51 protein-coding genes (1 of these 51 running past the window's edge) are annotated in these 56451 nt (G+C 60.4%); 19 read left to right on the top strand and 32 right to left on the bottom strand.

Annotation, left to right across the window (positions count from 1 at the left end; genetic code table 11):
- Window positions 1-51 precede the first annotated feature (51 nt).
- Window positions 52-963, bottom strand: coding sequence for a LysR family transcriptional regulator (locus tag ACQZ48_RS19850; RefSeq protein ID WP_173991425.1), 912 nt, complete (start codon window positions 961-963; stop codon window positions 52-54).
- 157 nt (window positions 964-1120) lie between these two features.
- Between ACQZ48_RS19850 and ACQZ48_RS19845 the strand changes: the two genes are divergently transcribed.
- From ACQZ48_RS19845 to ACQZ48_RS19820, 6 genes are all read left to right on the top strand, one after another.
- Window positions 1121-3283 carry a TonB-dependent siderophore receptor gene (locus ACQZ48_RS19845; protein ID WP_448729239.1) on the top strand — a complete coding sequence of 721 codons (2163 nt, stop codon included), beginning with the start codon at window positions 1121-1123 and terminating at the stop codon, window positions 3281-3283.
- 28 nt (window positions 3284-3311) lie between these two features.
- Window positions 3312-4214, top strand: a complete 903-nt coding sequence (locus tag ACQZ48_RS19840) for an iron-siderophore ABC transporter substrate-binding protein (protein ID WP_443388552.1) — start codon at window positions 3312-3314, stop codon at window positions 4212-4214.
- Entirely contained in the window at window positions 4211-6175 is a 1965-nt protein-coding gene (fhuB, locus tag ACQZ48_RS19835; protein ID WP_448729238.1) for a Fe(3+)-hydroxamate ABC transporter permease FhuB, read from the top strand. The genes ACQZ48_RS19840 and fhuB overlap by 4 nt, the downstream gene beginning before the upstream one ends.
- Window positions 6176-6209: 34 nt before the next feature.
- Window positions 6210-7019 (top strand): ATP-binding cassette domain-containing protein, encoded by an 810-nt coding sequence (locus tag ACQZ48_RS19830; protein ID WP_448729237.1) that lies wholly within the window; start codon window positions 6210-6212, stop codon window positions 7017-7019.
- A 246-nt stretch (window positions 7020-7265) separates the two neighbouring features.
- Window positions 7266-7793 carry a DUF992 domain-containing protein gene (locus ACQZ48_RS19825; RefSeq protein ID WP_077984755.1) on the top strand — a complete coding sequence of 176 codons (528 nt, stop codon included), beginning with the start codon at window positions 7266-7268 and terminating at the stop codon, window positions 7791-7793.
- 98 nt (window positions 7794-7891) lie between these two features.
- Window positions 7892-8290, top strand: a complete 399-nt coding sequence (locus tag ACQZ48_RS19820) for a c-type cytochrome (RefSeq protein ID WP_448729236.1) — start codon at window positions 7892-7894, stop codon at window positions 8288-8290.
- Between the two features lie 3 nt (window positions 8291-8293).
- Here ACQZ48_RS19820 and recX read toward each other — a convergent pair whose 3' ends face one another.
- The 6 genes from recX to ACQZ48_RS19790 form a co-directional block, all read right to left on the bottom strand.
- Window positions 8294-8884 (bottom strand): recombination regulator RecX, encoded by a 591-nt coding sequence (gene recX / locus ACQZ48_RS19815; protein WP_191218023.1) that lies wholly within the window; start codon window positions 8882-8884, stop codon window positions 8294-8296.
- 70 nt (window positions 8885-8954) lie between these two features.
- Window positions 8955-9875: an SMP-30/gluconolactonase/LRE family protein gene (locus ACQZ48_RS19810; RefSeq protein WP_448729235.1), complete on the bottom strand. Its 921-nt coding sequence runs from the start codon at window positions 9873-9875 to the stop codon at window positions 8955-8957.
- A gap of 28 nt (window positions 9876-9903) precedes the next feature.
- On the bottom strand, window positions 9904-10851 hold the full coding sequence (locus ACQZ48_RS19805) for an ABC transporter permease (RefSeq protein ID WP_448729234.1): 948 nt from the start codon (window positions 10849-10851) through the stop codon (window positions 9904-9906).
- The gene (locus ACQZ48_RS19800; protein ID WP_077984760.1) at window positions 10848-11789 is read right to left on the bottom strand and encodes an ABC transporter permease; all 942 of its coding nucleotides are present in this window, start codon (window positions 11787-11789) and stop codon (window positions 10848-10850) included. Before ACQZ48_RS19800 ends, ACQZ48_RS19805 begins: the two co-directional genes overlap by 4 nt.
- The gene (locus tag ACQZ48_RS19795) at window positions 11786-13249 is read right to left on the bottom strand and encodes a sugar ABC transporter ATP-binding protein (protein ID WP_448729233.1); all 1464 of its coding nucleotides are present in this window, start codon (window positions 13247-13249) and stop codon (window positions 11786-11788) included. The genes ACQZ48_RS19800 and ACQZ48_RS19795 overlap by 4 nt, the downstream gene beginning before the upstream one ends.
- A gap of 92 nt (window positions 13250-13341) precedes the next feature.
- Window positions 13342-14358 carry an ABC transporter substrate-binding protein gene (locus ACQZ48_RS19790; protein ID WP_077984853.1) on the bottom strand — a complete coding sequence of 339 codons (1017 nt, stop codon included), beginning with the start codon at window positions 14356-14358 and terminating at the stop codon, window positions 13342-13344.
- A 303-nt stretch (window positions 14359-14661) separates the two neighbouring features.
- Between ACQZ48_RS19790 and ACQZ48_RS19785 the strand changes: the two genes are divergently transcribed.
- The gene (locus tag ACQZ48_RS19785) at window positions 14662-15897 is read left to right on the top strand and encodes a GAF domain-containing sensor histidine kinase (RefSeq protein ID WP_448729232.1); all 1236 of its coding nucleotides are present in this window, start codon (window positions 14662-14664) and stop codon (window positions 15895-15897) included.
- A gap of 1 nt (window position 15898) precedes the next feature.
- Entirely contained in the window at window positions 15899-16621 is a 723-nt protein-coding gene (locus tag ACQZ48_RS19780) for a response regulator transcription factor (protein WP_173991354.1), read from the top strand.
- A gap of 4 nt (window positions 16622-16625) precedes the next feature.
- Here the strand turns inward: ACQZ48_RS19780 and ACQZ48_RS19775 are convergent, their stop codons facing one another.
- A complete protein-coding gene (locus tag ACQZ48_RS19775; RefSeq protein ID WP_448729231.1) occupies window positions 16626-17642 on the bottom strand; it encodes a DNA topoisomerase IB in 1017 nt (338 codons plus the stop codon).
- 104 nt (window positions 17643-17746) lie between these two features.
- On the bottom strand, window positions 17747-18973 hold the full coding sequence (locus ACQZ48_RS19770; RefSeq protein WP_448729230.1) for a PQQ-dependent sugar dehydrogenase: 1227 nt from the start codon (window positions 18971-18973) through the stop codon (window positions 17747-17749).
- 185 nt (window positions 18974-19158) lie between these two features.
- Between ACQZ48_RS19770 and ACQZ48_RS19765 the strand changes: the two genes are divergently transcribed.
- Window positions 19159-19344: a hypothetical protein gene (locus tag ACQZ48_RS19765; RefSeq protein ID WP_077984766.1), complete on the top strand. Its 186-nt coding sequence runs from the start codon at window positions 19159-19161 to the stop codon at window positions 19342-19344.
- Here the strand turns inward: ACQZ48_RS19765 and ACQZ48_RS19760 are convergent, their stop codons facing one another.
- From ACQZ48_RS19760 to ACQZ48_RS19750, 3 genes are all read right to left on the bottom strand, one after another.
- Window positions 19345-19971: a class I SAM-dependent methyltransferase gene (locus tag ACQZ48_RS19760; protein WP_077984767.1), complete on the bottom strand. Its 627-nt coding sequence runs from the start codon at window positions 19969-19971 to the stop codon at window positions 19345-19347.
- A 7-nt stretch (window positions 19972-19978) separates the two neighbouring features.
- Complete coding sequence (locus ACQZ48_RS19755) at window positions 19979-20647, bottom strand: RluA family pseudouridine synthase (protein WP_448729229.1); 669 nt, start codon at window positions 20645-20647, stop codon at window positions 19979-19981.
- Window positions 20648-20785: 138 nt separating this feature from the next.
- The gene (locus tag ACQZ48_RS19750) at window positions 20786-21373 is read right to left on the bottom strand and encodes an IMPACT family protein (RefSeq protein ID WP_448729228.1); all 588 of its coding nucleotides are present in this window, start codon (window positions 21371-21373) and stop codon (window positions 20786-20788) included.
- 53 nt (window positions 21374-21426) lie between these two features.
- Between ACQZ48_RS19750 and ACQZ48_RS19745 the strand changes: the two genes are divergently transcribed.
- On the top strand, window positions 21427-22671 hold the full coding sequence (locus tag ACQZ48_RS19745; RefSeq protein ID WP_448729227.1) for a TIGR03862 family flavoprotein: 1245 nt from the start codon (window positions 21427-21429) through the stop codon (window positions 22669-22671).
- Here ACQZ48_RS19745 and ACQZ48_RS19740 read toward each other — a convergent pair.
- From ACQZ48_RS19740 to ACQZ48_RS19730, 3 genes are all read right to left on the bottom strand, one after another.
- Window positions 22663-23724, bottom strand: a complete 1062-nt coding sequence (locus tag ACQZ48_RS19740) for a quaternary amine ABC transporter ATP-binding protein (protein WP_448729226.1) — start codon at window positions 23722-23724, stop codon at window positions 22663-22665. The genes ACQZ48_RS19745 and ACQZ48_RS19740 overlap by 9 nt on opposite strands.
- A complete protein-coding gene (locus tag ACQZ48_RS19735) occupies window positions 23717-24604 on the bottom strand; it encodes an ABC transporter permease (RefSeq protein WP_077984771.1) in 888 nt (295 codons plus the stop codon). The genes ACQZ48_RS19740 and ACQZ48_RS19735 overlap by 8 nt, the downstream gene beginning before the upstream one ends.
- 221 nt (window positions 24605-24825) lie before the next feature.
- Entirely contained in the window at window positions 24826-25824 is a 999-nt protein-coding gene (locus ACQZ48_RS19730) for an ABC transporter substrate-binding protein (protein ID WP_080794454.1), read from the bottom strand.
- Window positions 25825-26188: 364 nt separating this feature from the next.
- Here ACQZ48_RS19730 and ACQZ48_RS19725 point away from each other — a divergent pair, with 364 nt between their 5' ends.
- The gene (locus ACQZ48_RS19725; RefSeq protein WP_448729225.1) at window positions 26189-29164 is read left to right on the top strand and encodes a PAS domain-containing protein; all 2976 of its coding nucleotides are present in this window, start codon (window positions 26189-26191) and stop codon (window positions 29162-29164) included.
- Window positions 29165-29185: 21 nt separating this feature from the next.
- Here the strand turns inward: ACQZ48_RS19725 and ACQZ48_RS19720 are convergent, their stop codons facing one another.
- From ACQZ48_RS19720 to ACQZ48_RS19675, 10 genes are all read right to left on the bottom strand, one after another.
- On the bottom strand, window positions 29186-30130 hold the full coding sequence (locus tag ACQZ48_RS19720; protein WP_448729224.1) for a 2-hydroxyacid dehydrogenase: 945 nt from the start codon (window positions 30128-30130) through the stop codon (window positions 29186-29188).
- 129 nt (window positions 30131-30259) lie between these two features.
- Window positions 30260-32608, bottom strand: coding sequence for a Wzz/FepE/Etk N-terminal domain-containing protein (locus tag ACQZ48_RS19715; protein WP_165691319.1), 2349 nt, complete (start codon window positions 32606-32608; stop codon window positions 30260-30262).
- A gap of 106 nt (window positions 32609-32714) precedes the next feature.
- On the bottom strand, window positions 32715-33620 hold the full coding sequence (locus tag ACQZ48_RS19710) for a UTP--glucose-1-phosphate uridylyltransferase (RefSeq protein ID WP_448729223.1): 906 nt from the start codon (window positions 33618-33620) through the stop codon (window positions 32715-32717).
- Between the two features lie 67 nt (window positions 33621-33687).
- A complete protein-coding gene (locus tag ACQZ48_RS19705; protein ID WP_191218033.1) occupies window positions 33688-34683 on the bottom strand; it encodes a glycosyltransferase family 2 protein in 996 nt (331 codons plus the stop codon).
- On the bottom strand, window positions 34683-35627 hold the full coding sequence (locus tag ACQZ48_RS19700; RefSeq protein ID WP_448729222.1) for a glycosyltransferase: 945 nt from the start codon (window positions 35625-35627) through the stop codon (window positions 34683-34685). Before ACQZ48_RS19700 ends, ACQZ48_RS19705 begins: the two co-directional genes overlap by 1 nt.
- Complete coding sequence (locus tag ACQZ48_RS19695; protein WP_271359194.1) at window positions 35624-36622, bottom strand: glycosyltransferase family 2 protein; 999 nt, start codon at window positions 36620-36622, stop codon at window positions 35624-35626. The genes ACQZ48_RS19700 and ACQZ48_RS19695 overlap by 4 nt, the downstream gene beginning before the upstream one ends.
- 17 nt (window positions 36623-36639) lie before the next feature.
- Window positions 36640-37821 carry a glycosyl transferase family 1 gene (locus tag ACQZ48_RS19690; protein ID WP_448729221.1) on the bottom strand — a complete coding sequence of 394 codons (1182 nt, stop codon included), beginning with the start codon at window positions 37819-37821 and terminating at the stop codon, window positions 36640-36642.
- Window positions 37822-37886: 65 nt separating this feature from the next.
- A complete protein-coding gene (gene exoK / locus ACQZ48_RS19685) occupies window positions 37887-38678 on the bottom strand; it encodes an endo-1,3-1,4-beta-glycanase ExoK (protein WP_077984779.1) in 792 nt (263 codons plus the stop codon).
- Window positions 38679-38682: 4 nt separating this feature from the next.
- Window positions 38683-39831 carry an acyltransferase family protein gene (locus tag ACQZ48_RS19680; RefSeq protein ID WP_077984857.1) on the bottom strand — a complete coding sequence of 383 codons (1149 nt, stop codon included), beginning with the start codon at window positions 39829-39831 and terminating at the stop codon, window positions 38683-38685.
- A 372-nt stretch (window positions 39832-40203) separates the two neighbouring features.
- A complete protein-coding gene (locus tag ACQZ48_RS19675) occupies window positions 40204-41682 on the bottom strand; it encodes a lipopolysaccharide biosynthesis protein (RefSeq protein ID WP_448729220.1) in 1479 nt (492 codons plus the stop codon).
- 117 nt (window positions 41683-41799) lie between these two features.
- Between ACQZ48_RS19675 and ACQZ48_RS19670 the strand changes: the two genes are divergently transcribed.
- Together ACQZ48_RS19670 and ACQZ48_RS19665 are read left to right on the top strand one after the other, a co-directional pair.
- Entirely contained in the window at window positions 41800-42765 is a 966-nt protein-coding gene (locus ACQZ48_RS19670; RefSeq protein ID WP_077984781.1) for a glycosyltransferase family 2 protein, read from the top strand.
- 51 nt (window positions 42766-42816) lie between these two features.
- Window positions 42817-43785: a polysaccharide pyruvyl transferase family protein gene (locus tag ACQZ48_RS19665; protein ID WP_191218037.1), complete on the top strand. Its 969-nt coding sequence runs from the start codon at window positions 42817-42819 to the stop codon at window positions 43783-43785.
- A gap of 189 nt (window positions 43786-43974) precedes the next feature.
- Here the strand turns inward: ACQZ48_RS19665 and ACQZ48_RS19660 are convergent, their stop codons facing one another.
- Window positions 43975-44964, bottom strand: coding sequence for a glycosyltransferase family 2 protein (locus ACQZ48_RS19660; protein WP_269824599.1), 990 nt, complete (start codon window positions 44962-44964; stop codon window positions 43975-43977).
- Window positions 44965-45073: 109 nt separating this feature from the next.
- Window positions 45074-45352, bottom strand: coding sequence for an exopolysaccharide production repressor protein (locus tag ACQZ48_RS19655; protein WP_374638166.1), 279 nt, complete (start codon window positions 45350-45352; stop codon window positions 45074-45076).
- Between the two features lie 341 nt (window positions 45353-45693).
- Between ACQZ48_RS19655 and ACQZ48_RS19650 the strand changes: the two genes are divergently transcribed.
- Entirely contained in the window at window positions 45694-45960 is a 267-nt protein-coding gene (locus tag ACQZ48_RS19650; RefSeq protein WP_448729219.1) for a DUF6074 family protein, read from the top strand.
- Between the two features lie 70 nt (window positions 45961-46030).
- Here ACQZ48_RS19650 and ACQZ48_RS19645 read toward each other — a convergent pair whose 3' ends face one another.
- Window positions 46031-46930 (bottom strand): tetratricopeptide repeat protein, encoded by a 900-nt coding sequence (locus ACQZ48_RS19645; RefSeq protein WP_077984786.1) that lies wholly within the window; start codon window positions 46928-46930, stop codon window positions 46031-46033.
- A 133-nt stretch (window positions 46931-47063) separates the two neighbouring features.
- Entirely contained in the window at window positions 47064-47291 is a 228-nt protein-coding gene (gene rpsU, locus ACQZ48_RS19640; RefSeq protein ID WP_003508541.1) for a 30S ribosomal protein S21, read from the bottom strand.
- A 317-nt stretch (window positions 47292-47608) separates the two neighbouring features.
- Between rpsU and ACQZ48_RS19635 the strand changes: the two genes are divergently transcribed.
- The 5 genes from ACQZ48_RS19635 to ACQZ48_RS19615 are packed head-to-tail and all read left to right on the top strand — an operon-like array spanning window position 47609 to window position 53102.
- Window positions 47609-48862 (top strand): sarcosine oxidase subunit beta family protein, encoded by a 1254-nt coding sequence (locus ACQZ48_RS19635; protein ID WP_059756984.1) that lies wholly within the window; start codon window positions 47609-47611, stop codon window positions 48860-48862.
- The gene (locus tag ACQZ48_RS19630; protein ID WP_162520537.1) at window positions 48862-49272 is read left to right on the top strand and encodes a hypothetical protein; all 411 of its coding nucleotides are present in this window, start codon (window positions 48862-48864) and stop codon (window positions 49270-49272) included. The genes ACQZ48_RS19635 and ACQZ48_RS19630 overlap by 1 nt, the downstream gene beginning before the upstream one ends.
- Window positions 49273-49283: 11 nt before the next feature.
- A complete protein-coding gene (locus ACQZ48_RS19625; RefSeq protein WP_137412503.1) occupies window positions 49284-49598 on the top strand; it encodes a sarcosine oxidase subunit delta in 315 nt (104 codons plus the stop codon).
- On the top strand, window positions 49595-52555 hold the full coding sequence (locus tag ACQZ48_RS19620) for a sarcosine oxidase subunit alpha (protein WP_448729218.1): 2961 nt from the start codon (window positions 49595-49597) through the stop codon (window positions 52553-52555). Before ACQZ48_RS19625 ends, ACQZ48_RS19620 begins: the two co-directional genes overlap by 4 nt.
- Complete coding sequence (locus ACQZ48_RS19615; RefSeq protein ID WP_269824596.1) at window positions 52548-53102, top strand: sarcosine oxidase subunit gamma; 555 nt, start codon at window positions 52548-52550, stop codon at window positions 53100-53102. Before ACQZ48_RS19620 ends, ACQZ48_RS19615 begins: the two co-directional genes overlap by 8 nt.
- Here the strand turns inward: ACQZ48_RS19615 and ACQZ48_RS19610 are convergent.
- The 3 genes in view from ACQZ48_RS19610 to glgX are tightly spaced (at most 54 nt apart) and all read right to left on the bottom strand, a layout consistent with a single transcriptional unit that may run on beyond the window.
- Window positions 53099-54142 (bottom strand): DUF2332 domain-containing protein, encoded by a 1044-nt coding sequence (locus ACQZ48_RS19610; protein ID WP_448729217.1) that lies wholly within the window; start codon window positions 54140-54142, stop codon window positions 53099-53101. The two genes, ACQZ48_RS19615 and ACQZ48_RS19610, sit on opposite strands and share 4 nt — an antisense overlap.
- Window positions 54143-54163: 21 nt before the next feature.
- The gene (locus ACQZ48_RS19605; RefSeq protein WP_137412499.1) at window positions 54164-54652 is read right to left on the bottom strand and encodes a MaoC family dehydratase; all 489 of its coding nucleotides are present in this window, start codon (window positions 54650-54652) and stop codon (window positions 54164-54166) included.
- A 54-nt stretch (window positions 54653-54706) separates the two neighbouring features.
- Window positions 54707-56451 carry the 3' portion of a glycogen debranching protein GlgX gene (gene glgX / locus ACQZ48_RS19600; RefSeq protein ID WP_448729216.1) on the bottom strand. The gene runs 211 nt beyond the window's last position, so 1745 of the gene's 1956 nt are visible here — the last part of the coding sequence; its start codon lies off the right edge, out of view — the gene reads right to left on this strand; it ends in the stop codon at window positions 54707-54709.

Below are 56451 nucleotides of genomic sequence, written 5' to 3'. Positions count from 1 at the left end.
ATGACGGATTTTTCCTCCACGGGATCGACAGGCGGGCGGATGCTGCCCGCTTCAATTGCGCATGTGGAGAATGAAGGCCCTGACGGCGGGAGAGGCTTCCGTTTTCCGGTGGGCGATGGCGAGGTCCGAGGTCGTGGAACTGGCGGCAAGCGGCAGGTAGCGCACACCGGGCAACCTCAGGCAATTAAGCGAGCGCGGCACCAGCGCGACGCCGAGGCCGATGGCCACCATGCTGGCGATCGTGGTGTAGTCCCTGCCTTCCGGGGTGATCGCCGGCTGGAACCCGGCTTCATTGCAGGCCTCTATCGTATTGTAGTGAAACCCGACATCCGGCGGCTGTCGCGGGGTAATGAAGGTCTCGCCGGCAAGGTTTTTCAGATCGACCTGCATCGCAAAAGCCAGGGGATGGTTTTCAGGAAGCGCGGCCATCAGCGGTTCGCGCAGCACCACATGGGTTGTCACACCTTCCGGAACGGGCGCGGGCGGGCGGATGAAGGCGAAATCCAGATTGCCGTCGGCAATCTTGGCCAGTTGCAGCCGCATCTCCATCTCGATCAATTGCATCTCCACATCGGGATGGGAAGCACGGAAACCGGCGATGGACCGGATCATCTGGCCGGAATAGGCGGCCGAGGCGACATAACCGATGGAAATGCGCCCGGTTTCGCCGCGGTCGACGCGTTTGAGCGCCGCAAGCGTCGCCTCGGCATTGGCGAGGATCTTCCGGGCGTCCTCATAGAGAAGCTGCCCGGGCGTGGTCAGCTTCACCGAGCGGCGCGTTCGGTCGAGAAGCGGCATGCCGACAATCTGTTCGAGCGCCATGATCTGTTGGCTCAGGCCCGGCTGGGCAATGCCGAGGCGGGCGGCGGCGCGCTCGAAATTGCGCTCATCTACCAGCGTGGTGAAATAGCGCAGGTGGCGTAATTCGAATGTCTCCGCCCGGCTTGCCGGTTTCCTGCCCATCGTCACGGCCTTTCCCGGCAGATTTGAATAATCCAAAGCTATTATCGATGTGAGTTTTCATAATCAATAGTTCTGAAAAAAACCGGCTGCGCTTATTGGATCACAATCCGTCCCTTGCGTAATAAGATGACTTAAATTCTCCAGAAAATACCGTCTTATGGTGGCGCGGGTGATGAAGGGTCTTGGCGTGCAGGGAAAAATCAAACACATTTCCATTCTGGCTGGCGGTTGCGCCGTCATCGCTTATGCGGCGTTTTTTGCCCCGGCTTCCGCCTTTGCGCAGGAGGCCGGTACGACGGTGCTGCAGACCATCACAGTGGACAGCGCCAAAAATCAGGACCCCAAGGCTCCGGTGAAAGGCTATGTGGCGAAAACGAGTGCCAGTGCCACCAAGACGGGGCGATCCCTGATCGAGACGCCGCAATCCGTCTCCGTCATCACGAAGGACCAGATGGATGTGCAGAACGTCCGCACTCTCGGCGAGGCGTTGAACTATGTTCCCGGTGTGGTTGCGCAGCCGTTCGGCGCCGATCCGCGTTTCGATGCGCCGCGTATCCGCGGTTTTCAGGGGAACCAGTTGCAGTTTCTAAACGGTCTGCGGTTGATGCGCACGGCCGGTGCGCCGTCCTATGAAGTTTATGGTCTGGAGCGGGTGGAAGTCATTCGCGGGCCGGCCTCGGTGCTTTATGGTCAGGGCAATCCCGGTGGCCTCATCAATCTCATCAGCAAACGGCCGATCTTCGAGCGTTTCGGCGAAGTGGGGGCGCAGATCGGCAGCTTCGACTATTACCAGTCGATGTTCGATATCGGTGGACCGGTCGCGGGCACCGACAGTTTCGCCTATCGCCTGACAGGTCTTGCGCGCAACGCCCACCTTCAGACGGACAATCTGCAGAACGACCGCTATTTCATCGCACCGGCGCTCACCTGGCAGCCGGACGAGGATACGAAGCTGACGGTTCTTGCCTCCTATCAGCATGACAATCCGAGTTCGCCCTCCGGCCTGCCGGCGGCGCTGACCTATCTCAGACCCGGCAATATGCTGGACCGCAGCTTTTATGTCGGCGATCCGTCCTTCGATACGTCGAACCGTAAATTCACCAATATCGGCTATGAGTTCGAGCACCGTTTCGACGAGACCTTCACCTTCCGGCAGAATGCGCGTTATTCCAATTTCGACTGGTCCTACCGTGCGCTCGGCATGTCGTCGGCCAACGGCGGCATGATCGGCAATCTCATCCGTCGCAATGCGACGTTCCAGGACGAGCTGCTGAACACCTTCAACATCGACAACAGCCTGCAGGCGGATTTCTCCACGGGGCCAATCGACCACACCCTGCTTGTCGGGCTGGACTACCGTTATTTCGACAATAACGTCAAAACCGAGTTCTGGGCCGCGACGCCGCTCAATCCCGTCAATCCGGTCTATGGCGGGCCGATCAGCCTCACGTCGCGCACGCTCTATGCCGATGTGAAGACGGATATTTCCCAGATCGGCCTTTATGCGCAGGACGAGATGGCCTTCGAGAACTGGCGGGTCACCGCCGGCCTGCGGCAGGACTGGGCAAGCACCAGCGGCACGACCTTCAACGGCGCCACCTACCGCTCGCTCGACAAGGACGATCACAAGCTGACCGGCCGCGTCGGCGTCAGCTATCTGTTCGATGGCGGCATCGCGCCATATGTCAGCTATGCGACCTCCTTCGAACCGGTGCCGCAGCCGGCTGTCGGCGATGCGCCGAAACCGACCACCGGCGAACAATGGGAAGCGGGCGTCAAATACCAGCCCGAGGGTTTCGACGGGTTCTTCTCCGCCGCGGTCTACGATCTGACACAGAAAAACGTCACGACGACTGTGGGCGGCGTGACGCAGCAGATGGACGAGGCGCATGTGAAAGGCCTTGAACTCGAGGGCGTCGCAAGCCTTGCCGACGGGCTCGACTTGCGCGCTGCCTATACCTACATGGACAGCGAGGTCTCCGGCCGCGTGAATAACGGCAAGGAGTTGGACAGCACGCCCCGCCACGCCGCAAGCCTCTGGCTGGATTACACTTTCCCGGAAGATACCGCCCTTGAGGGTTTCGGCATCGGCGGCGGTGTGCGTTATGTCGGAAAACGCTATGGCGATGCCGCCAATACCTTCGAGATGAAGGGCCTCGCCCTGCTCGATCTCGGCGTGCATTACGAGAAGAACGGCTACCGCGCCTCGCTTCAGGCGCAAAACTTGACTGATAAAGAATATATTTCTAGTTGCTCCACTTTCGGATGCTATTACGGTGACGGAAGAACGGTTATGGGCAAGCTGACCTATCGTTGGTGACGCCATATCAAAGTGAAGCAGCAGGGGCATGACGCGCAAGGATCGATGGATGTCCCCCCTCTGGGGGCGGCGGGAATTTTTAGGCCTGGTCGCTGCTTCTGCTCTTGCCGGCAAGGCGCGCGCGGCGGTCACGCCACGCCTTGCCGCCATTGACTGGGCCATGTTGGAAACCGCCGTTGCGCTCGGCGTCATGCCGGTGGCGGCGACCGAACTCATCCAGTTCCGGGTCGACGCGGTCGAGCCGGAAATCCCTGCAACCGTCGCCGATCTCGGCTTGCGCGGTGCGCCGAACTTCGAGCTTCTGCAACTGACCCGGCCCGATCTCATTCTGATTTCGCCCTTCTACACCCGTTATATCGGCAGGCTGGAAGCGATTGCCCCGGTCTTCTCGCTGCCCTTTTACGTGAAGGGCGAACCGCCTTTCGCAAAGGCCCTGGCGGCGGTCTCAGCCCTTGGCGGCAAGCTCGGCAGGGCAGACGAGGCCCGCAGGGTGCTGGGCGAAACGGAAGCGGCGCTGCAGGCCATGCGGGCCCGCCTTGCCGGTTTTGCGGCGCGGCCGACCTATGTGATCAACATCGGCGACGCCCGGCATTTTCGCGCTTTCGGTGCTGATAGCATGTTCGGGGATGTTCTTGGCCGGCTGGGGCTTGCCAATGCCTGGGTGGATCGTTCGCAATTCACCTTTGCGGCCCCGGTGCCGCTTGAAAATCTCGCCGCGTCGCCCGATGCGCGCATCGTGATCGTCTCCGACATTCCGGTCGAGGCGCGGGAAACCTTGCGCAGCAGCGCCATATGGCGCGCGCTGCCTGCCGTGCGGGAAAACCGGGTGGTCACGCTCGGCAATGTCGGCCCCTATGGCGGCATCACCGCCGGCATGCGCTTTGCGCGGCTTCTGACCGAAGCGCTCTCGGCGCAGGGAGAAGCCCTGTGACCGCGCGGCCTCTCCAGCTTTTCTTCGGGCTGCTGTTCGTTCTGGCCTGCGGGCTTTCCCTGCATGCCGGGCTGTTGCGGCTGCCTTTCGGCGCATGGCCCGGCCCGCCGTTCGATGCCGCCACCATGTCGATGGATCAGGTGATTTTCGCCTTCAGCCTGATGCCGCGCGTGGCGGTCGCCATTCTGGCGGGCGCGATGCTGGGACTGTCGGGTGCGTTGTTGCAGCAATTGCTGCGCAATCCGATTGCCGATCCTTCGACACTCGGCATCTCGGCCGGCGCGCAGCTCGCCATCGTCATCGCCACCCTGTTCTTTCCTTCGGTGCTGGATGGCAACCGCGCATGGGTGGCGCTCGCCGGTGCGGCGGCGGCGGCCGGCATCGTTTTCCTTCTCGGCTGGCGGCGCTCCTTCGAGCCGGTGACCATGGTGGTATCAGGGCTTTTGGTCGGCATCACCGCCGCTTCCGTATCCGCGGCGCTGACGCTCGCGCAGGGCGAATATCTGATGTCCCTTGTCGTCTGGAATGGTGGTTCGCTCAGCCAGCAGGACTGGTCGAATGCCGTTGTGCTCGCTTTCCAGCTTCTCGCGGGGCTTGCCGCGACCGGCCTGCTGATAAAGCCGCTGACGGTCCTCGGTCTCGGCGATGCCGGCGCGCGATCGCTCGGCGTCTCGCTGTTTTCGATCAGGCTGGCGATCGCCGCCGTCGCGGTCATGCTGGCCGCTTTCGTTGCCGCAGCGGTCGGCCTCGTCAGCTTCATCGGTCTTGCCGCGCCGGCGCTCACCCGGGCGCTCGGCGTGCGACGGTCATCCTCCGTCCTTCTTGTTTCGCCCCTGCTGGGCGGTCTGCTGCTCTGGTTCTGCGACGGTCTCGTGCAGCTTCTGGCGACTACGACGGCGGAAGTTTTCCCGACGGGTGCCGTAACGGCGCTGATCGGCGGGCCGCTGCTTCTATGGCTGCTGCCGAAAATCCGGCCGACCGATGTGCATCGTGGCGAAGGCGTCGATCTCGCCACACGACGCGGGCTTGCGGCCCTGCTGCCGGTGCTCTTCATCATGGTAGTGCTGGTATTTGCCGCACTCGCCATCGGCAAGGGGCCTGATGGCTGGACAATGCTCAAGGCCACTGACCTGCAAAGCCTTATGCCCTTCCGCTGGCCGCGGCTGTTGGCCGCTATGGCCGCCGGCGGTCTGCTCGCCATGGCGGGCGCGCTTTTGCAGCGGCTGACCGACAACCCGATGGCAAGCCCGGAAGTAATCGGCGTCAGCGGTGGCGCCGGTCTCGGTTTTGCCGCCGCGATTTCGATTTTTCCGGCGGCCGGTCTTTTCGAACTGTTTTGCGGCGCCGGCATCGGCTCGGCGGCCGTCATGATCCTTGTGCTGTTCTTCGCCGCGCGCCGGCATCTTGCGCCGGAAAAAATACTACTCGCCGGCATTGCCGTCAGTTCGCTCTGCTCGGCTGTGCTTTCGGCGCTGCTTGCCATCGGCGACCAGCGGGCATGGCAGATTCTCGCCTGGCTCAGCGGCTCCGGTTCGTCGGCGACACCGGCTTCGGCTATCTTTCTCTCCATCCTTTCCATCGTGCTTCTGGCGGCGGCCCTTTCGGTGACCCGCTGGCTGACGATCCTGCCGCTGGGGCGGGACGTGCCGCTATCGCTTGGCCTGCCGCTCAGCACCGCGCGTATCGCCGTTATCGCGGTGGCCGGCATTGCCACCGGTGCCGCCTCGCTGCTCGTTGGCCCCTTGAGTTTTGTCGGGTTGATGGCGCCGCATATTGCGCTGCGCGCCGGTTTCACCACGCCGCGCGACCATCTCTTCGCCTCCTTCCTGTTCGGCGCGGTGCTGATGGCGCTTTCCGATCTCGGCGCACGGACAGTCACCTTTCCCTATGAACTGCCGCTCGGGCTTTTTGCGGCTCTGGCAGGCGCGCCTTACCTGATCTGGCTTTCAGGCAGGCGATGACTAAATTTTTGAACGGTGTACGGAGATGATAACAATGGGTCAGGCAGCGCTTGCCGTCGATGATGACGATATTCCGCTCTTTTCTCTCGACGGCGTGACGATGGAAGTGCCGGGCAGGACATTGTTGCAGCCGCTGACGGCCAGTTTTGCGACCGGCAAGACCATTGGCCTGATCGGTCATAACGGTTCGGGAAAATCCACGTTGCTCAAGATTCTCGCGCGCATGCAGGAGCCGACGGCGGGCAGGGTCTCATTCGAGGGTAAGACGCTCGGCGCCTGGGGCAATCGTGAATTTGCGCGAAAGCTCGCCTATCTGCCGCAATATACGCCGGCCGCCTCCGGCATGCTGGCTAAGGAACTGGTGGCGCTCGGCCGTTATCCTTGGCACGGCGCGCTTGGGCAGTTCACCAAAGCCGATCAGGAGAAGGTGGATGAAGCCATCGAACTCACCGACACCGTCGCCTTCCGCGACCGGCTGGTGGACACGCTGTCCGGGGGTGAGCGCCAGCGCGTGTGGCTTGCCATGCTGGTGGCCCAGAATGCCGAAAGCCTGCTTCTCGACGAACCCATCTCCGCGCTCGACATGGCGCACCAGCTCGAGGTGCTGTCTCTGGTGCAGAGACTGTCGCGCGAAAAGGGCCTCGGCGTCATCGTGGTGCTGCACGATGTCAACATGGCGGCACGTTTCTGCGATGAGATCGTCGCGCTTCATTCCGGCCAACTCATTGCACGCGGAACGCCGCAGGAGATCATGACGCCGGAGACGCTGCAGCGCATCTATGGCGTGCGCATGGATGTCATGACCCATGCCGCCACCGGCCTTCCTGTCGCTTTGCCGCTTTGAGATGTTGCAGCAAAACAACGGGCGGAAACGCTTGCTGTTGATGGTAATTCCGCGCGCATTTGTCGCCCTAACAATGTCTTAATGCCAGCCTACCGCCATCAGACATTGTTAACCGTTTCGCTTTCATCGCCTCCAATTCAATTGTTTTGGATCGATTTTTCGGAACAAACGTTAACAGTGCGGAATTCAATATCCGGAGAGGGCAAGAAGGGCTGCTGCGGGTAGGATAAAACAGGAGAAAACAAGATGAAAAAGGCTGTTGCCGTAACTTTTGCCGCATTGACGATGGGCCTTGGCGGAACCGTTTCCGCGCTCGCTGCCGACCTTGCAAGATATGAGCCGGCTCCGCAGGAGCAGGACGATCGCAACGGCGTCAAGATCGGTTACCTCACCTGCGATATCGGCGGTGGCGTCGGTTACGTTCTCGGCTCGGCCAAGGAACTGGATTGCACCTTCCAGTCCACCATGGGCGCGCGTCGCACAGACCATTACACCGGCGCCATCCGCAAGATGGGTGTTGACCTCGGTTTCACCACGCAGGGCCGTCTGGTCTGGGCCGTTTTCGCCCCGACTGCCGGTTACCACCGCGGTTCGCTGGGCGGCCTCTATCAGGGCGCAACGGCAGAAGTCACCGTCGGTCTCGGCGTCGGCACCAACATCCTCGTTGGCGGCACCTCCGGCTCCATCCAGCTGCAGACGGTCAGCGTAACGGGTCAGGTTGGCCTCAACCTTGCTGCCACCGGCACGTCTGTGACGCTGACGGCCATGAACTGATCGGCGAATTGCCCGGTGTTTTTAACCGGGCATTGTGTCGCATGTCAAAACACGCCCTCTTCGTTGCCAGACGGGGAGGGCGTTGTATTATCCGGATCATGATTTCCGTCTTCAGACAAGCCGCGGCCGTGGCCGCGTTTTCCCTCCTTCTTGCGGCAAGCGCCTTTGCCGAGGGGGATGCTGCGCGTGGTGAGACGGTTTTCAGCCGCTGTTCCACCTGCCATAGCATCGACGCACCGCGTACCCGCATGGGGCCACATCTGATGGGCGTGGTCGGCAGGCCAATGGCGGGCGTGGTCGATTACGGTCATTATTCACGGTCTCTGAAGGACGCAGGCGCATCTGGCCGGGTCTGGACAGAAGAAGAATTGCAGAAATTCATCGCCAGCCCGAAAAAGGCAATCCCCGGAAATGCGATGCGCTTTTTCGGGCTATGGAGCGAAACCGATATTGTTGATCTAATCGCCTATCTGAAGACGCATCCTCTGCCGCAGTAAATGTTAAAGCGGCGCGTCGGAGAGGATGTCCTCCGCCTCTTCCGTTGTCATCGCCATCACCTTCGCGCCGATTTCAAAACTGAAGCCGTTGCGGGCGAAAGCGGAAAATTCCTTGGCCTTGCGTTTCTCGTCCGGTTCGACACGGCGATAAGGCCCAAAGGCGCGCTTGCGCGCGAAAATGACGGCGGCGACCAGATCGTTGGTCTCCTGCAACGCGGCCGTGGCCGTTTCCCGGGCTACGCCCTTGATCTGGAGTTTCTGCGCCAGCCCGCGTTTTGACTTGCCGCTGCGCTGGCCGCTTCGCACGGTGATTTCCGCAAAAGCCGTATCGTCGAGCGCCTTGATGCCGTAAGCGAAGGTCACCGCAAATTCGCCGAGCGCCTTTACCTGCGCCGGGCCGATATCCTCGAATTTTTCCCGGGCCTTGCGCATGATGGCGTCGCGCAGCTGCTTTTCCGTCATCATCCGCTGTTGCAGCCGGTAGAGAGCGGAATTGCGCGCCCAGGAGAGCATACGGCTGGTGGGCTCAACGGCCTGTGCTTCGTCGTCGAACTCCATATCGTCAGTCAGGAAGGGGCTGGAATCGTCACTCATGGCGCATTTATAACGCGCTTGAGCCGTCTTGCCAGTTCCCTCCCGGCCTGAATTCTCCGGTTTCGGTGTCTCAGGGCGTCTGTGCGCCGGTGGCGGCGACATAAACCGAATAGAGGGATTTCGTTGCGGTGATGAACAGCCGGTTCTTCTTCGGGCCGCCGAAGGTGAGGTTCGCCACCGTCTGTGGCACCTTGATCTTGCCGATCAGCGTACCGTCAGGTGCAAAGCAATGAACGCCGTCGCCTGCACTGGTCCAGAGGTTGCCAGCCGTATCCAGGCGGAATCCATCCGGCAAGCCATTGTCGAGATTGCAGAATTCCCGGCCATTCGTAAGCTTCACGCCATCCACCACGTCGAAGACGCGGATATGGCGCGGGCGGGAGGTGTCGTGGCTATAGGAGCTGTCGGCGACGTAGAGCTTCGTTTCGTCGAGCGAGAATGCAAGGCCGTTCGGCTGCACGAAGTCGTCGATGGCGATATCGATCTTTCCGGTTGCGGAATCGAGCCTATAGACATTGCGGGTCTTCTGCTCCGGCTCGGCCTTGTAGCCCTCATAGTCTGAAAGAATGCCGTAGGTCGGATCGGTGAACCAGACGCTGCCGTCGGATTTCACCACCACATCATTGGGAGAGTTTAGCCGCTTGCCGCCGTAGCTGTCGGCGAGAACCGTGATCGAGCCATCGACCTCGGTGCGGGTGACGCGGCGGCCGCCATGTTCACAGGAGACAAGTCGTCCCTGCCGGTCGCGGGTGTTGCCGTTGGTGAAATTGGAGGGCTGGCGGAATACCGAAATGCCGCCGTCCGGCACCCACCGCAGCATGCGCTCATTGGGGATATCACTGAACAGCAGGCAGTTGAGATCGGCAAACCACACCGGGCCTTCGGCCCAGCGGCAGCCGGAATAAAGCTCTTCCAGCTCCGCATTGCCGACGATCAGATGGCGGAAGCGGTCGTCGTGGATTTCGTAAGGGGAGGTCTTGTCTGTGGTCATGAGCGTGATCCGCTTGAGAGCTTGTCGTTCAGCGCGTGGCTTTGGGGCCGCTTGCCAGAAGGATGACTGATATGATGATGAGGCCGGTGAGGATGAGGCGGATGCCGGCGCCGAAACCATAGGTGTTCAGCATCGATACCACCAGGAACATGAAAAGCGAGGCGCCCCAGATGCCGGGAACATTGGAATCCCCACCCGCGACCGCTGTGCCGCCGATGACGACGACGGCGATGGACATCAGCAGATATTCCGATCCCATGTTGAGGGCAGCACCTCCCGAGAAGCTGGCGAGCAGATAACCGGCAATCGCCGCCAGCACCGCGCAGAGGACATAGGTGACGAAACGGGCGCCATCCACGGGAATGCCGGTCATTCGCGCAGCGAAGGTGCTCTGGCCGATGGCGGCAATCCAGCGTCCGTAAAATGTGCGGTCGAGCAGCAGCCAGGCGACGACCGAGAGCAGCAGCGCGACAAGCGCCACATTGGGAATGCCGAAAGAGCTTGAGATCGCGAATGTCGCCAATGTTTCCGGCGGTTTGATGCGCAGGCCGCGGTTCGACCAGATGGCGATGGATTGCACGATGAAGCTCATCGACAGCGTCGCGATGATCGGCGGAATGCGCAGGAGCTTGATCAGCGCATAATTGCCGATGCCGATGGCGATGCCGATCAGGATGGCGATCAGCAATCCGGGCAGGATGAGGCTGTCGGACACATCCATGAATTTGAGCGCGAGCGTGCCTGACAAAGTCATCGTGGCGGGAACGCAGAGGTCGATATTGCCCGGCCCGAGCGTGATGACGAACATCTGGCCGATGCCGACGATGACCGAAAAGGCCGCGAAGGTGAGTGCTGCATGCGACAGGCCGAAGGAGCTTGCGCCGCCGGTGAAGAGCACGGTGACGATCCAGACCGCAACGGTTGCGGCAAAGGACCAGATCCATGGTTTTCTGGTGAGGGAAGAGAGCCCGTTCATTGATTTTTCTCCCGTTTTTCAAGACGGTTGAGCAGGATGCGCAGCGCCAGCACGATGATCAGGATCGCCCCTTGAGCGCCGATCTGCCAGTCGGGCGAAATGCGCATGAAAGAGAGGAACGAGCCGGCGAGCGTCAGCGTCAGCGCGCCGATGACGGCGCCGATGGGGGAGACCCTGCCGCCGACGAATTCGCCGCCGCCGAGGATGACGCCGGCAATCGACAGCAGCGTGTAACGCAGCGCGATATTAGCGTCCGCCGATGTCGTCAGCCCCACAAGAGCGATACCGGACAGCACCGCGAAGAAACCGGCGAGCGCAAAGGTGGCGGCACGGATGCCGATGACCGACCAGCCGGAGCGCTCGACCGAGCGGAAATTGCCGCCGACGCCGCGCATCAACACGCCGAAGGAAGAGCGCATGACGATATAATGGGCGACTGCCGCGATCAGGATGCTGGCGACGATGGCGATTGGCACGAGCGGCGGTTTCGCCGTCATCAGCGTGCGGATGAAGGCAGGCGCCTGGCCGCCGGGCGAGGGGAGGATGAGGACGGCGAGGCCGCCCCAGACGAAGCTCATGCCAAGTGTAACGACGATGGAGGGCAGGTTGCGGATATGGATGATGGCGCCGAGCAATGCATAAACCGCAATCGCACCGGCAAAAATCGCAATTCCGAGGGCGGGCGTGGTTTGCAGGAAAGTGGCGGTTACACAGGCGCAGAAACTGACGAAGGCGCCCATCGACAGATCGAGATCGTTGACCGACATGATCAGCATCTGCGCAATGGTGGCGAGCGCAATCGGCACGGCCAGATTGAACAGCAGGTTCATGCCGGTATAGCTCATGGCGCGCGGCTGCATGTAGAAGACGGCGGCTAGCAGGAAGGCGAGCGAGGCGGCGGGAATGATGAGGCGGAGCGCGTTTGCGGAGAGTTTCATGCGTGGTCTTCTCCGGAAAAGGAGGCGGCCAGCACATTCTGCTCGGTAATATCGTCGCCGACGAGTTCGGCCTGGATGGCGCCGTCGCGGAACACATAGACCCGGTCGCAGAGACGGATTTCATCCATTTCGGTGGAGTACCAGATGAAGGTGCGGCCGTTCGAGGCTTCGGTTCTCAAGATGTCGTAGACCTCCTGTTTGGTGCCGATATCGACGCCGCGCATCGGGTCGTCCATCAGAACGGTGCTGGCGGTGGTGGCGAGCGCGCGGGCGAAAAGCACCTTCTGCTGGTTGCCGCCGGAGAGCGAAAGGATCTTGTTGCCCATGTCGGGCGTGCGAATTTCGATGCGCTTTTTCCACTGCGCCCCAAGGTCGGTTTCCCTGCCCCTGTCCACCATGCCTGCTGTTGAAATATCTCTAAGCGAGGCGATGGACAGGTTTTTGAGGATGCTCCACAGCGGAAAAGTACCGTTCAGGCTGCGGTCGCCCGCCACGAAGGCGAGATCGGTCTTGCGCGCGGTCAGCCAGCTATTGTTGCGGGCAAGGTAAAGATCGAGCAGCGCTTCGGTCTGGCCATGGCCGCCGAGACCGGCAAGGCCGACGATCTCGCCGCGAAAGGCCTCGAAGGCAAGGCCTTCGCCCCGGCGTGCCGGCATGGAAAGCACCTTCTCGCCCGCCTTGCGGCTTTCACCCCGTCGCCTGTCCTGTTCCTTGACGACGCTGCCCATGGCCTCAACCAGCGAGCGGGTGGTGAAGTCGGCGGCCTTCCGGTCGGCCACCACCCGGCCATCCTTCATCACCACGATACGGGTGGCCGTCGAAAGAATTTCGCCGAGAATATGCGAGATCAGCAGAACCGATCCGCCCTCCCGCACGAAACGGCGGACATAATCCATCAGCTGCTCGGCGAGACCGGCATCGAGGGAGGACGTCGGCTCATCGAGGATCACCAGTCTCGGTGCGTGCGGCATGCGGCAGAAATTGATGGCGATTTCCACCATCTGCCGTTCGGCGATGGAAAGCTCGGCCACGGTCAGCTCGCAATCGACGCCGTGGCCGGGAAAAATTTCATCCAGTGCCTGCCGGATCGTCGTCAGCGCACGGACGCGCCAGTTTCGCCCACCCGCGGAGGCATGCATGATGCGGACATTTTCGCTGATCGTCAGGTTCGGACAGAGCGACAGTTCCTGAAACACGCAGCGAACGCCGTTCGCGCGCGCGGCGGCAATGCCGTGGCGGTTTTCGTTGCCGCCATAGGAAACGGAACCCTCATGTGGCGTTAGCCCACCATTGATAACGTTGACGATGGTGGACTTTCCCGCGCCGTTATGGCCGACAAGCCCGAGGCATTCCCCCGTGCGGATGACGAGATCGGCCCCATCCAGCGCTCTTACCGCGCCGAACACGACCTTCACGCCGCGCGCGGCGACGACTTCTTGCGCCTCGATGATGTCATTCATGAGCAATTACGCCAGTGATCTGAAATTGAATATGGGGGTCGCTGCGGCGCTTCTTTTTAAAGCGCCGCAGGAGAAGTTTGTGAATGCGCGACTTATTTTGTCGACGAAATCACCTTCTGGGCATCCTCAAGCGAATATTCCACATTCGCCACGCCACCCTTCTGGGTGTTCTTGAGGTTCTCCTCAAGATTGGCCTGGTCGATGCGCAGGAACGGAACCGTCAGGTCCTTCTTCACATCCTTGCCGTCAAGAATCTGCTGCGCCACCCAGAAAGCCAGCGTCGAAACACCAGGGGCGATGGAAACGGACATGGTTTCGTAGCCGCTGGCATCCTTCTGCTGTTTCCACCATTGCAGCTCGTCTTCACGGTTGCCCATGACGATGGTGGGGGTTGGACGCTTGGCGGCGGCGAAAGCCTGTGCCGCACCGTAACCGTCACCGCCCTGCGTGACGACAGCGGCGATTTCGGGAAGGCTCGGCAGAATGCCGGCGACGGCGCGCTGGGCAACATCCTGCGCCCAGTCGCCGTTGACCGAACCGACGATCTTGAACTGCGGGTTCTTGGCGACGGCGTCGACGATGCCGGCATGGATTTCGTCATCGACCGAAACGCCGGCGAGGCCGCGAATTTCGAGCAGGTTTCCACCCTTCGGCATGGCCTTGGCGAGATAGTCGATCTGGCTTGCGCCCATCGCCTTGAAATCGACGGCGATGCGCCATGCGCAGGGTTCGGTGACGATGCCGTCGAAGGATACGACGGTGATGCCGGCATCACAGGCTTCCTTTACCGCGCCGTTAAGGGCGGTGGGCGAAGCGGCATTGATGACGATGGCGTCGTAACCCTGGAGAATGAGGTTCTGGATCTGCGCAGCCTGTTCGGTCGCCTGGTTTTCGGCTGTGGTGAAGGCGTCAGCGGCGGCGACCTGCTTGTCGGCAACCGCCTGCTTGGTGATCTTGTCCCAGCTCGTCAGCATCGCCTGACGCCAGGAATTGCCGGCATAATTGTTTGAAAGCGCGATTTTTTTGGCCGACGTATCGGCATGAGCGGTGATCGGCAAAGCTGCGCATGCGACAGCGGCCGATGCCATAAGCATCTTCCTGAAAGCCATTTGATTTCCTCCCTCGTGGCTTGCCCTTTTCGAGCCCGGAATTCTTGCAACACCGCAAATCTCCTCGGCGGCAGGCGGAATTCCTTTGCACTGGAGCTCCTTTCCCCAGTAAAAGCGAGAATGACCAAGAAGATTTGGCTTGTATAGGCGGATCACGGCAATCTTCCTGCGGGTTTCCGCAGAAAGCATGCGGGAACCCGCAGGACGAAACGCCTCCGCCGGGCGCAGAATGAACGGTGCGGCGCCCAAGGGATTGAATTCGCCGCGATGGTCGAAGGCAGGCGCTTGGGAGGGCGTCCGCACATGCTGGATACGCCGAAAAGCGCTCTTTTTCATCATTATATGGGCATTTCCCGGCTGCTTGCCGGGCAGCTCGAATTCAACGCCATCATCCAGGCGGTCGCCACCGAGATCGGCCATATCATCCCGCATGACCATATGGATGTCTGCATCAAGCAGCTGGATGACAAATATCACATCGCTTATGAGAGCGGCCTCGTCAGCGCCTGGAGCCGGCAGCCGCCCGCCCTTCTGACCGGCAGCCCGATCCGGACACTGCTGTCAGGCGAGGTGGAATACCTCTTGAGCGGCGATGCCTGCTCCGATCCGCGCTTTCATTTCGAAGGGTCGTTTTCGAGCCCGATCATCGAACTTAACCTGCATAGCCGGCTGCATGTACCGATGAAGGTGCATGGCGACATTATCGGCGCGCTGAGTTGCTCCTCCCACCAGTCGGACGCCTATACGATGGAGGATGTGGCGAATGCCCGCGCCGTCGCGGATTTGCTGGCCCCTTATTTTTACGCCATCCGCGCCGCCGAGCAGGCCAAACGCTCCGCCATCGAGGAGGCGCGCGCCAATGCTCGCGAAGAGGGCCTGCGCCTCGGCGCGCTGCAATTGACGGAGGCGCTGGAGGCCGAACGACAGCGTATCGGCATGGATCTGCACGACCAGACACTGGCGGATTTGACGCGGCTGGCGCGGCGCATCGAGCGGATGAGCCATTCGGCCGATGTTTCCGGCGAGATGCTGGAACCGGTGGTGCGCAGCCTGCAGCATTGCATGCAGGACCTGCGCGAGATCATCGAGGAGGCAAAACCCTCGATCCTGCAATTGTTCGGTGTCGTTGAGGCCATCGAGACCTATGTGGATCGTTCCGTGCGCGACAGCGGCTCGGTTATAGATTGGTCGGTCACGGATGAGACGGACGGGCTGGTGGAAAGGCTCGACAAGACGGTGGCCATCTCGCTGTTCCGCATCGTGCAGGAGGCGGTCAACAACGCCATTCGTCATGCCCAGCCGGAAACCATTGCCGTGAACCTCACCGCCGTCGATGGCGGGCTGAGGGTGACGGTGAGCGATGATGGCAATGGCGGCGGTGACGGCGCGGCTTCCGGCGGCCTCGGCATCGGCAATATGAAGACGCGGGCGCGGCTGATTTCGGCGAAATTCGATATTGGCGGCAACCGCAACGGGGCGGGCACATGCATCACCGTGACCCTGCCGGAAGGTGCTTTCGATCACCGGGAGGATGTGTGACATGGACGTGCTGATCGTCGAGGACGATGCGCTGCACCGCGCCTATTTGAACGAAGCGGTGCGCGCCGCGCTGCCGGAATGCGACAATGTGCTGGAAGCGGCGAACGGCAGGACCGGCGAGAAGCTTGCGCGGGAAAACCGGGCCGCCCATATCGTCATGGATTTGCAGATGAACGAGCGCAACGGCATCGAGGCGGCGCGCACCATCTGGAAGGAAAGGCCGGATACCCGCATCCTGTTCTGGTCCAACTATTCCGACGAGGCCTATGTGCGCGGTGTTTCCCGCATCGTGCCGGAAGGCGCCGCCTATGGCTACGTGCTGAAATCGGCCTCCGATGACCGCCTGCGGCTGGCCTTGCGCAGCATCTTCATCGAGGCGCAATGCGTGATCGACCGGGAGGTGCGCGGCCTGCAGGAAAAGAGCCTGGGCAAGGCCCATGGCTTCACCGATTCCGAATATGAAATCCTGATCGATGTCGCGCTCGGCCTCACCGACAAGGCGATTGCCCGCCGTCGCAACCTGTCGCTGCGCAGCGTGCAGAACCGGCTGCAAAGCCTCTACGAGAAGCTGAACGTGCATCAGGCGGCCGGCGACGACGAGGCGGAGGGACGATATAATCTCCGCACCCGTGCGGTTACCGTCGCTTTCCTGCGTAAGCTGTTGAATTACAGCGCGCTGGAAAGAGCCGAACGGGAACTGGCGGAATGGGCTGCTAGCCGTTGACCGCTTAGGGAAGAAAGGCCAGCAGCCGCCTTTCATCGGCCCTGAGGCCGGAAACGGGTTTTGCACCGACCTTCAGGATGCGCCCGAGTTTTTTCCGGGCTTTTTCTTCTGTCGCAATGTCGAGAACGGCAGGGTGCACATAGCTCTTGCGGCAGATGGCGGGCGTGTTGGAAAGCTCTGATGCGGCCGCCTGACACATGCCCTTTATGCTCGGTTTCTCACCCGCTGCGACGTGCTCCATCGCGTTGCAGAAGGCTGCCAATGTTCCACCCCAGGTGCGAAAGGTCTTGGCGGAAATGCCTTGTCCGCCGATGCGGGAGAGGTAGGCGTTGAGGTCGCTGGAATCGACCGAATGCACCCGGTTTTCACTGTCCTGCCACACAAAGAGTTCCTTGCCGGGCAGGTCGGAGATCTCCTCGAGGATTTTCTGAAGGCGCGGGTGGCGCAATTGCCGTTTTACCTTCTGCCCGCCCTTGGCGGCAAATCGCAACTCGATAGTTTCACCGAAGGAGACGTGCCGCTTGAGCAGCGTCGTTGCGCCATAGGTGCCGTTGGTTTCGAGATAGGAGCGGTTGCCGACGCGTAGATAGGCGGCATCGAGCAGCAGTGTGAGCGCTGCAAGCGTCATTTCCTGCCCGTGGTCCTGTTTTTCTATATCGGCGATGGCGCGGCGGCGGATGGCGGGCAGCGCCTTGCCGAAGCTTTTGAGCTGGAAAAATTTCGTCTCGCCCCGGAACGCGTGCCAGTCGGGATGATAGCGATATTGTTTTCGTCCCCGGGAATCGAAGCCCGTAGCCTGCAGATGGCCGGCGGGGTCGATGCATATCCAGACGTCCCTATAGGCGGGCGGCACGCCGAGCGCTTTGATGCGCTTCAGTTCGACGCTGTCGGAGAGAAGCTCGCCGCCCGGCAGGCGGTAACAGAAACCGCGTCCGCGTTTTTCGCGGGAAATACCCGGCTCCTGATCGTTGACATAGGCAAGTCCGATTTTGGCAAGAAGGCGGGTGGGCGGTTGTGGCATTGTTTTTCCCGGCAGGTTTCACGCTGCGGCAAACGAAAAACAGACCGCCTTCGTTCCGGCGGCCTGTCGCTCCAATCGTGAGTTTTCTCAGCCGGTCTTTTTAATCAGCCGGCCTTGGCGATCCGCAGAATCTGTGAGTTCCCGCCGCCGCGCTCTTCGGTCACGGCATAGATCGCGCCATCCGGCCCGACCTTCACGTCGCGAATGCGCGCCTCCAGCGGCAACCGGCTTTCGGTCGCGACCCTGTCGCCATCGATATGCAGGATGACGAGACCCTGGCTTACCAGACCGCCGACGATGAAAGCGCCCTTCCATTCGGGGATCTGGTCGCCGTCATAATAGGCCATGCCGGAGGGGCCGATGACCGGGTCCCAATAATAAGCCGGCTGTTCCATGCCTTCTTTTGCGGTAACGCCTTCGCCAACCGACCTTCCGCTATATTCGACGCCATAGGTGATGACCGGCCAGCCGTAGTTCAGGCCGGCTTTCGGCATGTTCAGCTCATCGCCGCCGCGCGGGCCGTGTTCCACGGTCCAGAGCCTGCCTTCTCCGTCCAGCGCTGCCGCCTGCAGGTTGCGGTGGCCATAGCTCCAGATTTCGGGCAGGGCGTTCTGTTGGCTGGCGAAGGGATTGCCTTCAAAGGCCTTGCCCTTTGTATCGATGCGGAAGACCTTGCCAAGCCCGCTCGACAGGTCCTGCGCCTGCACGCGAGGCTTTGCGTCAGAACGTTCTCCGACAGTGACATAAAGCTCGCTGTTTGGCCCGAAAACGAGGCGGGAACCGAAATGCTTGTCGCCGTCGTAGGTCGGCATCTGACGGAAAATAACCGATACATCGTCCAGCTTTGCCGCGCCGCTTTCCTCGGTCAGTTTTGCCGAGGCTACCGACGTGCCATTGCCGCCATCGCGCGGTTCGGAGAAGGAGAAGAAGATCGTGCGCGATGTTTCGAAATCGGGAGCCAGCGCGATGTCGAGAAGTCCGCCCTGTCCGTCGGACGCCACCTCCGGCACACCTTCTATCGCCGGGCCGGCCTTGCCGTCGGCGACGATATGCATGGCGCCTTCCTTGGCCGCGACGATCATGCGGCCATCTGGCAGAAACTCCATCGACCAGAGATGCGGCAGGCCGTCAGCGATCACGGTTTTTTCAACGCTTGGCTGCGCGGCGGCCTGCGGCGCGCGGGTCTGCCCCTCAAAAGCCGGTTTCTGATCCGGCGCGTTCGGCCGTTTCGTTTCGGCAGCCGGGGCTTGGGCCTGCGCAATCCCGGCAAGTGGCATGGTGAGCAGCGCGCACAGGATCGTCGAACTCAGAAATCGGTTGTTGTGGAACATGGGTCTCCCTTCCATCGTTTACGTCTGGTCGAGAACCATTTGGGGAGCATTTCGTTTCCTGCGATAGTTTCAAGAAAACTTGATCATTGCGTGTGCAGACGGCACGCTCTTTTCTCATCCATGCGAATTCATAAGGAACCGCCGGCCTGCGGTCACGTTTTCCTCTTTGTTACACGGAGGGCGCCATGCAGATCATCGACAACAAGACCGTAGACGGGAACAGAGCCAAGCCGATCCTCAACGTCGCGGAATTCTGCCGGCGTTACCGGCTGGACAAGGCCGAGGAAACTCGGCTCAGAAAGCTGTTCGGCGAATTTGCTTCGCGGCACGAGCTTCTGATGAATGCGCAGCGCAAGCCGAGCTTTCGCTGATCATTCTTGCCGGTCGATAGATTTTCCGAAGATCATGAAGACATCATAGCGGGTGTTCTTGCCCGTTATCTGATGCGAAGGCTTGCGAATGCCCGGCATCGGATCGGCGCGGAGCGGCCATTTCAGAACCACCCGCTTCGTTGCATTCTCCAGTGCAACCTCCATCAGCTCCACCTGGTCCGGGTCGGAGCCAACCAGTTCCCTCAGCACCCGCATCTCCTTTTTCACCAACGCCGTGTTGTGGCGCGGCGGATGCATGGGGTCGACGATCACCACCTCCGGTGAAAGCTCTTTCAGCAACTGGCGTGAATCTCCGTGAAGCAGCGTCATGCGCGCCGCCGCCTCGGCATAGGCGCCGCCCGCCTCCAGCGCGCGGCGAATGCCATCGGCGAGGTGAGCATGCATGTCCGGCGAGCGTTCGATGAGGGTCACTTCCGCGCCGAGTGAGGCAAGCAGAAAGGCATCCCGCCCGAGCCCGGCCGTGGCATCGACGATTTTTGGCATGCGGCCTTTGGTGAAACCGGCGGCTTTCGGCAGGGCCTGCCCGCGCCCTTCGCCGGAGCGGAAACGGTGCCCGACCGCGCCGCCGACAAAATCCACCACGAAGCTTTCGTTTTGTTCCTTCATCTGGACCTCAGAACGGGCAGGGTACGGTATAGGTGACGTCACGGCCATCGGGATGGCGGAACCCGACCTCCTGCGCATGCAGCATCAGGCGCGGCGCGGCGGCGAGCGCTTCGCCTTCGGCATAAAATTCGTCACCGAGGATCGGATGGCCGAGCGCCTTCATATGCACCCGCAATTGGTGGGTGCGGCCGGTAAGCGGGGTCAGCGCCAGTCTGGTTGCGGGAAGCGGCAGTCGCTCCAGCACCCGCCAAAGGCTCTGCGCCGGTTTGCCGTTTTCTTGGTCGACCCGGTGACGGGGCTTGTTTTCGGGATCGATGGCCAGCGGCAAATCCACCTCGCCCTCTTCGCCCGCGACATCTCCCCAGACAATGGCCACATAGGATTTGCGCGTCTCACGGTTTTCGAACTGCGACGCAATCGCCGCATGCGCCTTGCGGTTCAGGGACATCAGCACGATACCCGATGTGTCCTTGTCGAGCCGGTTGATCATCAGCGCTTTCGGGAACTGTTTCTGCACACGCGACATCAGGCTGTCCGAAAGCGCCGGATCGCGCGCCGGCACGGAGAGAAGCCCGCTTGGCTTGTCGAGCACCAGAAGATCGTCATCGCGGTGCACGATGGTGAGCCAGGGGTCGAGCGGCGGATGATAGACGGGGTTGGAAAGCTTGGATGACATGTCGCTTCCTTAGCACGAATTGCGCATTCGGACAGGCGCGAGAGCATTCCCAGGAAAAGTGGAACCCGGTTTTCCGTCCGGAAATGCGCCAAAACAAAGAGTTAGAGTGTTTTCGCGATTCGAAGAAAAGCGAAAACTCTAGTCGGGAATATGGAGATTGACCCGCCCGCTGGTCAGGTCGCTGAGAAGACGGCTAAGCCGTTCGGCTTCTTCCGTCGGAACCGAGAGCAGCATATCCGCGCCGGCGCCGGTAAAATCTTCCCTTTCCAGACGCAGGTTCGGTGTGGCGGAGAGGCGCGATTTCACCAGCGCCAGATCGGAGAAAGGGCAGCTGAGCGTCGCAATGACATAGGCGATGACCGGTGACGTCTCGCCAAGTCGCAGGCAGGCAGCCGCGGTGCCGCCATAAGCGCGCATCAGGCCGCCGCTGCCAAGGAGAATGCCGCCGAACCAGCGGATGACGAGAACGGCGACATTATCGAGTGTCTGGCCGTCGATGGCCTGAAGGATCGGTTTTCCGGCCGTTCCCGAGGGTTCGCCGTCATCGCTGAAACGATAGGCCTGGCCGCTTCGCCATGCCCAGCAATTATGGTTCGCATCCGGATCGGAATGCGCCGCAAGAAAGTTCTTCGCATCCTCTTCACCCGTCACCGGCGCGGCAAAGGCGATGAAGCGGCTTTTCTTGATATCCTGCGAAAAGGTGACGGGTCGGTCGAGCGTGAACATGGGCGTTTCAATATCGCATATATTCGCATGCGGAAATCGGTATAAGGCTCGGAATGGCGAAGATGGCGATGGAGAGGGTTTTGGCAAAGGCGAGGCAGGTCGCGATTATCGGCGGCGGACCGGCGGGGCTGATGGCGGCCGAGATGCTTTCGGCCGCAGGCCATGCCGTGACGGTGTTCGAGGCGATGCCGACCGTGGCGCGTAAATTGCTGATGGCCGGAAAATCCGGCCTCAACATCACCCATGCCGAAGACTACGACAGCTTTTGTCACCGGTTCGGCGATGCGGAACCGAGGCTGCGTGCCGCTCTCGATGATTTTACGCCGGATAGGCTGCGCGACTGGGCGCAGGGGCTGGGGCAGGAAACTTTCGTTGGCACTTCGGGCCGGGTGTTTCCGACCGTCATGAAGGCCTCGCCGCTGCTGCGGGCATGGCTCGCCCGGCTGGAGGCGCAGGGGGTGACGATCAGGACGCGGCATCGCTGGACGGTTTTTTCCGGCAAGCACCTGGTTTTCGCGACACCGGAGGGCGAGATCACCATCAAGGCCGATGCCGTTCTTCTGGCGCTCGGCGGCGCAAGTTGGCCGCGTCTCGGCTCCGATGCCGCATGGGTTCCGGCGCTGGCGGAGAAAGGCGTGGCGCTTTCCCCGTTCCGCCCCGCCAATTGCGGTTTTGACGTGGACTGGAGCGATGTCTTCCGCACGCGTTTTGCGGGTGAAGCGGTGAAATCCACGATCACCCTTTCGCCGGCAGGGGCCTTTCAGGGCGAATTCGTCATCACGAAGCATGGTATTGAGGGCAGCGTTATCTACGCCCATTCCGCTGCGCTGCGCGACCGGCTGGAAGAGGCGGGCAAAGTGTCCCTCGCAACCGATCTTGCGCCGGGACGTACGGTGGAACGCCTCAGCCGCGATCTGGCGAAGCTCGGGCGGAAGGAGAGTTTTGCAAACCGCATGCGCAAGACGGCCGGCTTATCGGCGGTGAAAGTCGGGCTTCTGCGGGAAATCTTTCCCGATATCGCGGCCATCCCGGATGAGTTCGTCGCCGCGAGAATAAAACATGCAGAGATACCGCTTTTGCGGACGAGACCGATTGCCGAGGCAATTTCATCTGCCGGTGGCGTCGCGTGGAGCGGCCTTGATGAAAACTACATGCTGGAAAAGCTCCCCGGCATATTTGCTGCCGGGGAAATGCTGGATTGGGAAGCGCCGACCGGCGGTTATCTCTTGACCGCCTGTTTCGCAACCGGCAAGGCCGCCGCAAAGGGCATGGCCGCGTGGCTTGAAAGCTTAGCCTGACAAGCGTTCAGCCGCGCCTGCTTCCTCACCATGTGCGGTTCTGACGAGGCAGCGCATGATGGCATCGGTGGTGACGGCGCCAAGCGGTTTGCCGTTTTCCCCAACGACTGTGGCGCTGCTGACATTTTCCCGGACGAGGGCGCGCAGGCCCTCTTCGACCGTCATATCCGCATCGAGCTGAAGCCGCGACTGGCCGGAAAATTCCGGCTGGACGATGGCGCCGAGGCGGATGACCCGGCCGCGATTGACCTCCTCCACGAAGGCCTCGATGTAGCTGTCGGCGGGCGACATGACAATTTCGGCGGCCGTGCCCTGCTGGATGATTTCGCCATCGCGCAGGATGGCGATCTTGTCGCCGAGCCGCAGCGCTTCGTCCAGATCGTGGGTGATGAAGACCACGGTCTTTTTCAGTTCCTTCTGCAATTCCAGCAGCACCGTCTGCATGTCGACGCGGATCAGTGGATCGAGCGCCGAATAGGCTTCGTCCATCAAAAGGATTTCGGCATTGTTGGTCAACGCGCGCGCAAGGCCCACACGCTGCTGCATGCCGCCCGAAAGCTGGTTCGGATAGTGGCTGGAGAAGCCTTCCAGCCCCACGCGCCTGATCCAGACTTCCGCCCTTTCCTCCCGCTCGCGCTTGTCGACGCCCTGCACCTCGAGACCGTAGACGACATTCTGCAGCACGTTGCGGTGTGGGAGCAGCCCGAATTTCTGGAACACCATCGCCGTCTTGTGGCGACGAAACTCCAGAAGGTCCGCTTCGTTGAGGCGACAGACATCGGTGCCGCCATAGAGGATTTCACCGGCGGTCGGGTCGATCAGCCGGTTGACGTGGCGGATCAATGTCGACTTGCCCGAGCCGGAAAGGCCCATGATGACGGTGATCTGTCCGCCCGGCATGGTGATGTTGATATCGCGCAGGCCGAGCACATGGCCATGTTTGGCGTTGAGATCCGCCTTGGACATGCCGGCCTTGACGGGTTCGACATAGTCGGCCGCCTTGGGCCCGAAAATCTTGTAAAGGCTGCGAATTTCGATCGATTGACTAGCCATGCGCCACTTCCCGGTGTTTTTGCAGGCGAAGGCCATAGGCCTGGCTGATGCGGTCGAAGATGATGGCGATGCCGACAATGGCAAGCCCGTTGAACACGCCGAGCGTGAAATACTGGTTGGCGATTGCCTTCAGCACCGGCTGGCCAAGACCCTGCACGCCGATCATGGAGGCGATGACGACCATGGCGAGCGCCATCATGATGGTCTGGTTGATGCCGGCCATGATGGTGGGCAGTGCGAGCGGCAGCTGCACCTTGAAAAGCTTCTGGCGCTTCGAAGAACCGAAGGCGTCCGCTGCTTCCAGCACATCGCTGTCGACCATGCGGATGCCGAGATTGGTGAGCCGGATCATCGGCGGAATGGCGTAGATAACAACGGCTATGACGCCGGGCACGCGGCCGATGCCGAGCAGCATGACGACGGGAATGAGATAGACGAAACTCGGCATCGTCTGCATGACGTCGAGAATGGGATTGACCACGCTCTGCAGGCGGTTGGAGCGCGCCATGGCGATACCGATCGGCAGGCCGACAATGATGGACAGCACGGCGCAGACGAAGATCATCGAGACCGTCTTCATCGTGTCTTCCCACATGCCGAACCAGCCGATGGCGAAAAGAATGCCGCAACACAGCGAAACAATGGTGGCGCTGCGGCTGCCGAACCACGCAAGCACGCCGACAATAAGAATAACGATCGGCCAGGGGGTTCCGATCAAAAGCCTTTCCGCCCAGATGAGAAAGCTCTGGAGGGGAGTGAAGAGCCCCTCTATCGCGCCGCCATAGGTTCGGGTGAAGCCCCGGAAACCTTCGTCGATGATTTTTTTCAGCGCGCGCAGAGCATCGTCATTCATGGTCGGAAATTTGAAAAGCCATTCCATATCCTGTTCTCCATGACGAACCGGAGGCGGGGATCGATATCCTCCGCGCTCCGGGAGTAAAATCGCAAGAGCGCCGCGCGTCCATCAGAACGAAAGGGCGGAACGCTCTGTTGAGCCAACGCATCGTCACCGGAAAGCCGGAAGGCGTTCCAGAGCCGATGCGGGTGCGGCGTCGCCGCTGGCGGACGCCGTTTCCCAGGCAGATATGCAGGAACCAGCTTTTAAAGGGCGGCCTTGACCTTTTCCGCGACATCGGGAGATACCCAGCCTGTCCACAGTGCTTCGTTTTCCTTCAGGAAGTGCTTGGCACCGTCTTCACCGGTCGCCTGGTTGTCGGTCATCCAGGCGATCAGCTTGTTGACGGTGTCGTTGGTCCAGGCGCGCTTGTTCAGATAGTCCATGGCTGGGCCGGCGCGGTCGGCAAAGTCCTTGCTGACAAGTGTCTGTACGTCATCCACCTGCCATGCGTTCGGCTTCGGGTCGGCGCAATCGGCGACCGAGGTGCAGCGCTTCCATTCGGCGGCATCATAGTCGGTGCCGAAGCCGAGCTTCACCATCTCGTATTTGCCGAGCAGCGAAGTGGGCGCCCAATAATAACCGACCCATGGCTGCTTGGCTTCATACGCCTTGGCGATGGAGCCATCGAGACCTGCGGCCGAGCCGGTGTCGACGAGGGTGAAACCGGCTTTTTCACCACCGAAAGCCTTGAAAAGCTGCGCGGTGACAACCGTGCCGCCCCAACCCTGCGGACCGTTGAACACGGCGCCCTTGGACTTGTCTTCCGGCGCGGGGAACAGTTCAGGGTGCTTGAAGAGGTCGGGAATGGTCTTGAGATCCGGATTGGCGTCGGCGACATATTTCGGAATCCACCAGCCTTGGACCGCGCCGTCCGAAAGGATCTTGGCTGCTGCGACGACCTTGCCGCCTTCCAGGCCGCGCTTGACGATTTCCGGCTGCAGGCTGACCCAGGCTTCCGGGGCGATATCCGGCTGGCCTTTTTCGGCCATGGAGGTCAATGTCGGCACAGTGTCGCCTGTCACGATTTCGGCGGAACAACCATAGCCGTTGTCAAGAATGAATTTATCGAGGCTGGCGGCGACTTCGGCGGATTGCCAGTTCATGCTGGCAATCGTCACGTTTCCGCAGTCGGCGGCATAGGCGGCGGCCCCCGAAAAGGCGAAGCCGGCTGAAAGAATTGTGGCACCCAAAAGTATTTTCATTTTTGTTCCCTCTGGTCGCGGTGTGGCGAAGACCCGGGTGCTGACGACACCGCGACCGCCAGCACTCTTATTGAGGCTTAATAATTTCTTTGTGGCCATTCCGTTTGCGGCAATTTCTGGCGTATTGAGGATGCCAATTCTCAGACTACCCGCTTTCCCCGGGGGGATATGAGTAAATTTTCCGGTGCGAAGGCCCTGAATTTTCATGCTCTTTAGCGGATGCGACAGGAAATTTCCGGCACCGTGGAACTTTTTCGATTTTTTGAAAAAACTTCTGGAACTATCAGCGGAAGTTTCTGTTTTCGTGGACTTTTCTCTCGTCATATATTACGGGAGATTTCCTCTCGATTTGTGGTGATGTTGAATGACCAATCTTCGTGCTGCCCCGGTATGGCCGATCGGCGGCGGTGAAACGGGTGAGCTTGTGCGCCGCTTCGACTGGTCGAAGACATCGCTCGGTCCTATTTGCGACTGGCCGCAAAATCTGAGGCAAAAAGCCAACTCCGTCGTCAATTCCCCTATTCCGCAGGTGCTGATGTGGGGCAGGGATCATGTGATGATCTATAATGACGGCTATGCGGAGATCGCCGGCAATTATCACCCGCAGGCGCTGGGCGGAACCGTGCCCGGCATCTGGCCGGAAATATGGGACTGGAACAGCCGCATTCTAGAAGCCGGTTTTCGCGGCGAGGTCATGGCCTATCGCGACCAGCCGATGACGCTGAAGCGGCATGGCGTGCCGGAAGAGGTGATCTTCGATCTGTTCTACACGCCGATCTACAATGAAGGCGGCACGGTGGACGGCGTTTTATGCACCGTGCTTGAAAATACCGACAAGGTGAAGGCCCTGGAGGCGCTGGAGCAGAGCCGCAAGGAGCTGAGCCGTCTTACCAATGCCCTGCCCATTCTGGTCGGATATGTCGACCGTGATTATGTTTATAAATTCGCCAATGACGGCTATCTGGAATGGTTTGGCCGCCGCGCCGACGAGGTGATAGGCCGCAGCGTTCCCGAAATCGTCGGCGAGGCTTTTTTCGAGGCCCGCAGGGCCTATCTCGACCGCGCGCTTAGCGGCGAGAAGATCGTTTCGGATACCGTGATCAGCAGACCCGACGGCACGGCGCGCGCCGCCGAAATCCGTTATGTTCCACGTTACATCGCCGACGGCTCCGTCGACGGCATCTATGTGCTGATCATCGATATCGAGGATCGCAAGCGCTCGGAGCGGGAAATCCTCATCAGCAACAATCGCTTCCGCGCCGCGGTGGACGCCGTTCACGGTGTGCTGTGGACCAATAGCGCCGAAGGAAAGATGCTGGGTGAGCAACCCGCCTGGAGCGCTTTGACGGGCCAGACTCCGGAAGAGTATCGGGGTTTTGGCTGGGCGGACGCGGTCCATCCCGAGGACAGGCAGGGGTCTGTCGACAGCTGGAACAAAGCGGTCGCCGAAAAGTCGACCTATATCTGGGAGCATAGGGTGCGCCGCCACGATGGCGTCTACCGCACCTTTGCGATCCGTGGCGTGCCGATTTTCGACAAGGCCGGTGCGATCGCCGAATGGGTCGGCGTCCATACGGATGTCACCGAACAGCGGCGGGCCGAAAATACCCTCAAGGAACATGCGAGCAATCTCGAGCGTGAAATTCGTCACCGCATCCGTGCGGAAGAGCAGCTTCGCCAATTGAACGAAAGCCTAGAGGCGCGTGTCGAGGCGGAAATAGCGGAGCGCCGCCAGGCCGAAAAGGCATTGCAGCAGGCGCAGAAGATGGAGTCCATCGGCCAACTCACCGGCGGTGTGGCGCATGATTTCAATAATCTTCTTCAAGTGATCGCCGGCAATCTGCAATTGCTCTCCAAGGATGTGATCGGCAATGAACGTGCGGAGCGGCGGCTGGAAAATGCGCTTGCCGGTGTCCATCGCGGCGCAAAACTGGCCAGCCAGCTTCTGGCCTTCGGCCGCAGGCAGGCATTGGAGCCGCGTGTCATCAATATTGCCCGTTTCGTGACCGGCATGGACGATCTGCTTCGCCGCTCGCTTGGCGAGGCGATCGAGGTGGAAGTCATCACCTCGGGCGGTCTGTGGAACACCTATGCCGACCCCAACCAGGTGGAGAACGCTCTTCTCAATCTGGCCATCAATGCGCGCGACGCCATGGAAGGGCAGGGCAAGCTGACCATTGAGGTCGGAAATGCGGTTCTCGACCGCGATTATGCCCGCAAGCACTCGGAAGTCTCGGCGGGGCAATATGTGATGCTCGCTGTCACCGATACGGGGTCGGGCATGTCGCCGGAGATTCTCGAAAAGGTCTTCGAGCCGTTTTTTTCGACCAAACCGGAAGGCAAGGGCACCGGGCTGGGGCTTTCGATGGTTTATGGTTTTGCGAAGCAGTCCAGCGGCCATGTCAACATCTATAGCGAGGTGGGGCAGGGCACGACGGTGAAGATGTATCTGCCCCGCTCCGCCGCCGATGAGGACAGGGAAGTTGTGACACCGAACGGTCCCGTGGAGGGCGGAACCGAAACAATTCTTGTGGTGGAAGATGACGAGGAAGTGCGCAACACCGTTGTCGAAACATTGGGCGATCTCGGCTACCGCGTGCTCACCGCCCGTGATGCGCAGGCCGGTTTGACCGTGGTGGAAAGCGGCATTCCAATCGATGTCATCTTCACCGATGTGGTAATGCCCGGACCGTTGAAAAGCCGGGAAATGGCGCGCCGCGCGCAGGAACGGCTGCCCAATCTCGCCGTTCTCTTCACCTCGGGTTATACGGAAAATTCCATCGTGCACGGCGGCAAGCTGGATGCCGGGGTGGAGCTTCTCTCCAAACCCTATACGCGGGAAGCGCTGGCGCGGCGCATTCGCCACGTCATCGCCAACCGCAAACAGGTGTCGTTGTCGAGAGCGCAGCCGACGTCTGCGCCGGATTCTTCGAAACCTTCCGAGCCGGTCAGGGCGGTCGAAAATAAAAGCCGGTCTATACGCGTTCTTCTGGTCGAGGATGACGAGCTGATACGGATGAATTCGATGGAGATGCTGTCAGAGAGCGGCTTTGCCGTCGTCGAGGCCGGAGATGCGGCGCAGGCGCTAAAGGTTATTGAAGCGGATCAGGTCGACGTTCTCGTCACCGATATCGGCCTGCCGGACATGAAGGGCGGCGAACTGGCGGTGGAGGCCCTGCGCCGAAAGCCAGGGCTTGCCATTGTTTTTGCGACGGGGGATAGCCATTTGCCGGAAGGAGCGCCGGCAAGCGCGGTTCTCCTGACCAAGCCCTATGACGAACAGCAGATTGTCGCGGCCGTCAAACAGGCCCACACGGCAAAGAGCGCGGCGACGCAATAGGCTCGTCGCCGCTTTGCCGGCTCAATAACCGCGGGCCATGTCGACCGTTTCCGGCAGCCCGCCGGTCTCGCGCCATGTGCGCACATTGCCGGCCACGATGCGGGCCGAACTTTCCCGGCTTGTCGGCGCGGAAATATGCGGCAGGACGGTCACTTTGGGGTGTTGCCAGAAGGCGGAAGCAGCGGGCAAGGGCTCCTGCTCGAAGACATCGAGAACGGCGTGCGAAAGCCTGCCGGAATCGAGCGCTGCAATCAGGTCATCTGCGACTATCACTGCGCCGCGGGCGAAATTGATGAGTGCCGCGCCCTGCTTCATTGCGGCGAGACGCTCGGCGTTCAAAAGACCGCGCGTCGCATCGGTAAGCGGCACGAGGCAGACGAGAATGTCGCTCTTTTCCAGCAATGCCTGCAGCCCGTCATCGCCGGACAGCGTTTCCACGCCATCGACCGCCTTGGCCGAACGGCTCCAGCCGGCGACGTTGAATCCGGCATGGGTGAGGCGCTCCGCCGCAGCCGTGCCGAGCGCCCCGAGGCCGAGGAGACCGATGGTCATTTCGCCGGGGTGGCGGTAATCCAGCTCATGCCAGAGCGCCTTTTTTTGGTTTTCGCGATAGGCGGGCATATCGCGTTGCAGATAATAGGTCCATGCCAGCACGGCTTCGGCCATCACACGCGAAAGCTCAGGATCTTTCAGCCGAACGATGGGAGGAGCCTTTTCGCCCAGTTCCAGCACCAGCCGCTCGACACCTGCCCACAGGCTGTGGATCCATTTGAGGCCCAGAAGCGCCGCGATATCGGCAGGATCCGGATTGGCGACGATGGCGAAATCCACCTGGTCTTTCTGTTCCGCGCTCAGTTCGGAAAAGGAAAGAATGTTCTCTTCCGGCATGGCGGCGCGCAGCGCCTGCTTCCAGACGGTCTCCGTTTCCGCATTCATCCGCGAAACAAAGGCTATGGGTGATGGCATGAGACTGATCCTGCTTGCGATTTTAGTTTCGCGCCATCAATGCGCAATTTCGGCTGACAATACCATGGGTTAGTCGTTCGAATCGTCAACGGAATGAAACGGCCCGGTTTTCACCGGACCGTTTCACCATTACGCGTCTTCCTTCACCGGCGGCTTTGCATCGCCGTAATAGGCCGCGAATTTCTCGTGATAATGCTCCGAACCGCCGGGGCCGGCATAACGCTGCAATTCCGTCATGTCGGTCTTGTTGAGCACGATGCCAAGCGTCTTGTTGGCGATCTGCGGTTCGTTGGCCATCAGGTTCTGCACCATCTGGATCGGTGTCTTGCCCCATTCGGTCACGAAGACGAAACCGTCCACCTGCGGCGCAAAGGCCTTGGCATCGATGACGGGAACGACAGGCGCAAGGTCAACGATGATGTAATCGCAGGCCTCCCGGGCAGATTCGATGAATTTGCGCATGCCGGGGGAGGAGAGCAGCTCGCTCGAATGGGCGAACTGGTTGCTGGTGGAAACCGGCAGGATGCCCATTTTCGTGCGCGTATCCACCTTCACCGCCTGCGTCCACGGGATTTCATCGAGCACCACTTCCACCAGACCGGCGGATTGCCGTGTGGTCAGCATGCGGCTGAGGCCGGGATTGCGGATATCCGCATCCACGACAAGCGTTCGTTTGCCGGTGGAGGCGATCAGCCCGGCGAGATTGAGCGCCACGACAGACTTGCCCTCGTTCGGCAGGCAGGAAATGACGCCGATGACCCGGCAGGGCCGTTCCTGAATGACGACGTCCGCCGTCAGCTTCACATTGCGGAGCGTTTCCGCAAAGCTGGAACGCGGGCTATCGACGGCAAGGCGCAGCATCTTCTGGAACGAGACCTGGCCGCTGTCATCAAGCGTGGCGTTCTCGCCGCCGGGGGTGGCGGCGCTGTCGCCGGTCTTGGCGTTTTCCACGCCCCTTTCCCCGATAAAGGGAAGGTAACCGAGAAAGCGCATGCGCAGATTGTCGCGTACATCGTTGCCGGTGTGGAAAAAGCGATCCCGGAATTCGAGAAGCGCTGCAATGCCGCCGCCCAGCATCAGGCCGAGAACGACCGAAAGCGCCATGGTCATGGTCTTTTTCGGACTGGAAGGCGAAGTCGGCAGGCCCGCTTCGGAAATGATGCGCGCCTTGGCGATGGGCAGCGACTGCTTCTGGGAAGCCTCCTCGAAGCGACCGAGATAGGACTGGTAGAGGGTGCGCAGAGCGGTTGCCCGCTGCTCGAGTTCGCGCAGCTGGACCATGGTGATATTGGCTTGCGAATTGCGGCCCGCCACCCGGTCGATATTGTCGCGCAACGACTGCACGCGGGAATTGGCGACGTCATATTCGTTCTTGAAGCTGCCGGTGAGCTGCTGCAATTCCTGGAAGATCTGCTGCGATACTTCTTTCTTCTCGGCCTCAAGCGCGGTCGCCTGCGGATGGTCGGCGCCGAATTGCTGGATGATACCCCGCTGCCGGTCGGAGATGGTGATGTAGCGCTTTCGCAGATCCTGAATGACCGAATTGTCGGTATCGCGGGCCGAGACAACGGCGTTATCGACCGCCGTTTCCGGTCCACGGTCGATGATCGACTTATACTGGTTGTAACGGGCGGAGGCCGTCGCGGCATCTGCCTGCGCAGCAATCAGCTGGCCGTTGAGGTCGGCAAGCTGGCTTTCCGACATCAGTTCGCCGCGCGAGGAGACGATGTTGTTGTCCGACTTGAATTTCTGCACCGCCAGTTCAGCGGCCTGGGCGCGCTGGTTGAGGTCGGTCATGCGTTCCTGCAACCATACCGAAGCGCGCTCGCTGGCGTCGAAATTGGCGTTAAGCTGTTCTGTAAGATAGGCCTGTGCATAGGTCTTGGCGATCTGCGCTGCAAGCTGGCGGTCGGTCGAGCGGGTGGAGATGGCGATGACCGAGCTGCGGCCGACACGTTCCACCGTCAGCGACTGCTGCAGCACCGCGGCGGCCTTCTCGCGGCGTCCGGCGCGGATTGCGGCCTCGGAAACCGGCGGATCGCCCGGCAGGACGAGATCGAGAATGCCGCGCACGGAGGATTTGACGAGCTGGACCGGCGACATCGGCGGATTGACGATGGTGTCGTTCTCATCGAGCTTGGCCTTGTCGACTACGGTCAGCGCCATTTCCTTGGATTTCAGAATTTCCACGGCGCTAGCGATGCGGTTGTCGACGATCTGGGCTGCGGGCACCGGTGATTCCTCTTCCGCATAGCGGGAAAGGCTTTCATCCAGGAGCACCTGCGTCATCGCGGTGTAAACGGGGGTCGCAAGCACCAGATAGAGGCCGGCCAGAACCACGGCGGCGATGACGGAGGCGGCAATGACATTGGCGCGGCGCACCACGGCGGCCCACAGGCGGTCGAGGTCGATGAACGTGTCGGAATCCTTGCCGGATTCCGGAAAACCGATATTGGATTTAAAGGTCTTGTGGTGCATGGACCTACCTTGTGAACTAAAAATGGTACGCGGGAAGCCGAGCAAACTCGCCTTCCCGCCTCCCGTTATTGGTGCGCCGGCCGCCTCCCCGGCGGCGCGATGAAAGTCAGGCCGCCTGGACGCGGCTTTCGTGGTTCGCCACCAGTTCCTTCACCGAAGCGAGAACCTGTGCTTCCATATCCGCCCGCATCAGCGAGAAGGCGACGTTGGCGGCAATGAAGCCCTGCTTGCTGCCGCAATCAAAGGTGCGGCCCGAATATTTCTGCGCGTGGAACGGCTGCTTCTCGGCGAGCCGCTTCATGCCGTCGGTCAGCTGGATTTCATTGCCCGCGCCGCGCTCCTGCTTGGCGAGAATATCGAAGATTTCCGGCTGCAGGATGTAACGGCCATTCAGGTAATAATTCGAAGGCGCCTTGGATGGTTCCGGCTTTTCAACCATTTCGGTGACGGCGAAGCCGTAATTGACCTTCTGGCCGACGCCAACGACGCCATAGGACGAGACTTCTTCACGCAGGCATTCCTCGACGCCGAGAATATTGCCGCCGACTTCATCGTAAAGCTCCATCAGCCCGGCGATGCAGCCGCGTGCGCCGTAAGAAACCATGTCCGGCAGAAGCAGGGCGAAAGGCTCCTTGCCTACCAGCTCGCGCGCGCACCAGACGGCGTGGCCGAGACCGAGCGGCACCTGCTGGCGCGTATAGCTGACGGTGCCGGCAACCGGCAGCATCTTTTCCAGCTGCAGCACCTGCACGGTCTTGCCGGAGCGGGTCAGCGTATTGATGAGTTCCGGCGCGCTGTCGAAATAGTCTTCGATGGCGGTCTTGTTGCGGCTCGTCACGAAAATAATGTGTTCGATGCCGGCCTGCATGGCCTCATCGACGGCATATTGCACGACGGGACGATCCACGATCGTCAGCATTTCCTTCGGCATCGCCTTGGTGGCGGGCAGAAACCGTGTGCCGTTGCCAGCTACGGGAATGACGGCTTTTCTGACAGTTTTGTTCAGGTCCATCGCGTTCTCCTTCATCAAGGTTTGATCTGTCCCCAGTCCCCGCGCAGATTTCGTCCACGCGTCAATTTCACGAAATCTGTCTTTTCACCCCTGTATTCGCCGCGGGCGCAAACATGGCGTCCCGCAACCTCCTCAGCCGCACTGCAATTGGCATTCGCAAATGCCCCAGCACGGCAGGATCCCTTATCGTGGTCTTCAAGGCGCCGAGTACCGAGCGGCTCTTGATGTTTTCCACCAATGTCAGAAAATTATGCGCCAGCCGCAGGCTGCGGCTTCTCGCCTGCTGCGCATCCATGGCTGCCGGCAGCAAAGTGTAATGGCTGAGGAACTCCTGATCCGCCCGCATCATCGCTTCGACGTGATGAAGTTCGAGCACACGCGAAATCGAGCCTTCGCGGATATTGTAGATATAGCCCGGCTTCGGTTCGATGACACAGAGGCCGCCGGCGGCGAGCGCCGAGGCGAGCAGGATATAATCCTCGCCGATGCGTATATCCTCGCGGAAGCGCAGAGCCTCGCTATTGAGGAAATCGCGCCGGAACATCGGCTTCATGTAGCCGAAATTGAAGGTGGAACGGAACAGGATGTTGGAGGAAATGAAGTCCTCGAGCGTGAGGGCAGAGCGTTCCTCCAGAAACTCTTCCGGAAACATCGTCTCCATCGGTCTGCCGTCGGTATAGACGACATCGAGATTATCGACAGCGATCTCAGCATTCGCGGCCTCCGCCCGGCACATCATGCAGGCGGAACGCTGCGGACGGATGACGTCGTCGGAATCGAGCACGGCGATCCAGCGTCCCGTCGCGGCCTCGATGCCGGCATTGCGTGCACCACCCGGACCGCGGTTTTCTTCCAGCGCAAGCAGGCGCACACGTGGGTCAATGGCGGCAATCGCCTCAACGAATGGGATAGTGTCATCGGCGGAACGGTCGTCGACGACGATCACTTCCAGCGTCACACCCTGCTGGTCGAGAGCGCTGTGGATGGCGGCTTCGATTGTATCGGCCGCATTATAGGCGGCGATGATGAAGCTGATATCGGGCGGTGAGGCAAGGTTTTCCATCAGGTCGCCTCCACCGCGCCATACTGGCGGATTTCGCGCACGCCGAAAGCGCCGCTCATCGAGCCCATATGCAGTGCGCCACGCAGCGCATAACGATTGCGGCGCACGGCGTTGAAACCGTTCAAGGCGGCGAAGAGCGCGCAATAAAGCACTTTCGAACCTGCCTTCAGCACCTGCCCCACGCGGCGTATACCGGGTTTCCTGTCCGCCAGCACGCGGCCGTGGGTCTGGCCGGAGCGGAAGCGGCGTTTGGCAAGCCATAGGAAGCTTGCGCGATTTTCCGGCACGGGTTCGGACAACATGGCATCTTCCGCAAAGACAATACGCCCGCCGGCGGCGTGAAGATGCGAGAAGAAATGGGTGTCTTCGCCGCCGCTCTGGCCGAGCGCCAGCGCGAAGCGCCGGCCCTTCACCGAAGGCGCATCCATCTTGAGCAGCGTGTTGCAGGTATAGCCGGTGATGATCTCGCCATTCACCCAGACCGGAACGGTCGAGTGGAAATCGCCGCGTTTCATCCATCCCGGCGCATTGTCTCGGTAAACGGCCGCTACGGGGCCGAGAACCGCTTCCGCACCGGTCTCGCCGGCTTTTTCCAGAAGGGCGAAGAGCCAGTGCGGCGGGGCGGTCTCGTCATCATCAATGAAGGCGAGGTAATCCGCCTTGCATTCCGACAGGCAGGCATTGCGGGCAATCGAAATATTCGATTTCGGGCAATGGACATAGGTGATCTCGAACGGGGCGGTTTCGCGCAGGCGATCGACGCTCGCCTTGGCGCTCGGCTCCTCGTCATTATCGGCGACGATAAGACGAACTTTCACACCTTCCGGCACGTCCAGCTCGAAGAGTGACAGAAGTGTGGCGATAAGTGCCGGGCGTCTGTAGGTGCAAATGCCGATATCGACGGTTTTCGAATCATCTGGGCGGGTGACGGTGTTGTCAGTCATGAGACAGCCTTTCTTCCCCGGAATTTCAGGAGTTCCAGCCAGAAGCCGGTGGACCAGGCCAGATGCATCACCATCGCCGAAAAGGCGGCGAGCGGGCCGTATGGGTTTTTCTGACCTATTGCCATCCACAAGCCATAGCCCAAACATGCGGCGATCCAGAGGCCGAGCGGGATAAGGGCCGCCCAATGCACGAGCGATAGCAGCGCGAAGATGAACACCGGCAGCACGGCGAGCGGGATCATTTGGCGGATTTTCGGGATCGAGCGATGCTTCAGGAGGTTCTTCGCCCGGCCGCGGCCATAGGCGAGATATTGCCGGAACAGCGGCATGACGCTGGCGCGCGGATAATAGGTCATGCGGGTCTTGTCGGTCATCCAGATACGGAAACCGGATTTGCGCAGGCGGAAATCCAGTTCGGCATCCTCATTGTGGCTGAAGCTCTCGTCATAACCGCCGACCGCGTCGAAGGCGGCAATCCGCATCAAGGCGTGATGGCCATGGTCGATCCAGTGGCCTTTGGCACCCTCGCGGTGCTTGGAACCGCCATTGCCGAGCTTGGAATTCTGGGCGATGGCCGTCGCTTTCTGAAACAGGCCATGTCCGATGGTGTCCATGGCGACGACGACAGAATCCGCGCCGGTGCGTTCCGCATCTTCGATCAGCCGCTGGCAATAGTCATCGGGATAATCGCCATGGGCGTCGATGCGGATGAGATAGTCGAAATCCTCGCCGAAGGTGGCAACGGCAAGGTTGATGCCAGCGCTCTGGATGCGCTTCGCATTGGCGAGAAGTGTGACGCGGTCATCCGTCGCCGCAAAGGCGGAAACGATATCGCGGGTTCCATCCGTGCTGCCGCCATCGGCAACCACGATACGGAAGAGACGCCCCTGCATTGCATTGGTGAATTTGACAAGCAGCCCCTCGATCGTCTTTGCCTCATTGAGGCAAGGAATGACGATCAGCGTTCTGATGCCGTGATGACCAAGACCTTCCATAATTTGCCCCCTACGCACTACACGGGTGAAAACTGCGCATCACGGGCATGGCCGGAAGCGGATGTGGTGAGCGAGGACAAGTGCTGGACCAGCTGACGGCAATCGTCGCGGTCGGTCAGCCATTGTTTCCTGTCTGTTGCCGACAGGGTGTGGAAGGCGTCCGCATAGGTTTGCGGGATCATCTGGTTGAAGAGGGCGGCAAGATCGTCAGCGCCTGCCTGTTGCAGGACGAAGCCGATATTGCGTTTTTCAATAAAGCGAGCCGTTTCCGTGCCGGAAAGCGCAATCGGCAGGGTGCCATAAAGGCCGCCTTCATAAAGCCGATTGGGCAGCAGCCAGCTGGAATTCTGGCCTTCTTCGAAAAAGTCGATCGCCCAGGTGAACTGCACCTCGTTGTAAATCGCGGCCAGATCCTCGGGGTTTTTGTAAGGTCCGTGGAAGTGCAAATGCGGGGCAGCGGCCACGAAGCCATCGAAATCGGTAAACTCCGAATAGGCCGGCCGGCCACGCAGGATGATTTCGACCCGGCCTTCCATGCGGCGGGCAAACTCAGCGAGGATTTCCAGCGACCTACGGCAGCGAAGCGCCCCGAACCAGCCGATTTTCCATGGTTCGCCGGGCTTGGGGGGGCGGGGTTGCGGCGCGGCGGCAACGGTGCTGTCGAGCGCCAGCACCTTGTTTTCCTGCAAAAGGACGGGAAGGTCGAGGCCCGACACAGGTTTGAAATAATGCTCCACGAATGCCGGAGAACTCGTGACCAGCAGTTTGGCGTCGCGTGCGAAATAACGTTGCGCAGCATTCAGCAGCTGTCCGGGCCTGCCTTTGTTGAGAAGCAGGCGGTGAATATCGAGACATTCGTAAACCAGTGCTGGCTGGCCGCCAAAGATCGACATGGCCCGCTTTGCCAGAGCCAGCATTTCGAGGTTCCTGGCAAGAATGATGTCGGGTGTCGGGATGCCGCTCAGGAGCTTTCCAAGAGAAAGGCTGGCTTTTGCCACAGCCGCCATGCGCTGCAGAAACTGCCCGTCGGCGGTCTCCCCAAGCACGACGGGCACGACGCCTTCGATTTCCGCCAGCCGGTTCCGCCCGCGCCGGAAACCTGCCAGCGTGACCCGCGCCCCGCCCGCGAGCAAGGTCAGCACCCGCCGGCGAATGGCGGGGTCCGACAGATCATGCGCGAGATAGAGAATATGGGTCATGCAGGGTTCCGGTTGGTTCGCGCGTCAAAGACGTCGCAGCACAGGTTTTGGTTCAAAAAATCCGGTCAGTTCAGAGCGCAGGCGATGCTTTCCGGGAACTGGCACTTGTCGCCGAGGGCAGTGAATGAGAAGCGGTCAACGACCATCTGCGACGGCCCGGCATAAGCAAACTTGCCCATCCAGTCCTTCAGCGTATCGGTGCCCCACAGGCTGAAGAAAATCTTCTGGGCGTTTTGCGGGATTTTCGTTGCGTCCGTGACTTCATGAACGAGCTTGCCGTTGACGTAATAACGCAGGCGCTGTGGTTCCCAGACAAAGGCATAGTCGTTGAAACCGGCATCGGCTCCACCTTCCACCGGCACCAGCTTCTCATTGCCGCCCTTGGCGGAGATATATTGGTTGAGCTGCACCTGGCCGGTATTTTTGCCGAGAACCTCGAAGTCGATTTCGTCGTGCGGTTTCTTGTCGGTCGGGCCAATGTAGGTGAAGAAGGCGGAGTTCAGTCCGGAGCCGGTGGCGGCCTTCATGCGCGCTTCATAGGTGCCGTAACGATAACGGCCCTTGGTCTGGATTTCGCCGCAGGCGAATTTGCGGTCCCCAGCCTTGGCTTCTTCGAAACCGAGTGTGAGTTGGCCGTTTTCCACCGTCGCCAATTTTTTCGACCAGGTGCAGTTTTGATGCGCGCCGTTGTTCCAGCCGTCTGAAACGTACCAGAAGCTTCTGTCCATCTGGTCGAAATTCTCGGTGAAGGACGCGCCGTTGCCTTCCTGCGCCTGCATCGGTGTTGCGAAAGCCGTGGCCGAAAGGGCTGCGGCAAGAAGAATGCGTGTCTGAACGCGGGTGACAAATGTTGTCATTGGTTCACCTCTGTCGTTGCGAATAAAGCGTTTCGGATGTGGGCGGGCCGATTATGGAGGCCCGTTTGGTCGGGGAAGCAGTTGCCGTCTTGCGTTTGCCGCTGCGGCTCCCGGTGAGCACGGAATAGACGGTGGGCAGATATTTGCGTGTCTGCGCGTTGCTGATGATCAGGATGACGAAGGCGGACAATGTCGCGCTGATATAGAAGGCGGGATAAAAGTCCGGCCCGCCCTTGTTCCAGACCATCCACATGATGACCAGCAGCGGGTAGTGGGCGCAGAATATCCAGAAGCTGAGGCTGCCGGTCTCGGCAAGCCGCTGGCCAAGCCTGCTGCGGATCAGGATCGATGAAGACACCCAGAAGCCAAGCGCGCCGAAGACCGCGAGCAGATTGCGCGACATGTTGAGCCAGAAGGTGAATTCCGGGCCGGTGAAATAAAGACCCGTAGCAAGAATGGCGGATGCCGTGAAGGTTAGCACCATGATCGGCAGGGCGTAGGGATCAAGCGCCTTGACATCGACCCGGTGCAGCGCAAGCGCAATGCCGAGCGAAAAGCTGAAGAGGATCGATTTCTTCTGCACGATGAAGATCGTCAGGTCCGGCATGGCCGTGATGATCAACAGGATTGCGAGCGTCGGCAGCGCGAAGCGGCGCATCAGAAATGCGAGCACCGGCGACAGCAGAATGCAGACAAAAAGGTCGCGCAGAAAATAAAGCGGCACGTTCACCGGCAGTTCTTCGAGTGCCGTACCATGGCTGAGGATTTCGCGCGGGCTGGCATTCCACAGATCGGGGAAATACCCCACGCCAACATCGAAGAGCTGGATCAGCAATACGGCGGCAAACAGCGCGCCATTCCACAGAAGGAAGGGCAAAAGCACGGTCTTCGATTTGGAGCGGATTGTTGCCGGATAATTGAATTCACTCATGCCGCGGCGAAACAGCAGGTAACCGGAGATGGCGCTGAGGCAGGGCACGCCGATACGGAAGAGCGCATCGCCCAGGAAAACGCGCAGCCAATCGAAGAAGCCGTAAAGGCCGAGAAAAGGGCTGGTTTCGGCATCGTGCGGCACATGCACGAACACGATGCCTGAAATCAGCAATATGCGCATCAAATTGATACGGGAGGATAGGTTCTGATCGACAGTCACATCAGTCACCCCTATTGGGCGGCGTCCACCCACGCCGCGTTGCAACCAGAGCGAACTTAAGCCCGCACTGGAAAGTCTGGTTTCGACTTTGGGATAAAATGTGGCGACGCGGGAAAAACACAAGCTTAGATTTTGCGGGTGAATGTCTGGCGTTCCAGTCATTCCTGTCGCTTTAAAAATTCAAACATTTGAAATTACTATAATTTTTATAAACATGGCCATCGTTAAAAATCGCCCTAGCGTGTGAAATTGTCATTTGTCGTGATATTGCGCTGCAAAAAGAACCGCCATACGCCCCTGCCGCGGTGAGGGAAATCACCGCGGAAAAGGCCGGTTAACGGCGGAAATGAGGCGCGTTTTTCTACGATTGAACTAACCTTGGGTTGCATCGCTCTGCATGCGCCGCGATTTGACGATTCCGAGAATTTTCCCGAGCAGCGCCCGTTCAGTCAGCAGGATCAGCACCGCATAGATGACGCCACCCACGGCAGCGCCGATGAGAACCTGAAGCGTGGCATTGGGAACGCGCTCAGCCAGAACGTGAAGCAGATAACGCACCGCACCGGCCATGATCAGCGCCGCGATCATCGGCCGGCTGCTGACATAAAGGCCGCGGAAGAAGGGTGTATCGCTTGCCTTGAACACCGCCCAGGAATAGGCGACCAGCGTTACCGCATTGACGATGCAGAGCCAAACCATCGCGTCGATCAGGGTGCCATAAAGCGCGGCAAGCCAGACCGCGACGGTGGTGACGATGGCGCGGATCGTCGCCGACCAGAACAGCACGCGGCCGTAACCTGCTCCCTTCAAATACGGGATGAAGGTGCTGCACGGCGTCAGAATGGCCTTCGACAGGGCGAGCAGGCCGAGAACGGGCCAGGCATAGGCCCAGTTCTGCCCGAAGATGACAAGCATGGCCGGCTCCGCCACGGCCCAGAGGCCGAACATCATCGGTGCCAAAAGCACGGTCAGCACCTGCGTACTGAACATCAGCGCATCGCGCCGGCGCTGCGGATCGTCCATCATGCGGCTGAAGGCGGGAAACAGGACGCCCATGACAGCCGACAGAACCACCTGGTTGGGAATGCTGGCAAAGCGGTTGGAGGCGGAATAGGCGCCGGCATCCGCCAGCCCAAGATGCCGGGCAATGACCACCATCGGTGACTGGAAGGTAACGAAATTGGCGATTTCCGAGCCCATCAGCCCCGAACTGAAGCCGAGAAGCGGCACCAGTCGGCGCGGTTTCATGACGAAGCGCGGGCAATAGCGGGAAACGGCATAAAGCCCGACAAGCCGGATGAGGGCTGCGGCAAAAAGCTGGATGATCAGCGCCCAGACGCCGAAACCCATGAAAGCAAGTGCGACCGCGACAATGGCCGCGATGCTTTCCGATGCCATGCTCCACAGCGCGTCCTTGCTGAAATTCATCCGTCGCGCCAGCAGCGAATAGGCGACATCACCGGCAAGCTGCAGCGGGATGAGAAATGCCATGATGCGCAGCAGATAGGCGCTTTCCACCGCACCCAGCAGTTCGCCGAAAAATTCCGCGAAGATGTAGAGGACGGCGGCCATGGTGCAGGAGATGGCGAGATTGGCCCAGAAGACGGTATGGATCGTTTCCATATCCTCTTCCTTCTCGACGATAAGGGCGGACGTCAGGCCCGCCCCGGCGATCATGGTCAGGAACTGTACAACCGTAAGTCCTACCGCCACCACCCCGAATTCTTCCGGCGTGAGGAGACGAGCGAGAATTGGGACCGTGACAAATTTAAGCCCGAATGTCCCTGTTTTTGATAAAACGCTCCAGCCGACATTCGTGGTGATGGTCTTTACATTTGGCGCTGGGGGCATACAAGCATCCTGTTTCTGGAGGCCGGCGGGAGGAAGCCGGTTGGGAGTTGCCGATACCATCGGGGCCGCTTTTAGGATCGGGCCCGACACTTCTTGATCAACGCAAGGGGCGAAACAATGGCAAGGTTTACTGTCGTCATTCCCTACTACCAAAAGCAGCACGGTGTCTTGGGACGTGCACTCGCATCGGTTTTTGCGCAGACCTACCAGGACTTCGATCTTGTCATCGTCGATGACGAATCGCCATACCCGATCGATCAGGAACTTGCGGAACTTTCGCAGGGTGAGAAAGACCGGATTCTTGTCATTAAGCAGGCCAATGCCGGCCCGGGCGGCGCGCGTAACACCGGTCTCGACCATGTGCCTGGCGGCACCGACTACGTTGCCTTTCTCGATTCCGACGATATCTGGACGCCAGATCATCTGCAGAATGCGGCCTTCGCGCTAGAGACTTACGACGGCGATTGCTACTGGGCATCGATGCAGGCAAGTGACGAATTTTATTATCATTTTGCCATTTCCGAGTTGGAGAAAAATGAGGGCGCGGCACGGCTTTCCGAGAAACCGCTGGTGATCGAACTGCCGGATCTGGCAAGTGTGATGCTACGCAACTGGAGCTTCCTGCATCTCTCCTGCATGGTGATTGGCCGTCCTCTTTTTGAGAAAATCCGCTTCGATCCGGCGCTCAGACTGGCGGCGGAAGACGTGCTGTTTTTCTGCGATTCCATCCTCGCATCGAAGCGGACGCTGCTCTGTGACGATGCCGGTGCGATGCGCGGAATGGGCGTCAATATCTTCCACAGCATCGACAATACCTCGCCGGAATTCCTGCGCCAGCAGTTCAATACCTGGGTGGCGCTCGATACGCTGGAGGGGCGTTTTTCACGCCGGCCGGACGATGTCGCCTCCATTGCGTCCTATAAAAACACGGCGCGCAAACAGGCGCTGTGGAGCCAGGCGGGCAACTTGAAACGGCGAAAGGCGCCCGAATTCGGACTGTTGTTGAAGTGGGCGATGCGTGATCCGGCACTGCTGCGTGCCGCTTTCGAACTCGGCGCCGGAAAAATCGTCCGCCCGCGATGAGCGAATTCTCGCCCGCAAGAATTTATATGTTTTTCACCCAGGAGTGACCTCATGAAACCTTACCACTGGGAATCTCATCACGGAAATTTCGGTGACGATCTCAATCTGTGGCTGTGGGACTTTTTGCTTCCGGGCCTGCGCGATGTGCATGACGATGTCATGCTCGTCGGAGTCGGCACTGTCCTGAACGATGTTCTTTTGCCGGGAAAACAGCGCAAGCTGGTGATCGGCAGCGGTTATGGTTACGGCGCGGTGCCGGATACCAGCACCGAATTCTGGGACATTCGCTGCGTGCGCGGCGAAAAAACTGCCGCCAAGCTCGGGCTCGCGCCCGAAAAAGGCATTGTCGATCCCGCCGTCATGGTCACCGAGATGCCCGATTTCAAAGACCTGCCGAAACTCTACAAGAAGACCTTTGTTCCGCACTGGGAATCGGCGGAATTCGGCATGTGGGAAACGGTCTGCGAGCCGGCAGGCCTCACCTATCTCGACCCGCGCGGCGAGGCGAAAGCGGTCATCCGCGCCATTGCCCAGTCGGAATTCATCGTGGCTGAATCCATGCATGGTGCAATCCTTGCCGATGCCTTCCGCGTGCCGTGGGTCGCGGTCAGCACCTCGCCGTCGATCAACAGCTTCAAATGGAGCGATTGGGCCGGCAGCGTCGGTGTCGACTATCAGCCGCGCTATGTGCCGGTTTCGACCCGCGCCGAGGCGGCGAAAAAGGGCTCGCGCTTCTGGGGTATGAGCTTCCCGCCGCCGCCCGGCCCCGTCATTGCCGAGGCCGGTTCCGTTCCGGTGCATGAAGGTCCGGCGCATGAGGGTGACGTGCTGGTCCGGCCGCAGGAAACGCAGTCCCGGTCATTGCGCAAATTGGCCAAGCAGGTGCTGGCCGCGCCTTCCACGCTGGCGCTCTGGCAGGCAAGCCGCGCGGAGCCGCGTCTCAGCCCGGATGGCCGGCTGGAAGAGCGCAAGGAGCGTTTCGCCGCCGTTCTGGAAACGGTGAAGCGGGATTATCTCTGAGGGCGAAGAGTGGATGCGGCAGGGAGTTTTCTGCCGCCTTCGCATGAGGATGCCATCCTCTAGGGTCTCTATCGTCATGCTCGGTCCTGTCCCGAGCATCTGCAACCGACCGATCATACGATACGTGAGTAAATCCTCGGGACAAGCCCGAGGATGACGGCGAGAAATTGGCGGAGGTCGCCTTTTCCCTTACGAAACCGGCGTGCCGTCCAGCAGATAACGCACATCACGCACCGGTGGCGATTTGCGGAAGCGGGCAGTCTTGTCGCTCCAGATGCCGCGCATGATTGCGGGCAGGGCGGGGAGGCGCGCAAGGGCGTGGCTTAACGCGCCGCCTATGCCTTTCTGCTTTTTCGTATCGAGAAAATGGCGAAGCTCGAATTTGGCGCGGATATGTTTTTCATGTTCGCGCAGGATCGCCGTTTCCTCTGCCGAAAGCCGGCAACCAGCGAGAATGGCTTTGTCCGCCTCGTATAAGCGGCGAAGATCTTCGGTGCGATGGCGGCCGCTCAGCGAGTTGCCACGCACGATCGCGCCGTAACCGCAATGGTGGATGACCTTGTAGCGCGCGCCGGCGGCCAGCGCCCGCACGTAAAGCTCGTAATCTTCGCCAAGCCTCAGAGCCTCGTCATAACGCAGCGCATGTTTGTCGAGAAAAGAGCGGCGTATCACCGGTTTCAGAAATCCGGTTTCTCCGCGCTCCACGCCGGGCCTGGAAATATTGCCCTCGACGAATTCCGTGAGCGATAAAAACCGCGCCTGCGGCTCGAAACGGGCCGGCTGCATGGAGGAAGCGCCGGAAACCGATTGCTGGATGAAAGCGATATTGTCAGCTACGAGATCCCAGTCGTCATCGGTCAGCATGGCAGTGAAGCGACCCCTGAAGAAGAAGTCGTCCGCATCGAGAATGCTGATGAGCGGGGCAGATGAAATCGAAATCGCGTGGTTGCGCGCGGCCGAAGGACCGCGATTCACATCGAACCGCACGACCCGCAAACGGCCCGTGCCATCATCCGCCGCATGCGCCACGTCGCTTGTCGTGTCGGTGGAGCCATCGTCGATAACCACGACTTCCCCGACCTCGGGCTCCGCAAGGGCGGAGCGAATGGCGATGTCGATGGTTTCAGATGCGTTTTTCGCAGCGATGATGACGCAAATGGGCTGTGAACCGCTCACCATGTGGTGTCCTTCTGCTTTGATCAACCGTCAGGATTTGGCCAGCAGAAAGTGTCAGGCGTATGGATGCAAGCGATTTTTTGCAGCGCAATAAAAGAAGCTGCGTAAAAGCTTACATATCGGTGAGTTTGGCGCCGTGCGGCGGGGCGCTTTTTGCCGGTTCCGCCGCAATGGTCTCGGCGCTGCGATCACGCGAAAAGGTTTCCCGCATCCGCCGTTTTTCTCGGGCGACGAGAACCAGAATTCCAATAAAATAGCCGATTTGCAGAATGACTGCACAGATGAGCGTCTGGATGAATGCGGTATAGAATGATCCGTGGATGAAATACGTGCCAACCGCAAAGGCAAGCAATGCACCGATCATGCTGAAAAAGACACGAGGTGCATACATGGTGCTCTCCTCCCGAGAACGATTTCTCCATTTTTGACTGCGCTGCGGCATTTTTTTTCTTTGCAAGAAATATACGATGAGACCGGTGCTGTTTCAACACACATATATAGTTCTTCTAACGGTTGCGGCATGAAATTTCGGTAATCTGGATTGGTAAATTCCTCCATAACTGCCGATTCGCGCCGATCAGGCCTGCCTGACCACACCGGCTCCTGCGTCTGGAAGCGCCAGAACTGTGCTGCGGGCGGCCCTTGCGGGTTGTCTGTCACGCTCTGCAGACTTCGTTAACCATCTCGCCTTTAAAAAGTCGGTATTGATTCCTCGAAGAGCAGGGTGCCCGCGTGACGACGAGTTCAGAAGTAATCGCCTTTCCGGCAAAGAACCGCATTGCCGACGTAAAACGATGTGCAACCATGCTCGACCGGCTGCATGGTGTGGAGGCGAATGATTTCTGGCGCAGGGAGTGCCGTGAACTGGCCGCCCGTTTGACGGCGCTTGGCTATGAGGACGCCGCCATGCGGCGCGAGGTCATGGAATTTCAAAACGCCGTGCAGGCTGAATTGTGGGCGGGGGACGCCACGCCCGAGGCACGCCGCGACAGCAATTGATGGTTCTTTTTCTTCAATAAAAAAGCCGGCGGGTTATAACCCAGCCGGCTTTTTGTTGGTTCCGTACGCCTCAGGAGGCGCTAGCGGCGCCGCGCGTGCGGGCAACGCCATCCAGTGCGGGCTTGTATTTAGGATCGAGTCGCGCCGCATGCGCATAGGACTTGGCAGCCTTGGCCATCTCACCGCGGCGCTCATAGACCAGCGCCTGGTTGGCCCAGGATTCCGCCACATTACCATCAAGCGAAATCGCGTGGTTGAAATCGGCGAAGGCGTTTTCATCGTCGTTCAGCGCGACATAAGAAAGGCCGCGGCCATTATAGGGCTCGGGCGACGTCGATGACAGCGAGATCGCCTTGGAGAAGTCCTCGATGGCCTGGGCATGCTGGTTGCGCAGCTGGTAGATCAGGCCACGATTGTGCCAGGCGCGCCCGTCGGTTGTTTCCAGCTCGATGGCGCGGGAGAAATCGTTGAAGGCTTCGTTCACGCGGCCCGACTGGCGGTAAAGATTGCCACGTCCGATGAGCGCCACATCGTAGCTCGGATTGATCTGCAGAGCAGCGTTGTAGTCCTGAAGGGCCTGTTGCTGCTGGCCGCTATTGCGGTAAACCAGCGCGCGGTTGGCATAGGCCTGGTAAAAGCGCGGGTTGAGTTGCAGCGCCTTGTTGAAATCCTCGATGGCGCGGCGCGAATCGCCGGCGCGGCCGTAGGCCGAACCGCGAACATTGTAACCTTCAGGGTCCTGCGGATTGGCGTTGATGACCGAGGTGAGCGAGGCGATGTTTTCCTGCGAGCCCTGGGCGCGGTCGATCCGGAACACATCTTCCGTCTGGTTGGATGTCGCACAGCCGGAAAGACCGGCAAGGATGGTGCAGACGACCAGAGAAGCGCGGAACCCTCTGTTGTTTTTCAGTGGCAACCGGCGCGCGGAGGCATCGGCGTTTTTCACAACACAGGCGTCGACAGCGATCATTCGGTGTGGGTTCCCTCGCAGGCCGGTCTCACGATCGTTCTCAAGAACATTCTCCGGCCACAAACACAAAAAGCGGCGGCGAATTGATCGCCCCCGCCCAACAAGCATTCAAAAACGTCCAAAAGACGGCCTATTAACGGCCTGCGCGGGGGCCTGCAACCAGACCTTCGCGCTGTGCACGCTTGCGTGCCAGCTTGCGAACGCGGCGAACGGCTTCAGCCTTTTCGCGGGCGCGCTTCTGGGAGGGCTTTTCGTAATAATCGCGCATTTTCATTTCACGGAAAATGCCTTCGCGCTGCATCTTTTTCTTGAGGGCGCGAAGCGCCTGATCAACGTTATTGTCGCGGACTAGTACCTGCACGTTAAACCCGTTCCTTTAGTTTGGTTATCTTGCTGTGAGAATAAAGGCATTCGCACGCAAACGAAAAATGGTTCGTCCGGCTGTCCAGCTGGGCGATTGGTGACGTGCAATAACAGATCATTTGCGCCAAGTCCAGCCGGTAGCGCATAATCCGCCTGCAAAATACGGGCTGTCCCGCGTTCGTCCCGCAATGTCGAAACAAAATCATTGCGACGTCGCAAAATGAATATTGCCTCCCCTCCCGATTTGCCATGTGTATGATATGGGCCGGGACTATCTTTACGGCCTCTGGCCGGTTCTTGAGGAGCAGATTGCGAATGCGCAAATATTCCGTTTTTGCCGTGGCGCGTGAGGCGCTCAGGGGTCACAAAGGGTGGGATGCGCAATGGGCCTCGCCCGAACCGCGCAAGGACTATGATGTCATCATCATCGGTGGTGGCGGACATGGTCTCGGAGCGGCCTATTACCTTGCCAAGGAACACGGCATTACCAATGTCGCAGTTTTGGAAAAAGGCTGGCTTGGCGGCGGCAATACCGGCCGCAACACCACCATCATCCGCTCCAACTATCTCTATGAAGAGAGCATGGATATTTACGAGCATTCCCTGAAACTGTGGGAAGGCCTGAGCCAGGATCTCAATTACAACGTCATGTATTCGGCGCGCGGCGTGATGATGCTGTCGCACAATATTCACGACCGGCAGTCCTTCAGCCGCCATATCAATGCCAACCGACTTTATGGCATCGACAATGAATGGCTGACGCCGGAGCAGGCGAAAGCCTATTGCCCGCCGCTCGATATCTCAGGCAATGCGCGGTATCCGATCAATGGCGCAGCGCTCCAGCGCCGCGGCGGCACGGCTCGCCACGATGCGGTGGCCTGGGGTTATGCCCGTGCGGCCTCGGATCGCGGCGTGCACATCATCCAGAACTGCGAGGTCACGGGTATTCGCCGTGGGCCGGACGGAGCGGTGACGGGTGTGGAGACCAATCGCGGTTTCATCGGCGCGAAAAAAATCGGGGTTTCCGCCGCCGGCCACTCCTCCGTCATCATGAAAATGGCTGATGTCCGCGTTCCCCTGCATTCCAATCCGTTACAGGCACTGGTGTCGGAGCCGCTGAAGCCGATCTTCCCCTGCGTGGTCATGTCCAACACGGTGCACGCCTATATTTCGCAGTCCGACAAGGGCGAGCTGGTGATCGGTGCTGGCACCGACCAGTATAATTCCTATTCGCAGACCGGTGGTTTGCAGATCATCACCCATACGCTCGACGCCATCTGCGAACTCTTCCCGATTTTCCGCCGTGTCAAGATGATGCGCCAATGGGGCGGCATCACCGACAACACACCCGACCGCTCCGCCATCCAGAGCGTGACGCCGGTGCAAAACCTCTTCGTCAATTGCGGTTGGGGCACGGGTGGCTTCAAGGCGACGCCGGGTTCGGCCAATCTCTTCGCGCATCTCATCGCCCGCGGTGAACCGCATCGCCTGGCGGCCGGGCTGACGCTCGACCGGTTCCGTACCGGCCGCCTGATCGATGAGGCTGCCGCTGCCGCGGTGGCGCATTGATGCTGGCGGCGGCCATGCTTGCGATCAACATATCAGGCGCGGTTGCGGCCGTGCCCGCCGGCAGCGTCATTCCCGAGGCCAGGGATTTTCGCAGTCAGAAGATTGCGAAGATGCAGGGCGAGAAAGACTGGCCGTTCGCGGCGGAAAAAGGCCTGCTTCTCTGTGCTCCCAGTCTCGCAAACAAGATGGTTTATTTTGTCGGCGAGAAGGAGGATGGCGAGCAGGATTACCCTTTCGCGATCGATACCGACATGATGGCGGTCGCCATCGTCAATATGGGCCGGGCCTCGGCGCTGCGTCCCTTCGATAATTTCGAGCAGCTTTTAAAGCGGCTTTCCCCTTTCGTAGCCATGGGAAAGCGGCTGTGTGACCAACCCGCCGGAACCATACTTCCGGAAAACTCTCTCTAGGTGGAGCGACGATGCTTCTGATCCATTGCCCCTATTGCGGGGAAGACCGTTCCGAACTGGAATTCCGCTGGTCGGGCGAAGCCCATATCGCGCGTCCGACAAACATTGCCGATATCTCCGATGAGGCCTTCGCGGAATATTTCTTCATTCGCGACAATGACAAGGGCCTTGTTTTCGAGCGCTGGCGTCACATTCACGGCTGCGGCCGCTTCTTCAACGCCGCCCGCGATTCAGTCAGCGACAAGTTCTTGATGACCTACAGGGCGGGTGAACCGAAACCGGATACTGAGACGGTCCTTTCCGCAGAAAAGGGAGCCGGGCAATGAGCGGCGATTATCGTATAAAGGGTGCCGGCCGGCTGACCCCGGCCAGAACCGCCCGTTTCACCTTCGACGGCAAGATCTATCCGGCGTTGGAAGGCGATACCGTCGCGTCGGCGTTGCTGGCCAATGGCGTGCATCTGATCGGCCGCTCGTTCAAATATCACCGCCCGCGTGGTTTCCTGTCCGCCGGGCCGGAGGAACCGAATGCGCTGATCGACGTCTCCCGCGACAGCCTGCGCAAGCAACCCAACGTGCGCGCCACGGTGCAGGAAGTCTTCGACGGCGCGATCATCGCCTCGCAGAACCGTTTCCCGTCACTCTCCTTCGATCTGAGCGCCGTCAACGATCTTCTCTCGCCGATGTTCGCAGCGGGCTTTTATTATAAGACCTTCATGTGGCCGAAGGCCGCCTGGCATAAGATTTACGAACCGCTGATCCGCCGCGCCGCTGGTCTCGGAAAAGCGCCGAGCGAGCCGGATGCGGATCATTATTCCGGCCGTTATGCCCATTGCGACGTGCTGGTGGCCGGCGCCGGCGTCGCCGGCCTGACGGCGGCGCTTGCCGCGGCAAAAACCGGTGCCAGCGTCATTCTGGTGGATGAAAATGCCGAAGTCGGCGGCGCGCTGCGCTTCGACACCGGTGCGGTGATCGACGGCCTGCCCGGCTACGAGTGGGCGCAGAAGGTTCTTGCCGAACTGCAATCCATGCCCAACGTCCGGGTTCTGACCCGCACGACGGCCTTCGGTTACTACAACCACAATTTCGTGGCGCTGGCGCAGCGCGTCACCGATCATCTCGCCACGCCCGCCAGACACCAGCCGCGTGAGCGGCTGTGGCAGGTGCGCGCCAAGAAGGTCGTGCTCGCGGCAGGCGCGATCGAGCGCCACATGGTTTTCGCCAATAATGATCGCCCCGGCATCATGCTGGCTTCGGCGGCCCGCACCTATCTCAACCAGTACGGCGTCGCCGTCGGTCACAATGTCGGTGTCTACACTGCGCATGATTCGGCCTATGAGACGGCCTTCGACCTGAAGAAGGCGGGCGTGAAGATCGCCGCCATCGTCGATTGCCGCGAAAATCCGGACCAGCGTCTGCTGGACGAGGCCCGGGCGCTCGGCATCGAGGTGCTGGCGGGCCACAGCGTCTACAACACCGCCGGCCGCCTGCGCGTCTCTTCCATGACCGTTGGCCGCAATGGCGGCTCCAACAAGCGCAAGATCGCCATCGATGCGCTTGTCGTTTCCGCCGGCTGGACACCGTCGGTGCATCTCTTCTCGCAATCGCGCGGCAAGCTGAAGTTTGACGCGGCTAATCAGCGTTTCCTGCCTGATATCCATGTGCAGAACTGCGTCTCCATCGGCGCATGCAACGGCACGGACGATCTTTCCGCGATCATTGCCGAAGCGGCAGCTGCTGGGGGCGGTTCGGTGGAATTCTCCGGCGAAAATGCCCGGGCATGGACGGGCGGCATGATCGGTGCGGCCGAAGGCGCAGGCGAGGGCACCGGCGTCAAGGCCTTCATCGATTTCCAGCACGATGTCTGCGCCAAGGATATCCGCCTTGCCGTGCGCGAGGGCATGCATTCCGTCGAACACATCAAGCGCTTCACCACCAATGGCATGGCGTCCGATCAGGGCAAGATGTCGAACATGCATGGCCTCGCCATCGCATCGGAAGCGCTCGGCCGGGATTTGCCCAAGGTCGGTCTCACCACCTTCCGCCAGCCCTATACGCCGGTCACCTTCGGCACGCTCATCAACCATTCGCGCGGCGCGCTGTTTGACCCCACCCGCAAGACGCCGATGCACGAGGAAGAGCTGGCGGCGGGTGCGGTGTTCGAAGATGTCGGCAACTGGAAACGTGCCTGGTTCTTCCCGCGTGCGGGTGAGGACATGCATGAGGCGATCAACCGCGAGTGCAAGACGGTGAGGGAGAGTGTCGGGGTGTTCGATGCCTCCACCCTCGGCAAGATCGAGGTGGTTGGCCCGGATGCGGCGAAGTTCCTGAACCTCATCTACACCAATGCCTGGGATACGCTGAAGCCCGGCCGCTGCCGTTATGGTATCATGACGCGCGAAGACGGCTTCCTTTACGATGACGGTGTCGTCGGGCGCCTTGCCGAAGACCGTTTTCATGTCACGACGACGACGGGCGGCGCGCCGCGCGTTCTCCAGCATATGGAAGATTATCTTCAGACCGAATTCCCCGATCTCAATGTCTGGCTCACCTCGGCCACCGAGCAATGGGCTGTCATTGCCGTGCAGGGGCCGAAGGCGCGCGAGGTTATCGCGCCCTTCGTCGAGGGCATCGATCTGTCGCCGGAAGCCTTCCCGCATATGGCGGTGGCCGAGGGCAAGTTCTGCGGCGTGCCGACGCGGCTTTTCCGCGTCTCCTTCACCGGCGAACTCGGTTTCGAAATCAATGTGCCCGCCGATTATGGCGCAGCCGTCTGGTCGGCGATCCGCGAAAGGGCGGAAGCCGTGGGCGGCTGCCTTTACGGCACCGAGACCATGCATATCCTGCGTGCGGAAAAGGGCTATATCATCGTCGGTCAGGACACGGACGGTACGGTGACCCCTGACGATGCCGGGCTTGCCTGGGCCGTTTCCAAGAAGAAGACGGATTTCGTCGGCATTCGCGGCCTGAAACGCATTGACCTGACGCGCACCGGCCGCAAGCAGCTCGTCGGTCTGAAGACGAAAGACCGACTGACCGTGCCTGACGAAGGCGGACAGATCGTTGCCGATCCGAATCAGCCGAAGCCGATGACCATGCTCGGCCATGTCACTTCGGCCTACTGGTCGGAAAATCTCGGCCATTCCATCGCTTTTGCGCTGGTGGCGGATGGCAGGGCGCGCATGGGTGAAACGCTTTATATTCCGCTTGCCGATAAAACCATTGCCGTCGAAGTGACCGACATGGTCTTCCTCGACAAGGAAGGAGCCCGTCTCAATGGCTGACATGCTGCACGCAAAACGCAAATCCGTGCTTGAGGATTTTCACGGCGGCTCGCCTTTCGTTTCGCTGAAAACCGCCGCCTCCGCCTCGCGGCTGTCGCTGCGGGCGCGGGAAAGTGCCGTACCGGCGCTCTCGGAGGCACTCGGCCTTGCTCTGCCCACCAGCCCGAAAGGCTCCGTCACGTCGGGTCTGCGCTCGGCTCTATGGCTTGGCCCGGATGAATGGCTGGTGATCGATCAGGGTGAAAGCGACCTGATGGCTGCGCTTGCCGGCGTCTCCGGGCTGTTTTCCGCAACCGATGTTTCCCACCGCAACACAGCCGTCATCGTCTCCGGCCCAGGCGCGGAAGCAGCACTCAATGCCGGCTGCCCGCAGGACCTGTCTCCGGCACGGTTCCCGGTGGGCGCCTGCTCACGCACGGTTTTCGGTAAGGCGGAAGTGGTGCTGCTGCGCACGGCGGACGATACGTTCCGGGTGGAATGCTGGCGTTCCTTTGCCGAATATGTCGGCGGGCTGTTGCAGGAGGCGGCCGAGGACGTGGCGGTTTAACCCGCCATCCAGCCTCGCCATTCCACCCATCGCCCATGGAAATCGGCCCGGCCGATTTCCTGCTTCTCGCCGGTCGGCCAGATCTGAAGGGTAATGGCGGCGCTGCCCGGCGTCGCGTCTGCCTCCATTTGCAGCCGGGCAAGCGGGGCATCCGGCGTAGCGCGGTCTCCGGCTTCGCTAATTACAGCCTCGCCGGCCTCCTTCAACGCATCGGGCAGATATTGCCAGGCGACTGAGTGATAGACGACATGGGCAGCACCCGGATATTGCCTGGCAAGGCGGCGTTTCAGCCAGTCGACCGCGTCCGCCTTCTCGACATGCAGACCATGTTCTACGGCTATCCGCAGGGCGGCGGCGGTTCGCTCCAGCCTGTCTGTCTGATCGGCCCAGACATAGGACATCAGCCGCAGGCGATCTTCGGCGGATGACGGGTCGAGCGGGTTGAGGTCGCCTCCGGCACGCTCGATAACCTCGATCCGGCCATCCGGCGGGGTGTTGCCGCGCCATTCCGGCGACAGGAAGACATCGGATTGTTCGCCCCATGCAAAGTCATCGAGACGATAGCGGTATCGGTCGAATTGCAGGTTAAGCCCGGCGCTTGCACCCACCTCGGACAGCACGAGCGGCTTGCCGGTCAGCGCCGCTATCGAAAGAAAGCCCGGCAGCAGAACGGCGGAACGGCGAACCTCGTTGGTCTGCGGCGGTGATTTCAACCTTGCGAGGATGAAGGGCGAATGAAAACGAAGGGCGCTGGCGCAGGCCTGCCAGAGCGCTTCTTCGTCTTCCGGCGCAATATCGGCAAGCGGCGCGATCTTTTCCTCGATGGCGAGCGCATGCAGGGCGCCCGCCAGCCGCAGGGGAACGGAATCACCGGAGGGGCCGACATCGCCGGGCCAGGACAGGATTGTCTCCCCCACTTCCGTCTGGCGGTCGAGCCTTGCGGCCACGGCGCGACAAAGCCGTGCGGTAAAGGGAGAGCCGAGGCTGTCGCAGGCCTTTGCCTGCACGAGAAACGCGTTCCTTACGGCTTCGTCATGCATGCGGTGTCTCCCTTTTTGCGTTCAGGCGTCTTCCGGCCTGTCTTCCGGGTTGAACTGGCTGATGGTGGTCCAGCGGGCGGTAAGCGCCGGCTTTTTTTCGTTTTCGATTTCCACCGTCACGTCATAAGTCGTCATCAGCATGGCCGCACCGCGAAAACGCGCTTCCGCCAGCGTGAAACGGCCGCGCACCCGCGCACCGCTTTTGACCGGCGTCACGAAACGGACGGTATCGAAGCCGTAATTGATGCCCATGGTCTGTTCGCGAATACGGGGCAGGGCATCGTAATTCAGCGCCGAAAGCAGCGACAGCGTCAGGAAACCATGGGCGATGGTGCCGCCAAAAGGGCTTTCAGCACGGGCGCGCTCAGGGTCCATATGGATGAACTGTTCATCCAGTGTCGCTTTCCCGAAGGCGTTTATCATCGTCTGGTCGACGGTGATCCAGTCGGAAACGCCCATTTCCGTACCGACCAGATTTTTCATCTCCGCCAGCGCAATTTCTTTTGTCATGTTACCTCGTCCGCATTGTTTCCAGGGACTTATACGGCTGGCGACGCGAAGGGATCAACTGCGCAGATAAAACACCACGGAACGGGCGGGCAGGAAGGCGGGATTGCCGAAATCCGTGCCGATCGCATGCCAGCCATCGCCGGGCAGCGTGAAAGGAACGACCTCGCGACCGCGATTGATGAGAACCGCAAGCTCGACCTCGTCGCCCGTTTCCCGGTCCGACGTTGAAAGCACCATGGCGAAGGCGGGTCCATTCGGGCTTTCCCAGTCCGCAATCGTCATGGGCTCCCCGCCCGGAGCAAGCCATGTCACATCGCCGCTGCCGGAAAAGAAGCCGGTCTCGGAAAAGACGCCGAAGCGTTTGCGAAGCGCTGCGAGAAATGCCGTGTGATCGATCAGTTCGGGGACAAGCGAAGACCAGTCGACCCAGTTGATGTCATTGTCCTGGCAATAGGCGTTGTTGTTGCCCTGCTGACTGCGGCCGCCCTCGTCACCCGCCGTCAACATCAGGGTGCCGCGGCTGACAAAAAGCGTGGAAAGCAGCGCTTTTACATCCGCAAGGCGAGCGGCGACAATGGCGGGATCGTCGGTCAATCCCTCGAAACCATTGTTCCAGGAATGGTTGTCGTTATGCCCGTCGCGATTGTTCTCGCCGTTTTTTTCATTGTGCTTGTGTTCGTGGCTGACGAGATCGAACAGGGTGAAACCATCATGGGCGGCAAGGAAATTGACGCTGCGGCTTTTCAGGCGGCCATGGCGGGAAAAGATCGGCGAGGAGCCGGACAGGGCATTGGCCAGCGCCCCCGTCGTGCCAGCATCTCCACGCCAGAAACGGCGCATGTCATCGCGGGCGCGGTCGTTCCATTCCAGGAAACTTTCTGGGAAATTGCCGAGCTGATAACCGCCGGGGCCGATATCCCAGGGTTCGGCGATCAGCAGGCGGTCGTAAAGCACCGAGTCCGAATGCATCGCGGCCAGCGTCTCGCTCGCCATGTCGAAACCCGCGGCCGTCCTCCCGAGCACCGGCGCAAGATCGAAACGGAAGCCATCCACGCCGGCATTGAGAACGAAATGCCGCAGCGAATCGATGATGAGCTGGCGAACATAGGGGTGGTCGCAGGCAACCGTGTTGCCGGTGCCGGTGTCATTGACCAGCACGCCCGGCTTTCCCGGCGGGTGGCGGAAGGCGGTGAGGTTATCGAGTCCCCGCAGCGACAGGATCGAGCCTTCGATATCGCTTTCACCCGTATGGTTGAAGACCAGGTCGAGAACGACGCCGATGCCTTGCGCATGCAGTGCCGCAATCGTGTCGCGCAATTCCCGGACGCCGCCAGGGCAGAGGCGCGGATCGAGTGCCATGAAACCGACGGGATTATAACCCCAGGCATTGGAAAGGCCGAGCGGCGGCAGGTGGCGCTCATCGATCCATGCGGTGATCGGCATCAACTCCACCGCATCGACGCCGATTTTTTTCAGGTGCGCGACAATGGCGGGATGCGCAAGTGCGGCAACGGTGCCCCTGATCTCTTCCGGCACTTCAGGATGCAGCCGGGTAAAGGATTTGACGGCGAGTTCGTAAATCAGCCCGCCTTCGGCAAAAAGCGGCGGTTGACGCCTGACCGGCTCATATTGCGAAAGGATCGCTTTCGGCATGATCCCGCCGGTTTCCGCACCAAAGGCGTAAAGCGCGGGGTCGTGCCGGAAGGGGCGGTCGATCTCCGTGGCATAGGGGTCGAGCAGCAGTTTCGCAGGATCGAACCAGAGGCCGTGTTCAGGGGCGTAAATGCCGTGAGTGCGAA

The sequence above is a fragment of the Agrobacterium sp. 22-209-1 genome (assembly GCF_053522485.1).
The sequence above is the reverse complement of the archived record's forward strand: the minus strand, read 5'-3'. Positions and strand labels throughout refer to the sequence as shown.

Excerpts from the sequence above, each read along its gene's own strand:
- ACQZ48_RS19850 (WP_173991425.1), bottom strand. The coding sequence starts at position 963 with ATGGGCAGGAAACCGGCAAGCCGGGCGGAGACATTCGAATTACGCCAC.
- ACQZ48_RS19845 (WP_448729239.1), top strand. The coding sequence starts at position 1,121 with ATGGTGGCGCGGGTGATGAAGGGTCTTGGCGTGCAGGGAAAAATCAAA.
- ACQZ48_RS19840 (WP_443388552.1), top strand. The coding sequence starts at position 3,312 with ATGACGCGCAAGGATCGATGGATGTCCCCCCTCTGGGGGCGGCGGGAA.
- ACQZ48_RS19830 (WP_448729237.1), top strand. The coding sequence starts at position 6,210 with ATGGGTCAGGCAGCGCTTGCCGTCGATGATGACGATATTCCGCTCTTT.
- ACQZ48_RS19825 (WP_077984755.1), top strand. The coding sequence starts at position 7,266 with ATGAAAAAGGCTGTTGCCGTAACTTTTGCCGCATTGACGATGGGCCTT.
- ACQZ48_RS19820 (WP_448729236.1), top strand. The coding sequence starts at position 7,892 with ATGATTTCCGTCTTCAGACAAGCCGCGGCCGTGGCCGCGTTTTCCCTC.
- recX (WP_191218023.1), bottom strand. The coding sequence starts at position 8,884 with ATGAGTGACGATTCCAGCCCCTTCCTGACTGACGATATGGAGTTCGAC.
- ACQZ48_RS19810 (WP_448729235.1), bottom strand. The coding sequence starts at position 9,875 with ATGACCACAGACAAGACCTCCCCTTACGAAATCCACGACGACCGCTTC.
- ACQZ48_RS19805 (WP_448729234.1), bottom strand. The coding sequence starts at position 10,851 with ATGAACGGGCTCTCTTCCCTCACCAGAAAACCATGGATCTGGTCCTTT.
- ACQZ48_RS19800 (WP_077984760.1), bottom strand. The coding sequence starts at position 11,789 with ATGAAACTCTCCGCAAACGCGCTCCGCCTCATCATTCCCGCCGCCTCG.
- ACQZ48_RS19795 (WP_448729233.1), bottom strand. The coding sequence starts at position 13,249 with ATGAATGACATCATCGAGGCGCAAGAAGTCGTCGCCGCGCGCGGCGTG.
- ACQZ48_RS19790 (WP_077984853.1), bottom strand. The coding sequence starts at position 14,358 with ATGGCTTTCAGGAAGATGCTTATGGCATCGGCCGCTGTCGCATGCGCA.
- ACQZ48_RS19785 (WP_448729232.1), top strand. The coding sequence starts at position 14,662 with ATGCTGGATACGCCGAAAAGCGCTCTTTTTCATCATTATATGGGCATT.
- ACQZ48_RS19780 (WP_173991354.1), top strand. The coding sequence starts at position 15,899 with ATGGACGTGCTGATCGTCGAGGACGATGCGCTGCACCGCGCCTATTTG.
- ACQZ48_RS19775 (WP_448729231.1), bottom strand. The coding sequence starts at position 17,642 with ATGCCACAACCGCCCACCCGCCTTCTTGCCAAAATCGGACTTGCCTAT.
- ACQZ48_RS19770 (WP_448729230.1), bottom strand. The coding sequence starts at position 18,973 with ATGTTCCACAACAACCGATTTCTGAGTTCGACGATCCTGTGCGCGCTG.
- ACQZ48_RS19765 (WP_077984766.1), top strand. The coding sequence starts at position 19,159 with ATGCAGATCATCGACAACAAGACCGTAGACGGGAACAGAGCCAAGCCG.
- ACQZ48_RS19760 (WP_077984767.1), bottom strand. The coding sequence starts at position 19,971 with ATGAAGGAACAAAACGAAAGCTTCGTGGTGGATTTTGTCGGCGGCGCG.
- ACQZ48_RS19755 (WP_448729229.1), bottom strand. The coding sequence starts at position 20,647 with ATGTCATCCAAGCTTTCCAACCCCGTCTATCATCCGCCGCTCGACCCC.
- ACQZ48_RS19750 (WP_448729228.1), bottom strand. The coding sequence starts at position 21,373 with ATGTTCACGCTCGACCGACCCGTCACCTTTTCGCAGGATATCAAGAAA.
- ACQZ48_RS19745 (WP_448729227.1), top strand. The coding sequence starts at position 21,427 with ATGGCGAAGATGGCGATGGAGAGGGTTTTGGCAAAGGCGAGGCAGGTC.
- ACQZ48_RS19740 (WP_448729226.1), bottom strand. The coding sequence starts at position 23,724 with ATGGCTAGTCAATCGATCGAAATTCGCAGCCTTTACAAGATTTTCGGG.
- ACQZ48_RS19735 (WP_077984771.1), bottom strand. The coding sequence starts at position 24,604 with ATGGAATGGCTTTTCAAATTTCCGACCATGAATGACGATGCTCTGCGC.
- ACQZ48_RS19730 (WP_080794454.1), bottom strand. The coding sequence starts at position 25,824 with ATGAAAATACTTTTGGGTGCCACAATTCTTTCAGCCGGCTTCGCCTTT.
- ACQZ48_RS19725 (WP_448729225.1), top strand. The coding sequence starts at position 26,189 with ATGACCAATCTTCGTGCTGCCCCGGTATGGCCGATCGGCGGCGGTGAA.
- ACQZ48_RS19720 (WP_448729224.1), bottom strand. The coding sequence starts at position 30,130 with ATGCCATCACCCATAGCCTTTGTTTCGCGGATGAATGCGGAAACGGAG.
- ACQZ48_RS19715 (WP_165691319.1), bottom strand. The coding sequence starts at position 32,608 with ATGCACCACAAGACCTTTAAATCCAATATCGGTTTTCCGGAATCCGGC.
- ACQZ48_RS19710 (WP_448729223.1), bottom strand. The coding sequence starts at position 33,620 with ATGGACCTGAACAAAACTGTCAGAAAAGCCGTCATTCCCGTAGCTGGC.
- ACQZ48_RS19705 (WP_191218033.1), bottom strand. The coding sequence starts at position 34,683 with ATGGAAAACCTTGCCTCACCGCCCGATATCAGCTTCATCATCGCCGCC.
- ACQZ48_RS19700 (WP_448729222.1), bottom strand. The coding sequence starts at position 35,627 with ATGACTGACAACACCGTCACCCGCCCAGATGATTCGAAAACCGTCGAT.
- ACQZ48_RS19695 (WP_271359194.1), bottom strand. The coding sequence starts at position 36,622 with ATGGAAGGTCTTGGTCATCACGGCATCAGAACGCTGATCGTCATTCCT.
- ACQZ48_RS19690 (WP_448729221.1), bottom strand. The coding sequence starts at position 37,821 with ATGACCCATATTCTCTATCTCGCGCATGATCTGTCGGACCCCGCCATT.
- exoK (WP_077984779.1), bottom strand. The coding sequence starts at position 38,678 with ATGACAACATTTGTCACCCGCGTTCAGACACGCATTCTTCTTGCCGCA.
- ACQZ48_RS19675 (WP_448729220.1), bottom strand. The coding sequence starts at position 41,682 with ATGCCCCCAGCGCCAAATGTAAAGACCATCACCACGAATGTCGGCTGG.
- ACQZ48_RS19670 (WP_077984781.1), top strand. The coding sequence starts at position 41,800 with ATGGCAAGGTTTACTGTCGTCATTCCCTACTACCAAAAGCAGCACGGT.
- ACQZ48_RS19665 (WP_191218037.1), top strand. The coding sequence starts at position 42,817 with ATGAAACCTTACCACTGGGAATCTCATCACGGAAATTTCGGTGACGAT.
- ACQZ48_RS19660 (WP_269824599.1), bottom strand. The coding sequence starts at position 44,964 with ATGGTGAGCGGTTCACAGCCCATTTGCGTCATCATCGCTGCGAAAAAC.
- ACQZ48_RS19655 (WP_374638166.1), bottom strand. The coding sequence starts at position 45,352 with ATGTATGCACCTCGTGTCTTTTTCAGCATGATCGGTGCATTGCTTGCC.
- ACQZ48_RS19645 (WP_077984786.1), bottom strand. The coding sequence starts at position 46,930 with ATGATCGCTGTCGACGCCTGTGTTGTGAAAAACGCCGATGCCTCCGCG.
- ACQZ48_RS19635 (WP_059756984.1), top strand. The coding sequence starts at position 47,609 with ATGCGCAAATATTCCGTTTTTGCCGTGGCGCGTGAGGCGCTCAGGGGT.
- ACQZ48_RS19630 (WP_162520537.1), top strand. The coding sequence starts at position 48,862 with ATGCTGGCGGCGGCCATGCTTGCGATCAACATATCAGGCGCGGTTGCG.
- ACQZ48_RS19625 (WP_137412503.1), top strand. The coding sequence starts at position 49,284 with ATGCTTCTGATCCATTGCCCCTATTGCGGGGAAGACCGTTCCGAACTG.
- ACQZ48_RS19620 (WP_448729218.1), top strand. The coding sequence starts at position 49,595 with ATGAGCGGCGATTATCGTATAAAGGGTGCCGGCCGGCTGACCCCGGCC.
- ACQZ48_RS19615 (WP_269824596.1), top strand. The coding sequence starts at position 52,548 with ATGGCTGACATGCTGCACGCAAAACGCAAATCCGTGCTTGAGGATTTT.
- ACQZ48_RS19610 (WP_448729217.1), bottom strand. The coding sequence starts at position 54,142 with ATGCATGACGAAGCCGTAAGGAACGCGTTTCTCGTGCAGGCAAAGGCC.
- ACQZ48_RS19605 (WP_137412499.1), bottom strand. The coding sequence starts at position 54,652 with ATGACAAAAGAAATTGCGCTGGCGGAGATGAAAAATCTGGTCGGTACG.